The sequence below is a fragment of the Actinomadura sp. 9N215 genome (genome assembly GCF_044326345.1).
In the GTDB taxonomy this organism is placed as follows: domain Bacteria; phylum Actinomycetota; class Actinomycetes; order Streptosporangiales; family Streptosporangiaceae; genus Spirillospora.
In genome coordinates, this window is sequence record NZ_JBIRBA010000026.1 from 1 (window position 1) to 56072 (window position 56072).

Annotated in this window: 54 protein-coding genes (1 of these 54 running past the window's edge); 21 read left to right on the plus strand and 33 right to left on the minus strand. The window is 70.8% G+C overall.

The window, feature by feature from the left end:
• Positions 1-1750: metallophosphoesterase (locus ACH34T_RS33695; protein WP_396025003.1), on the minus strand; the 1750-nt coding region annotated here is incomplete at its 3' end.
• Between the two features lie 32 nt (positions 1751-1782).
• Between ACH34T_RS33695 and ACH34T_RS33700 the strand changes: the two genes are divergently transcribed.
• Together ACH34T_RS33700 and ACH34T_RS33705 are read left to right on the plus strand one after the other, a co-directional pair.
• Complete coding sequence (locus tag ACH34T_RS33700) at positions 1783-2124, plus strand: metallopeptidase family protein (protein ID WP_396025004.1); 342 nt, start codon at positions 1783-1785, stop codon at positions 2122-2124.
• Positions 2125-2267: 143 nt separating this feature from the next.
• Positions 2268-3608, plus strand: coding sequence for an MFS transporter (locus ACH34T_RS33705; RefSeq protein ID WP_396025005.1), 1341 nt, complete (start codon positions 2268-2270; stop codon positions 3606-3608).
• 219 nt (positions 3609-3827) lie between these two features.
• On the opposite strand, the gene ACH34T_RS33710 is transcribed toward ACH34T_RS33705, so the two are convergent.
• Positions 3828-4154: a PspC domain-containing protein gene (locus ACH34T_RS33710; RefSeq protein ID WP_396025006.1), complete on the minus strand. Its 327-nt coding sequence runs from the start codon at positions 4152-4154 to the stop codon at positions 3828-3830.
• A 313-nt stretch (positions 4155-4467) separates the two neighbouring features.
• On the opposite strand from ACH34T_RS33710, the gene ACH34T_RS33715 reads away from it, so the two are divergent.
• Positions 4468-5487: an aspartate-semialdehyde dehydrogenase gene (locus ACH34T_RS33715; RefSeq protein ID WP_396025007.1), complete on the plus strand. Its 1020-nt coding sequence runs from the start codon at positions 4468-4470 to the stop codon at positions 5485-5487.
• A 72-nt stretch (positions 5488-5559) separates the two neighbouring features.
• Here ACH34T_RS33715 and ACH34T_RS33720 read toward each other — a convergent pair whose 3' ends face one another.
• The 4 genes from ACH34T_RS33720 to ACH34T_RS33735 form a co-directional block, all read right to left on the minus strand.
• A complete protein-coding gene (locus tag ACH34T_RS33720; protein ID WP_396025008.1) occupies positions 5560-5778 on the minus strand; it encodes a DUF2277 domain-containing protein in 219 nt (72 codons plus the stop codon).
• A 489-nt stretch (positions 5779-6267) separates the two neighbouring features.
• Positions 6268-7332: a M28 family metallopeptidase gene (locus tag ACH34T_RS33725; protein ID WP_396025009.1), complete on the minus strand. Its 1065-nt coding sequence runs from the start codon at positions 7330-7332 to the stop codon at positions 6268-6270.
• Positions 7333-7464: 132 nt separating this feature from the next.
• Positions 7465-9003 carry a M4 family metallopeptidase gene (locus ACH34T_RS33730; protein WP_396025010.1) on the minus strand — a complete coding sequence of 513 codons (1539 nt, stop codon included), beginning with the start codon at positions 9001-9003 and terminating at the stop codon, positions 7465-7467.
• Between the two features lie 538 nt (positions 9004-9541).
• A complete protein-coding gene (locus tag ACH34T_RS33735) occupies positions 9542-10570 on the minus strand; it encodes an alpha/beta hydrolase-fold protein (RefSeq protein ID WP_396025011.1) in 1029 nt (342 codons plus the stop codon).
• A 136-nt stretch (positions 10571-10706) separates the two neighbouring features.
• Here ACH34T_RS33735 and ACH34T_RS33740 point away from each other — a divergent pair, with 136 nt between their 5' ends.
• The gene (locus ACH34T_RS33740; protein WP_396025012.1) at positions 10707-11438 is read left to right on the plus strand and encodes an isocitrate lyase/phosphoenolpyruvate mutase family protein; all 732 of its coding nucleotides are present in this window, start codon (positions 10707-10709) and stop codon (positions 11436-11438) included.
• A 212-nt stretch (positions 11439-11650) separates the two neighbouring features.
• Here ACH34T_RS33740 and ACH34T_RS33745 read toward each other — a convergent pair whose 3' ends face one another.
• The 3 genes from ACH34T_RS33745 to ACH34T_RS33755 form a co-directional block, all read right to left on the minus strand.
• The gene (locus ACH34T_RS33745; protein WP_396025013.1) at positions 11651-12238 is read right to left on the minus strand and encodes a dihydrofolate reductase family protein; all 588 of its coding nucleotides are present in this window, start codon (positions 12236-12238) and stop codon (positions 11651-11653) included.
• Positions 12239-12327: 89 nt separating this feature from the next.
• Entirely contained in the window at positions 12328-14040 is a 1713-nt protein-coding gene (locus tag ACH34T_RS33750; protein ID WP_396025014.1) for a BCCT family transporter, read from the minus strand.
• A 104-nt stretch (positions 14041-14144) separates the two neighbouring features.
• Complete coding sequence (locus ACH34T_RS33755) at positions 14145-14504, minus strand: cytochrome P450 (protein ID WP_396025015.1); 360 nt, start codon at positions 14502-14504, stop codon at positions 14145-14147.
• A gap of 20 nt (positions 14505-14524) precedes the next feature.
• Here ACH34T_RS33755 and ACH34T_RS33760 point away from each other — a divergent pair, with 20 nt between their 5' ends.
• On the plus strand, positions 14525-15313 hold the full coding sequence (locus ACH34T_RS33760) for an SAM-dependent methyltransferase (RefSeq protein WP_396025137.1): 789 nt from the start codon (positions 14525-14527) through the stop codon (positions 15311-15313).
• A gap of 22 nt (positions 15314-15335) precedes the next feature.
• Here the strand turns inward: ACH34T_RS33760 and ACH34T_RS33765 are convergent, their stop codons facing one another.
• Positions 15336-16760 (minus strand): pyridoxal phosphate-dependent decarboxylase family protein, encoded by a 1425-nt coding sequence (locus ACH34T_RS33765; RefSeq protein WP_396025016.1) that lies wholly within the window; start codon positions 16758-16760, stop codon positions 15336-15338.
• A 71-nt stretch (positions 16761-16831) separates the two neighbouring features.
• Here ACH34T_RS33765 and ACH34T_RS33770 point away from each other — a divergent pair, with 71 nt between their 5' ends.
• Positions 16832-17779 (plus strand): GlxA family transcriptional regulator, encoded by a 948-nt coding sequence (locus ACH34T_RS33770; protein ID WP_396025017.1) that lies wholly within the window; start codon positions 16832-16834, stop codon positions 17777-17779.
• On the opposite strand, the gene ACH34T_RS33775 is transcribed toward ACH34T_RS33770, so the two are convergent.
• The gene (locus ACH34T_RS33775) at positions 17776-18225 is read right to left on the minus strand and encodes an NUDIX domain-containing protein (protein WP_396025018.1); all 450 of its coding nucleotides are present in this window, start codon (positions 18223-18225) and stop codon (positions 17776-17778) included. The two genes, ACH34T_RS33770 and ACH34T_RS33775, sit on opposite strands and share 4 nt — an antisense overlap.
• Positions 18226-18425: 200 nt before the next feature.
• Here ACH34T_RS33775 and ACH34T_RS33780 point away from each other — a divergent pair, with 200 nt between their 5' ends.
• Positions 18426-20018, plus strand: coding sequence for a phosphodiester glycosidase family protein (locus ACH34T_RS33780; protein ID WP_396025019.1), 1593 nt, complete (start codon positions 18426-18428; stop codon positions 20016-20018).
• A gap of 161 nt (positions 20019-20179) precedes the next feature.
• Here ACH34T_RS33780 and ACH34T_RS33785 read toward each other — a convergent pair whose 3' ends face one another.
• From ACH34T_RS33785 to ACH34T_RS33835, 11 genes are read right to left on the minus strand one after another with little or no spacing between them, the layout of a single operon-like run.
• Positions 20180-21037, minus strand: a complete 858-nt coding sequence (locus tag ACH34T_RS33785) for an alpha/beta fold hydrolase (RefSeq protein WP_396025020.1) — start codon at positions 21035-21037, stop codon at positions 20180-20182.
• Positions 21034-21696: a GntR family transcriptional regulator gene (locus ACH34T_RS33790; RefSeq protein WP_396025021.1), complete on the minus strand. Its 663-nt coding sequence runs from the start codon at positions 21694-21696 to the stop codon at positions 21034-21036. The genes ACH34T_RS33785 and ACH34T_RS33790 overlap by 4 nt, the downstream gene beginning before the upstream one ends.
• 26 nt (positions 21697-21722) lie before the next feature.
• Complete coding sequence (locus ACH34T_RS33795) at positions 21723-22340, minus strand: malonic semialdehyde reductase (RefSeq protein WP_396025022.1); 618 nt, start codon at positions 22338-22340, stop codon at positions 21723-21725.
• Positions 22341-23267: a 4-hydroxy-tetrahydrodipicolinate synthase gene (gene dapA, locus ACH34T_RS33800; RefSeq protein WP_396025023.1), complete on the minus strand. Its 927-nt coding sequence runs from the start codon at positions 23265-23267 to the stop codon at positions 22341-22343.
• Positions 23268-23286: 19 nt separating this feature from the next.
• Positions 23287-24171 carry an ABC transporter ATP-binding protein gene (locus ACH34T_RS33805; RefSeq protein WP_396025024.1) on the minus strand — a complete coding sequence of 295 codons (885 nt, stop codon included), beginning with the start codon at positions 24169-24171 and terminating at the stop codon, positions 23287-23289.
• Complete coding sequence (locus ACH34T_RS33810; RefSeq protein ID WP_396025025.1) at positions 24168-24569, minus strand: VOC family protein; 402 nt, start codon at positions 24567-24569, stop codon at positions 24168-24170. The genes ACH34T_RS33805 and ACH34T_RS33810 overlap by 4 nt, the downstream gene beginning before the upstream one ends.
• A gap of 22 nt (positions 24570-24591) precedes the next feature.
• Positions 24592-25350 (minus strand): ABC transporter permease, encoded by a 759-nt coding sequence (locus ACH34T_RS33815; RefSeq protein ID WP_396025026.1) that lies wholly within the window; start codon positions 25348-25350, stop codon positions 24592-24594.
• On the minus strand, positions 25347-25889 hold the full coding sequence (locus tag ACH34T_RS33820; protein WP_396025027.1) for a VOC family protein: 543 nt from the start codon (positions 25887-25889) through the stop codon (positions 25347-25349). Before ACH34T_RS33820 ends, ACH34T_RS33815 begins: the two co-directional genes overlap by 4 nt.
• Positions 25890-25914: 25 nt before the next feature.
• Complete coding sequence (locus ACH34T_RS33825) at positions 25915-26958, minus strand: ABC transporter substrate-binding protein (protein WP_396025028.1); 1044 nt, start codon at positions 26956-26958, stop codon at positions 25915-25917.
• A 56-nt stretch (positions 26959-27014) separates the two neighbouring features.
• Positions 27015-27962, minus strand: coding sequence for a fumarylacetoacetate hydrolase family protein (locus tag ACH34T_RS33830; RefSeq protein ID WP_396025029.1), 948 nt, complete (start codon positions 27960-27962; stop codon positions 27015-27017).
• Positions 27963-28018: 56 nt separating this feature from the next.
• Positions 28019-28537: a hypothetical protein gene (locus tag ACH34T_RS33835; RefSeq protein ID WP_396025030.1), complete on the minus strand. Its 519-nt coding sequence runs from the start codon at positions 28535-28537 to the stop codon at positions 28019-28021.
• 121 nt (positions 28538-28658) lie between these two features.
• Between ACH34T_RS33835 and ACH34T_RS33840 the strand changes: the two genes are divergently transcribed.
• On the plus strand, positions 28659-29330 hold the full coding sequence (locus ACH34T_RS33840; RefSeq protein WP_396025031.1) for a TetR/AcrR family transcriptional regulator: 672 nt from the start codon (positions 28659-28661) through the stop codon (positions 29328-29330).
• 38 nt (positions 29331-29368) lie between these two features.
• On the opposite strand, the gene ACH34T_RS33845 is transcribed toward ACH34T_RS33840, so the two are convergent.
• On the minus strand, positions 29369-30139 hold the full coding sequence (locus ACH34T_RS33845; RefSeq protein ID WP_396025032.1) for a phytanoyl-CoA dioxygenase family protein: 771 nt from the start codon (positions 30137-30139) through the stop codon (positions 29369-29371).
• A 364-nt stretch (positions 30140-30503) separates the two neighbouring features.
• Here ACH34T_RS33845 and ACH34T_RS33850 point away from each other — a divergent pair, with 364 nt between their 5' ends.
• Genes ACH34T_RS33850 through ACH34T_RS33870 form a run of 5 tightly spaced genes read left to right on the plus strand, consistent with a single transcriptional unit; the run spans position 30504 to position 36138 of the window.
• Positions 30504-32102 (plus strand): AMP-binding protein, encoded by a 1599-nt coding sequence (locus ACH34T_RS33850; RefSeq protein ID WP_396025033.1) that lies wholly within the window; start codon positions 30504-30506, stop codon positions 32100-32102.
• Positions 32099-33331 carry an acyl-CoA dehydrogenase family protein gene (locus ACH34T_RS33855; protein ID WP_396025034.1) on the plus strand — a complete coding sequence of 411 codons (1233 nt, stop codon included), beginning with the start codon at positions 32099-32101 and terminating at the stop codon, positions 33329-33331. Before ACH34T_RS33850 ends, ACH34T_RS33855 begins: the two co-directional genes overlap by 4 nt.
• 22 nt (positions 33332-33353) lie before the next feature.
• A complete protein-coding gene (locus tag ACH34T_RS33860) occupies positions 33354-34112 on the plus strand; it encodes an enoyl-CoA hydratase/isomerase family protein (RefSeq protein ID WP_396025035.1) in 759 nt (252 codons plus the stop codon).
• 8 nt (positions 34113-34120) lie between these two features.
• The gene (locus tag ACH34T_RS33865) at positions 34121-35059 is read left to right on the plus strand and encodes a VOC family protein (RefSeq protein WP_396025036.1); all 939 of its coding nucleotides are present in this window, start codon (positions 34121-34123) and stop codon (positions 35057-35059) included.
• Complete coding sequence (locus tag ACH34T_RS33870) at positions 35050-36138, plus strand: acyl-CoA dehydrogenase family protein (RefSeq protein WP_396025037.1); 1089 nt, start codon at positions 35050-35052, stop codon at positions 36136-36138. The genes ACH34T_RS33865 and ACH34T_RS33870 overlap by 10 nt, the downstream gene beginning before the upstream one ends.
• A gap of 65 nt (positions 36139-36203) precedes the next feature.
• Here ACH34T_RS33870 and ACH34T_RS33875 read toward each other — a convergent pair whose 3' ends face one another.
• Positions 36204-37466 carry a DNA cytosine methyltransferase gene (locus ACH34T_RS33875; protein WP_396025038.1) on the minus strand — a complete coding sequence of 421 codons (1263 nt, stop codon included), beginning with the start codon at positions 37464-37466 and terminating at the stop codon, positions 36204-36206.
• 106 nt (positions 37467-37572) lie between these two features.
• On the opposite strand from ACH34T_RS33875, the gene ACH34T_RS33880 reads away from it, so the two are divergent.
• Positions 37573-38112 (plus strand): very short patch repair endonuclease, encoded by a 540-nt coding sequence (locus ACH34T_RS33880; RefSeq protein ID WP_396025039.1) that lies wholly within the window; start codon positions 37573-37575, stop codon positions 38110-38112.
• Between the two features lie 35 nt (positions 38113-38147).
• On the opposite strand, the gene ACH34T_RS33885 is transcribed toward ACH34T_RS33880, so the two are convergent.
• Entirely contained in the window at positions 38148-39134 is a 987-nt protein-coding gene (locus tag ACH34T_RS33885; RefSeq protein WP_396025040.1) for a NaeI family type II restriction endonuclease, read from the minus strand.
• Positions 39135-39166: 32 nt separating this feature from the next.
• Between ACH34T_RS33885 and ACH34T_RS33890 the strand changes: the two genes are divergently transcribed.
• A complete protein-coding gene (locus ACH34T_RS33890) occupies positions 39167-39325 on the plus strand; it encodes an acyl-CoA dehydrogenase family protein (RefSeq protein WP_396025041.1) in 159 nt (52 codons plus the stop codon).
• Positions 39326-39376: 51 nt separating this feature from the next.
• Here ACH34T_RS33890 and ACH34T_RS33895 read toward each other — a convergent pair whose 3' ends face one another.
• The 5 genes from ACH34T_RS33895 to ACH34T_RS33915 all read right to left on the minus strand — a co-directional run bounded on the left by ACH34T_RS33895 (position 39377) and on the right by ACH34T_RS33915 (position 46778).
• Positions 39377-41146 (minus strand): hypothetical protein, encoded by a 1770-nt coding sequence (locus ACH34T_RS33895; RefSeq protein ID WP_396025042.1) that lies wholly within the window; start codon positions 41144-41146, stop codon positions 39377-39379.
• A 160-nt stretch (positions 41147-41306) separates the two neighbouring features.
• Entirely contained in the window at positions 41307-42809 is a 1503-nt protein-coding gene (locus ACH34T_RS33900) for a hypothetical protein (protein ID WP_396025043.1), read from the minus strand.
• The gene (locus ACH34T_RS33905) at positions 42806-43717 is read right to left on the minus strand and encodes an OmpA family protein (RefSeq protein WP_396025044.1); all 912 of its coding nucleotides are present in this window, start codon (positions 43715-43717) and stop codon (positions 42806-42808) included. The genes ACH34T_RS33900 and ACH34T_RS33905 overlap by 4 nt, the downstream gene beginning before the upstream one ends.
• Entirely contained in the window at positions 43714-46200 is a 2487-nt protein-coding gene (locus tag ACH34T_RS33910; RefSeq protein WP_396025045.1) for an Hsp70 family protein, read from the minus strand. The genes ACH34T_RS33905 and ACH34T_RS33910 overlap by 4 nt, the downstream gene beginning before the upstream one ends.
• Complete coding sequence (locus tag ACH34T_RS33915) at positions 46197-46778, minus strand: hypothetical protein (protein WP_396025046.1); 582 nt, start codon at positions 46776-46778, stop codon at positions 46197-46199. The genes ACH34T_RS33910 and ACH34T_RS33915 overlap by 4 nt, the downstream gene beginning before the upstream one ends.
• Positions 46779-46883: 105 nt before the next feature.
• Between ACH34T_RS33915 and ACH34T_RS33920 the strand changes: the two genes are divergently transcribed.
• The 6 genes from ACH34T_RS33920 (at position 46884) to ACH34T_RS33945 (ending at position 53385) form a co-directional block, all read left to right on the plus strand.
• Positions 46884-48080, plus strand: coding sequence for a sensor histidine kinase (locus ACH34T_RS33920; RefSeq protein WP_396025047.1), 1197 nt, complete (start codon positions 46884-46886; stop codon positions 48078-48080).
• A 93-nt stretch (positions 48081-48173) separates the two neighbouring features.
• Positions 48174-48941, plus strand: coding sequence for a LytR/AlgR family response regulator transcription factor (locus ACH34T_RS33925; protein WP_396025048.1), 768 nt, complete (start codon positions 48174-48176; stop codon positions 48939-48941).
• A gap of 167 nt (positions 48942-49108) precedes the next feature.
• Entirely contained in the window at positions 49109-49531 is a 423-nt protein-coding gene (locus tag ACH34T_RS33930) for a hypothetical protein (protein WP_396025049.1), read from the plus strand.
• The gene (locus tag ACH34T_RS33935) at positions 49528-51258 is read left to right on the plus strand and encodes a cation acetate symporter (RefSeq protein ID WP_396025050.1); all 1731 of its coding nucleotides are present in this window, start codon (positions 49528-49530) and stop codon (positions 51256-51258) included. Before ACH34T_RS33930 ends, ACH34T_RS33935 begins: the two co-directional genes overlap by 4 nt.
• Positions 51259-51415: 157 nt before the next feature.
• Complete coding sequence (locus tag ACH34T_RS33940; RefSeq protein WP_396025051.1) at positions 51416-51778, plus strand: DUF485 domain-containing protein; 363 nt, start codon at positions 51416-51418, stop codon at positions 51776-51778.
• The gene (locus ACH34T_RS33945) at positions 51775-53385 is read left to right on the plus strand and encodes a cation acetate symporter (RefSeq protein WP_396025052.1); all 1611 of its coding nucleotides are present in this window, start codon (positions 51775-51777) and stop codon (positions 53383-53385) included. The genes ACH34T_RS33940 and ACH34T_RS33945 overlap by 4 nt, the downstream gene beginning before the upstream one ends.
• Positions 53386-53561: 176 nt before the next feature.
• On the opposite strand, the gene ACH34T_RS33950 is transcribed toward ACH34T_RS33945, so the two are convergent.
• The 3 genes in view from ACH34T_RS33950 to ACH34T_RS33960 are tightly spaced (each overlapping or abutting the next) and all read right to left on the minus strand, a layout consistent with a single transcriptional unit that may run on beyond the window.
• Complete coding sequence (locus tag ACH34T_RS33950) at positions 53562-54002, minus strand: SRPBCC family protein (protein ID WP_396025053.1); 441 nt, start codon at positions 54000-54002, stop codon at positions 53562-53564.
• Positions 53999-55354, minus strand: coding sequence for a carotenoid oxygenase family protein (locus tag ACH34T_RS33955; protein WP_396025054.1), 1356 nt, complete (start codon positions 55352-55354; stop codon positions 53999-54001). Before ACH34T_RS33955 ends, ACH34T_RS33950 begins: the two co-directional genes overlap by 4 nt.
• Positions 55351-56072, minus strand: the 3' portion of a protein-coding gene (locus ACH34T_RS33960; RefSeq protein ID WP_396025055.1) for an MFS transporter. 610 nt of this gene lie beyond the right edge of the window; only the last 722 of its 1332 coding nucleotides appear in the window; its start codon lies beyond the right edge, outside the window; the stop codon is at positions 55351-55353. The genes ACH34T_RS33955 and ACH34T_RS33960 overlap by 4 nt, the downstream gene beginning before the upstream one ends.

A 56072-nucleotide genomic window follows, 5' to 3' on the forward strand; every position in this document is an offset into this window, starting at 1 on the left:
GGAAGGGGGAGGTCGGGGACGGGGGCGGGGAGGTCGCCGGGGGGCTGGGCTTGATGGTGCGGTCGGGGTCGGGTTCGAGGTGGCGTTCGATTTGGGCGGAGGTGAGGCCCAGGCCGCCCAGGCGGAGGTCGTCCCAGCCCTGGAGGCGGTGGGTGGCGCGGCTGAAGTAGAGGACGGAGAGTTCGATGGGGGTGGGCTTCTCGTGTTCCAGGCCGCGGAGGCCGGCGCCGCCGGTGGAGCCCTGGACGAAGAGGCGGGTGCCGGTGGGGAGGAGTTTGGTGGAGCGGGTGTGGGCGTGGCCGGAGAGGATGAGGGGTGTCCGGCCGGTGAAGGCCTCGCCTTCGGCGGGGTCGTGGACGACGGCGATGTCCGGGGTGGTGCCGGAGGCGCGGAGCTTCTCGGCGAGGAGGAGGCCCTCGGCGCGCATCTGGTCGGCGCCGACGAAGTCGTCGCGGGTGCTCTTGTCGGGGGTGAAGCGGGGGTCGCCGACGCCGTAGACGCGCAGGCCCTTGACCTCGCGGGTGGCGCCGTCCAGGACGATGGCGTTCTTCTCGCGCTCGACGGCCTTCTGGGAGTTCCGGGAGTCGTGGTTGCCGCGGACGTAGACGTAGGGGACCTTCAGGTCGGAGATCTCGTCGGCGAACTTGTTCTCGGCCTTGCTGCCGTGGTCCATGAGGTCGCCGCTGTCGATGATGAGGTCGACCTTGAACTGGGTGGTGACGGACTTTATTACGTTCCACGCGGCGGGGTTGAGGTGGATGTCGGAGACGTGCAGGACGCGGAGGGTGGACGGGTCAGGCTCGTAGGTGGGGAGCGTCGAGGTGGTGGCGTACAGCTCGGAGACGTTGCCGACGAGGCGGGCGAGCTGGGCGCGGTAGGCGGAGAAGCGTTCGACGAGGCTGCGGGTGTCGCCGACGATCTGGGGCGCGTTGGCGAGCAGGCCGCTGTAGCGGGGTTCGGCGACCGACTGGGGGTTGAACGTCGCCCAGGTGAGGAGGGTGAGGGCGACGAGGCCGAGGGCGGCGGACGCGAGGCCGAGGAGGGCGCGGCGGAAGGAGCGGAAGAGGGCGAGACCGGCGACGAAGCCGGCGACGAGGGCGAGGACGACGGCGCGGACGAGCAGCTGGGTGACGCCGTGCGCGATCTGGTCGCCAATCTGGTTGGTGAGCCGGTCTATCTCGGTGTCGTTCTCGATGAGCTTCTGGGCCTGTTCGGGACGGACGTCGGTGAGGCTCGCCTGGAGGGAGACGGGGCCCCAGTGGGTGTCGAGCTGGAGGGAGCCGAGCGGCGGGAGTTCGAGGATCGTCCCGCCGTGGAGGGACGGGCGCAGGGACAGTTCGACGTCGGCGGGGCCGACGGGGGTGACGTAGCGTCCGCCGAGGAGGAGGCCCGCGTAGCCGGCGGCGAGGCCGATCGCGAGGACGAGGAGGAGGCGCGTCCAGCGGCTGGTGACGGCGGGGCGGACGCGGCTCGTGACGGGGGCGCAGAAGGCCCGGACGCGTTCGGCGGCCGGGGCGGCGCGGCGGCGGGCGCGGGCGCCGTACCGGCGGACCGCGCGGGTGGCGCGGGCGGGGTGGTGCCGGACGGCGCGCGCGGCGCGGGCGGTGTTGCGTCGGGTGGCGCGACCGGCGCGGGTAGTGTTGCGTCGGGTGGCGCGGCCGGCGCGGGCGGCGAATCCCCGGGCGGCGCGGGCGGCGCGGCGGCCCCGGGACGCGGTGGGTTCGGTCGACTCGGCGCGGACCTTGGGCACGGGTTCCCCTTCTGTCGAGCAGAATTGTCGGCGTGATGGAGTTGTCGCGCGATGAGTTCGAGGACCTGGTGGCCGAGGCCCTCGATACCATCCCACCCGAGCTGACCTCGCACATGCGCAACGTCGTGATCGTCGTCGAGGACGACGCGCCAGAGCGCGGACTTCTCGGCCTGTACCAAGGGGTACCCCTCACGGAACGGGGCGACTGGTACGGCGCCGTCCTGCCCGATCACATTTCGATCTACCGTAATGAGATTCTCGAAATTTGCGACACCCCGGACGACGTGGTGGAAGAGGTCAGGATCACCGTGGTGCATGAGATCGCGCACCATTTCGGGATCGACGACCGGAGACTGCACGAGCTCGGATACTGAGCCTTTCCCCGTACATGCCGGGTTCGGCAGACGAAAAGAGCCGGCCGACGCGAAGAATTGCGCACTGTAGGTCACATGAGCGCCACGCAGCGTGAGTTAATGGGAGGGCTGCCCAACACCGGGCGGGCTGAACTGGAGCGAGCGTGGCGGGAAGGCAGACCGGGCGGCATCGCCGTCCGCCGGAGGAGCAGGCGACCTACCGCGAGGTGTTCGCGGTGCGCGAGTTCCGTGCCCTCTGGCTGGCGCAGGCGCTGTCGTTCGTCGGCGACCAGCTGGCGCAGGTCGCGCTGGCCGTGCTCGTGTACGACCACACGAAGTCGGCGCTGCTGACCGCTTTGGTGTACGCGCTGACGTACATCCCGCCGATCGTGGGCGGGCCGGTGCTGTCCGGGCTGGCGGATCTGTTCCCGCGCCGCACCGTCATGATCGTCTCCGATGTGCTGCGGGCGGGACTGGTCGCGGTCATGGCGCTGGTGGCGATGCCGGTCGGCGCGCTGTCGGTGCTCGTGTTCCTGACCGTCCTGCTGGGGACGCCGTTCACCGCGGCGCGGGCGGCGCTGCTGCCGGACGTCCTGGAAGGCGACCGGTACGTGGCCGGGTCGGCGATCAACAACATCACGCACCAGGGCACGCAGATGCTCGGTTTCCTGGCGGGCGGCGCGATCGTCGCCGTCGTCGGGACGCGTGAGGCGCTCGCGCTGGACGCGCTGACCTTCGGGGCGTCCGCCGTGATCCTGATCGGCGGGCTGCGGCGGCGGACGGTGCCGAGGCGGCGGGAGCGCGACTCGTTCGGCCTGTGGCGCGGGACGCGGGACGGCATGCGGCTCGTGTTCGGCGACCCGGTGCTGCGCTCGCTGGTGCTGTTCGCGTGGCTGTGCGCGTTCTACGTGATCCCCGAGGGCCTCGCGGCGCCGTACGCGGCGACGTTCGGCGGCGGCGCGGTCACGGTCGGGCTGCTGCTGTCGGCGATGCCGACGGGGATGGTGATCGGCGCGTTCCTGTTCAGCCGGTTCGTCCGTCCGGCGAACCGGCTGCACGCGATGGGATGGATGTCGATGCTGGCCTGCCTGCCGCTGATCGGCGCCGGCCTGGATCCGCCGCTGTGGGGGGTGGTGGCGCTGTGGGCGGTGTCGGGCCTCGGCAGCGCCTACCAGCTCGCGGCCAACGCCGCGTTCGTGGCCGCGGTGCCGGCGTCGGGACGGGGACGGGCGTTCGGCCTGGCCCAGTCCGGCATCCTTGCCGGGCAGGGCGTCGGCATCCTGGTCGGTGGGGCCGCGGCGCAGGTGCTCGGGCCCGAGACGGTGGTGGCGCTCGCGGGCCTGCTCGGCCTGTCGGCCGCCGCGACGCTCACGCTCGGCTGGAACCAGATCCGCGGCGGCGTCATCACCGCCATGCGGGAGCGCGTCGAACCCGTCGTCGTCGCCACGCCGGCCGCGGACGACGACGAGCTGTCGGGCGTCAGCCGCTCCGCTCCCGCTCCTTAGCCCAGCCGCTCCGCTCCCGCTCCTTAGCCCGGCGGCTCCGCTCCCGCTGCTTAAGTCCAGCGGCTCCGCTCCCGCTGCTTAAGTCCAGCGGCTCCGCTCCCGCTCCTTAGCCCAGCTGCTCCGCTCCCGCTCCTTAGCCCAGCCGCTTCGCTCCCGCCCCTTAGGCCAGCGGCTCAGGTGGGGCCTGGGGGTGCGGCTCACGCGGTCTTGCGGGCGCGTTCAGGCGTGGGTGCGGGGCTTGTTGAAGGCGTCCTTCGTCTTCCTGACCGCGTCCTGGAAGGCCGGGGAGTCGCTCGCCTTCTTGACCATGTCCTCGGCGATCGCCTTGTCGGCGCCCTCCTCGGGGATCATCACCCAGCCGATCGCGTAGAGCGCGATCCCGGCGCCGCCGAAGACGGTGAAGACCGCCAGGGCGACCCTGATGATGTTGGCGTCGACGCCGAGGAAGCGGGCGGCGCCCGAGCAGACCCCGGCGAGGATCCGGTCGTCGCGGGTGCGCCGGAGCTTCTTCTCGGTGGTGGCGGCGGTGTCCTTGTTCATGTCCATGCCTCGATCATGCCCAGCGGAAGGTAACCCTGACATCCGGATTCGCCCTGATTCATCCCTGAACGCACCCCTGGCGGGTCAGGGTGCCGTCCCCGACGTACGCTCGTGGACGGGACGTCCCGCCCCCGGGACGCCCCGTCCAGGGGACGCCCCGTCCAGGGGACGCCCCGTCCAGGGGAAGGCCCGGACGCGTCTGTTAAGGAATGCTTGAACGCGCTGCGTAGGGTTATTCATTGGACGACCTGAGCGGCCTGGGCAACACTCCAGGCCAGAGCCTTGTACCAGAGCTGACAGTGCTACCAGAGGGAGCGGCATGAGAATCGGGATCGTCGGGGCCACCGGCCAGGTCGGGGGCGTGATGCGCGAGATCCTGGCCGAACGCGGATTCCCGGTCGACGAGCTGCGGCTGTTCGCCTCGGCGCGGTCGGCCGGGCGCAGGCTGCCGTGGAACGGCTCCGAGATCACGGTCGAGGACGCGGCGTCCGCCGACTACTCGGGCCTCGACATCGTCCTGTTCTCCGCCGGGAAGACCACGTCGAAGGAGCTGGCGCCGAAGGTCGCGGCCGCCGGCGCCGTCGTGATCGACAACTCGTCGGGCTGGCGGATGGACCCGGACGTCCCGCTCGTCGTCGCCGAGGTCAACCCGCATGCCGCGGCGCGCCGTCCCAAGGGGATCATCGCCAACCCGAACTGCACGACGATGGCCGCGATGCCGGTGCTGCGGCCTTTGCACGACGAGGCCGGGCTGACCGCGCTCGTCGTGTCGACCTACCAGGCGGTTTCGGGCAGCGGGCTCGCGGGCGTCGCGGAGCTGCATGATCAGGCGTCCAAGGTCGTCCAGAACGCGGACCGGCTGACGCATGACGGGTCGGCGGTGGAGTTTCCCGAGCCGTCCGTCTATGTGCGGCCGATCGCGTTCAACGTCCTGCCGATGGCCGGGTCGATCGTTGAGGACGGGCTCGCCGAGACCGACGAGGAGCAGAAGCTCCGCAACGAGAGCCGCAAGATCCTGGAGATCCCGGACCTGAAGGTGTCGGGCACCTGCGTCCGCGTCCCCGTTTTCACCGGGCATTCGCTGCAGGTGAACGCCCGGTTCGAGCGTCCGATGAGCCCGGAGCGGGCGAGTGAGCTGCTGGCGGGCGCGCCCGGCGTGCTGCTGTCGGACGTCCCGACCCCGCTCCAGGCCGCGGGCCAGGACCCGACCTACGTGGGCCGCATCCGCCGCGACGAGACCGTCGACAACGGCCTCGCCCTGTTCTGCTCCGGCGACAACCTCCGCAAGGGCGCGGCGCTGAACACCGTCCAGATCGCCGAGCTGGTCGCCGCCGAGTAACCACCGGGACGCCGAGCGGCCTGGGCGCTGAGTGACCCCGGCCGGGCGAGCGTCCGTCGGGTGGGCGGTGGGTCAGCTTGCGCGGCGGCCGCGGATCTCCAGGGAGTCGAGGAGAGCGGCGGTGCTCTGGGCGATCTCCTCGACGGCCCGGTCGAACGCCTCGGCGTTGTGGGACGCGGGCGCGCGGAACCCGGAGATCTTGCGGACGTACTGGAGCGCTGCCGCCCGGACGTCCTGGTCGGTGACGTCGTCGGCGAAGGGCGGGCGAAGAGTCTTGATACTGCGACACATACTCCCATTGTGACCTGTGGGACCGACATCCCACTCCAGAGGGACCGGCCGGACGTCCAGAGGGACCGGCCGGACGGGTTAAGGGCCCCGGGCCCTCGTCCGGCGGAACGGCCGGACGAGGGCGCCTGGGGCCCGGCGGGGGGCGGGGCCCCGTCTGAGCGGCGGCGGTGCGCGGGCCGGGTAGAGATCCGTCCTGCGCGAGCCGCCTTAGGTCAGCCCTGGGAGTAAAGCGGGCTGTCCAAAATTGGACCGTGGCGACGGGTCAGGTGTCAACGGATCCATCTGCCACTGGATTTTCAACATCGCTGAACGGGGCCGTCGAAAATCCTGAAAAGGGCTACTGAGCTGTGTGAATGCGACCTCTCACTTGGTGATCTTGATGTTGTCCGGGCCGGACTCGACGAGGCTCGCGCCGCCCGCGTCCGCGGCCTCGACGACGAGTCGGACCTTCTGCCCGGCATAAGCGGAGACGTCCGCCGTCTGCGTCCGTCAGGCGGCCGCCCGGTTCGCCGCGGCGCGCGGCTCGTCCAGGACCTGGGTGCCGCCGGCCAGCGTCCAGACGGTGTAGGCGATGGCGTCGGCGTTGCGGTCGAGCGCCGGGTCGTTGATGTTGGTCGTGGTGTCGCAGCGCGCGTGGTAGCACCGGTCGTACGCGACGCCCGCCTGGCCGCCCCACTTCTGCGCCTGCGCGGACGTCTTGCGCCCCTCGGCGCCGGTGAACAGGCCGCCGGCGGCGATCCCGTAGTCGATGAACGGGCCGTAGTCGGAGCGTCCGTCGAACGCGGTGTCCTCGACGGGCACGTTGATCGTGGCGAAGTGCGCGCGGAGCACCCGCTCGATCTCGGCGGATCCGGCGGGGCCGCCGCCTCCGCTGGACCCGTCGCCGTCGTAGGCGAAGTAGCCGGGGTTGGGCGAGCCGACCATGTCGAAGTTCAGATAGCCCTTGATCTTCGACCGTTCGGCGGACGGCAGGGTTTCGACGTAGTGCGTCGACCCGATGAGGCCGAGCTCCTCGGCGCCCCACCAGCCGAACCGCAGGTGCCGGGCGGGCTTGTAGCCCTCGCGGGCGACGGCGAGCGCGACCTCCAGGTTCGCGGCGGAGCCGGAGCCGTTGTCGTTGATGCCGGGGCCCGCGGTGACGCTGTCGAGGTGCGCGCCGACCATCAGCGTGTTGTTGACGTCGCCGCCCGGCCAGTCGGCGATCAGGTTGTAGCCGGTGGCGCCGTTGTAGCTGAACGACTGGACGGCCGTCTGGAACCCGGCCGCGTCCAGCTTGCCCTTCACGAAGTCGATGGACGCCCGGAAGCCGGGACGGCCGTGCGCGCGGTTCCCGCCGTTGCTCGTCGCGATCGTCTGCAACTGCGATAGGTGCGCCTTGACGTTCGCGAGCGGGATGTCGGGAGCGGCCGCGCGCACCGCCGGTGCCGCGACCGAGGACGTTGTCGCGGCCGAGGATGTTGTCGCGGGCGGGGACGCCGACGCGGACGCGCCGGGCAGCAGGGCGGAGAGGGCCAGGGCGGCCGCCCCCACGGTCGCCATAGTGCGCGATCTCATGAGTGTTTCCTCCCAGAGAGAAGGGAAGCGGCCCGCGGCGGAGGAGCGGGCTCCGCCACAGGCCGCGAGTCGGGGGCGCGCGGCGGAGGAGCGGGCTCCGCCGCGCGCGGTGGGTATGGGGCGGTCAGGCCGTCAGGAACAGGCGGGCTCGCCGGACTGCGCCGGGACGTTGACGCCGCTCCAGGCCGCCTTCACCGAGGTGCACTCGGCCGTGGAACCGGGGAACAGCTCCACCGCCGCCTTGACGGTCTCCAGGCGCGCCCGAGCGTGGCTCCAGGCGGAGACCTTGCGGTTGAGGCCCTCCATGAAGACCTTTCCGGCCTTCTGGACGCCGATGCCGGTGACGGACGAGTTGTCGCACGTCGTGGTGCTCGGCTGTCCGCCCGTCCCCACGGCCAGCAGGACGAACCAGTGGTTCTGCGGGCCCGCGCCCGCGTGCACCTCGGTGCGCGGGATCGAGGACGAGTAGCAGTTCGGGTGGTTCAGCGCCTGCGGGTTGTACATGTTGCGGATCGGGCCGGCGCCGACCAGGTCGACCTCCTCGCCGACCAGGTAGTCCGGCGGGTCGAGGTTCGCGGGCTCGTTGATGAAGAACTCGGTCAGCGTGCCGAAGATGTCGCCGGCCGACTCGTTCATCCCGCCCTTCTCGTTGCCGTTGCCGCCGCTGGAGCCGCCGGGCGTGGTCTGGAAGATCGCGTGGCCGTTCTCGTGGCCGACGACGTCCGTCGAGGTCGCCTGCTTGCTGCCGGACGAGTTGCGGCCGTAGTTGGTGTAGCTGCCGTTCCAGAACGCGTTGGCCTGGTTCAGCCCGACGCGCATCGGGAAGCCGCCGCCGCTCCCGTTGATGCCGTTGCGGCCGAGCCACTCCTTCAGCATGTCCCATTCCTTCTGGGCCGCGTACATGGCGTCGACGCAGGCGGTCTCCAGATCGGTGCCGGTGCCGTTGCCCCAGGCGGCGTCGCCGGTGAAGGCCTGGCCGTTCTGGCCGCCGCACCGGACACCGGTGCGCTGCGGGTCCGTCATCGACGAGGCCGCGGTGCTGATGTCGACGGTGCCGTGGTAGAAGCTGCGGTCGTCGGCCGCGTCGCGGACCTCGTCGAACGTCTTGACGACCTTGCCGGTCCTGGCGTCGACGTACACGTGCAGCTTCGTCGGGGCCTTCTTGTGGACGCCGCTGACGACGGTCTCGTAGACGAGGCGTCCGGTGCCCTCGGCCAGCACCATCAGGCGCGGCGCGGAGGCGCTCTCGATCTTGGACACCCGGGCGCGGGAGGTCTTCGCGGCCTGCGCCGCCGAGATCTTCGCGGTCGTGGCGACGTCGAGCTTCGCGGTCTGGCCGACGGAGGTGCTCGTCACCTGGCCGCCGGCGGTGGTGGTGACGACGAAGTCGCCGCCCTCGACGGGCAGGCCCGCGTAGGTCCGCTCGTACGTGACGTGCTGCAGGCCGTGCAGACCGGCGAAGGCGCCGGTGCGGACGATCCTGTCCGCGGGGGCCTTCTTGAACGCGGCGGGCTGCGCCGCGACCAACTGGTCGGCCGAGGCGGCGGCGAGGGCGCGGGGGTCGGGCTTGGCGGGGGCGGTGCGGGTGGTCGCGCCTGTGGCGGGGGCGGACAACGCCACGGCGAGGCCGACGGACATCGCCGCCGCCCCGATCGCGGTCTGGTGTCTCACGGGGGTGCTCCTTCCACGTGCCGGGCATGGCGCGGCCGCGGAGCTCCTTGTGGGAGCGCGCTCCGCGAGGGCCGCCACCCGTCCGGCGGGCTTTGGGATGGGGACTCATCCGGATGAGCTGTCCCGAAGTGCACTCCTAGTCGCCAAAAAGGTCAACAAATCCATTTGGTACTGGATTTTCAATCTTCGGGGCGTTGTTAAGTGAAAGCTCGATATCCGCGCCCTGAGCTGCGCCGACGGCCTCGCCGACAGCGTCGCGGACGGCTCGCTGGCGTCCCCGAGGTCGGGGTTGCGGACGGGCTCGCGGGCGCGCGCGCGGGCTGGGTTGCGGGCGGGCTCGCGGGTGGGGTTGCGGGCGTGCGCGAGGACGGGGGCGCGGGCGGGGTCGCGAATGGGCTCGCGGGTGTGCGCGCGGACGGGCTCACGGACGGCGTCGCGGACGGGCTCGCGGGCGGCTCGCGAGCGTGCGCGCGGACGGCTTGCGGACGGGGGCGCGGGCGGGGTTGCGGGCGTGGGCGAGGGCGGTCACCGGCCGGGGTCAGGGGGCGATGGCGCGGCAGAGCCAGGTGAGGGCGAGCGGATAGCGGTAGTCGATGCCGCCGTGCGTGGCGTCGAACAGCTCGAAGTGGATCACGTCCTCGGCCACTCCGGCGTCGAGGAGGGCTTGGCGGAAGGCCTGCGCGCCGACGTCCAGGAACCATTCGTCGCGCGTCCCGCCGTCGATCCAGATCGCGCGCTGCGAGCGCATCGCCTCGGCGTACTCGGGCACCATGCGCACCGGGTCCCACGCCAGCCAGCGCTCCCAGACGTCCTGCCGGAGCACGCCGGTGACCGGGTCGAACGGCAGCTCGGGCGTGCCGTCGTCGCGCGCGGAGTAGCACTGCGCCATGGCGAGGATTTCGAGCAATTCGTTGTCCTCGGGCTTGGTGTAGGAGGCGCGGCCCTGGAAGTCGTCCCACCAGCGCCAGATGTCGCCGTCGTACTTGCGCAGATGCCGGACGCACTTGGGGAAATCGAGCAGGTAGGCGTACTCGAACAGCGCGTCGCCCGCATGTGTCGCGAGCGCGCCGAACAGGTCGGGACGCAGCATCGGCGTGATCATCGCGCCGTAGCCGCCGCTGGACTTGCCGCTGATCGCGCGGTGCTGCGGGGCGTCCAGCGTCCGGTAGTGCGCGTCCACCCACGGGACGATCTCGTCGCAGATGTAGGAGTGGTAGCGGCCCGTGCCGGGCGAGTCGACGTACTGGCTGCCGCCGTGCTTCGTCCACGCGTCCACGAACACCATGATCGCGGGCGGGGCCTCGCCGGACGCGAACACCGCGTCCGCCGTCTCCGGGAACGGCTGCCGGTACGGCATCCGGTTGCGCCACATCTCGATGTGCCCGGTGAACCCCAGGATCACGTACACGCTGGGGTAGCGGCGCTCCGGCTCGTCGTCGTAGCCCGGCGGGACGTACACCAGGAGGGGCCGCTCGTACGGGTCGTCCAGCGGGTTGCCGCGCAGCAACTCGCTGCGGACGACGTGCTCGTCCAGGCGTCCGGCGAGCTCCGTTGACCACGGCAGCATGGCGCACCCCACTCCTCGTCGCGGCGACTGATCGTTTCGACGTTAGCCCAGCCACCGGTGCGGCGGAAATGTCCGGGGTGGATGTCACACTCAGCCGGTCTGTCTAGTCCATTCAGTGATGGGAAAGGAGACAGATATGACCGATCACGCCGCCGTACTCCGTGACCTGCATCGCCCGGGCGATCCGCTGCTGCTCCCGAACGTGTGGGACGCGGCGAGCGCCACCACCGTCCAGGAGGCGGGGTTCCCGGCGCTCGCCACGGCGAGCGCCGCCGTGTCCGCGATGCTCGGCTATCCCGACCACGAGGGCGCGCCCGCCGAGGAGATGTTCGCCGCCGCCGGACGCGTGATCCGCGCCGCGACCGTCCCCGTCACCGTGGACGCCGAGGCCGGGTACGGGCTGCCGCCGGGCGAGCTCGTCGAGCGGCTGCTCGCCATCGGCGCCGCCGGCTGCAACCTGGAGGACACCTACGCCGGGAAGCTCGCGGAGCCGGAGCAGCAGGCCGAGTTCCTCGCCGCCGTCCGGGCCGCCGCCGGCGACGCGCTGGTGATCAACGCGCGGGTCGACACGTTCGTCGCCAAGGCGCCCGACCCGGTCGACGCCGCGATCGCCCGAGGCCGCCTGTACTTCGAGGCGGGCGCCGACTGCGTGTACCCGATCACCGCGCCGCTGGACGCCGTCCCTGCCCTGGTCAAGGGCCTGCCGGGTCCGATCAACGCGAACAACATGCCCGGCTCGTCCCTCGCCGACCTCGCCGCCGCCGGGGTCGCCCGCGTCTCCTACGGCCCGATGCCGTACCTCCGGGCCCTGGACGCCCTGAAGGAGTTCGCGGGCCGCGTCAAGGCGGGGGAAAACCCCTACGCCTGACCCCGGCCGCGAGGGCGCTCGCTCCCGGGCACCCTCGCGACCGCGGCGGGACGATTCCCGCCGAGGCGATTCCCGTGGACGTGATGACCGTGGACGTGATGAGCGTCGAGGCGATGAGCGTCGAGGCGACGGCCGTCGAAGTGATGGCAGTCGAGGCGATGACCGTCGAGGACTGTCGAAGTGATAGCCGTCGAGGCGATGGCCGTCGGGGGCTAGCGGCGGACGGGGTATCGCAGGTGGACGGCACGGTGGCCCTGGACGACGATCGGGTCTTCGAGGAGCTGGTGGCCCTGTTCCAGCTTCCCGAAGTAGGGGATTCCCTCGCCGAACAGCACCGGCACGAGGCTGACGCACACCTCGTCGACCAGGCCGAGGGAGAGCGCCTGCTGGGTGATCGTCGTGCTCGCGATGGTGACGTCCTGGTCGCCGGCGATCTGCTTGGCCTGGGCGACCGCGGCTTCGACTCCGTCGACGAACGTCGTCCGCGGCCACTTTTTGGCGGCGTCCTCGGGCGGGCGATGGGTGACCACGACGACGGGCGCGCCCACCGGGTGGTTGTCGCCCCAGCCGTCGGTGATGTCGAACAGGCGCCGGCCGGAGATGAGGGCGCCGCAGTTCTCGGTCAGCTCTCGCAGCACTCCCGCGCTCGCCTCATCGACTCGGAGTGAGATGTCCTCGTTGGCGCTCTCCACTTCGACGTCTCCGCCTCCGTACCATTCGAACAGCTCCCCGATCTGGTCGTCCGGCTCCGCGATGAACCCGTCGAGGGACATCGTCATGTGCGTGAACACCTTGCCCATCGTGAACCTCCTTGTTTGTGGCTGGTCCCGTACTGACCAGCCACTACCGCGAAATTCATCGAAGCCGGACGGGGTGGCGGGACGGACGGTCAGGGGCGCGGGTCGGCGGGCGGTGCGGGGTCGTCGTCCGGGGACGGCTGGGTGACCAGCTCGAAGTCGCCCTCGTGGCGCTCGCTGCCGGAGACGACCGCGTCCTCCAGGACCTCGGCGCCCTTGGTCTGCCGGCGCATCATCGGGTCGTCGCGGACGTCCTTGGCCAGCGAGAAGCAGAGCAGGATCAGCACGATCGCGAACGGCAGCGCGCCGATGAACGTGATGTTCTGGATGCCGTTCAGCGCCTTGTCCCCGCCGATCACCAGCATGATCGCGGCGACGCCGCCGGTCATCGCGCCCCAGAAGATGACGACCCAGCGGGCCGGTGAGGTCGAGCCGCGCTGCGACAGCGTGCCCATGACGATCGACGCCGCGTCCGCGCCCGACACGAAGAAGATCGCCACCAGGACCATCACCACGATCGCGGTGAGCAGTTCCCACGGCAGGTTGCCGAGGACGTTGAAGGTGATCTGCTCCTCGGAGCCGTCCCCGAACGGGTTCAGGCCGTCGCGCTGCTGGTGGATCGCCGTCCCGCCGAAGATCGCGAACCAGACCAGGCTGACCACGCTCGGCACGAGGATCACACCGGCGACGAACTGGCGGATGGTGCGGCCGCGGCTGATCCGGGCGAGGAACAGGCCGACGAACGGGGACCACGAGATCCACCACGCCCAGTAGAAGATCGTCCAGTCGGCGAGGTAGTCCTGCATCGGCTTGCCGCCGGTGGCGCCCGACCGCGACGCCATCTCGCCGAAGTCGCGGATGTACACGCCGAGTGACGTGGGCAGCAGCTCAAGGACGAACACCGTCGGGCCGACGACGAACACGAAGAATGCCAGGACGGCCGCCAGCACCATGTTGATGTTGGACAGCCACTGGATGCCGCGCGCGATGCCGGACACCGCCGACAGGATGAAGCAGATCGTCAGCACCACGATGATCAGCACCAGGACCGTCTTGCCGAGCGTGTCGATCCAGCCCGCCTCCTGCATCCCGGTGCGGATCTGCAGGGCGCCGATGCCGAGCGACGCCGCCGAGCCGAACAGCGTGGCGAACAGGGCGAGGATGTCGATGAGCCGGCCGACCGGGCCCGCGCCGTGCCGTCCGATCAGCGGCATGAACGCGGCGCTGATCAGCTGGCTGCGGCCGCGGCGGTAGTGCCCGTACCCGATCGCCAGCCCGAGGACCGCGTAGATCGACCACGGGTGCAGCGTCCAGTGGAACATCGTGGTGGCCATCGCCGCCTCGATCGCCGGCTCGCTCTGCGGCGCGTCGGTGCCCGGCGGCGGCTCGACGTAGTGCGTGAGGGGCTCCGCGACGCCGAAGAACATCAGCCCGATGCCCATGCCCGCGCTGAACATCATCGCGATCCAGGAGACGGTCCTGAACTCCGGCTCCTCGTCCTCCTGGCCGAGCGGGATCTTGCCGTACCTGCTCAGCGCCAGCCACAACGAGAAGATCACGAACCCGGTGGCGGCGAGGACGAAGAGCCAGCCCAGGTTCGCGAGGAGCCAGTCCAGGACGGACTGCGCCGTGGAGCTGAGGTTGTCCGTCCACGCCGCGCCCCAGATCACGAACGCCATGGACAGGCCCGCGGTCACGCCGTAGACGATCCAGTCGGTGCGCGCCCGTCCCTCCTTCTGGAGGGACACGGAGGAACCGCCGGGTTCGTCGTCCCGTCCGCCGGAGTCGCTCTTGAGGGTCTTCATGATCCTCGGTCATGCCCGAATAATCGGCGGTCATTTTCACGAGCGAGTAATTCGTTCCGGGGCGGACGCGACGGACGCGACGGACGGGACGGACGCGACGGGCTTCAGCGGCGGGCGGTGATGTGGGTGGGGAGGGAGGCGAAGCCTCGGTCGTTGGACGAGCGGACGCGGCGGGCGCGGTCGATGTCGATCTCGAAGTCGGCGATGGCGGCGGTGAGCTCGGTGAGCGCGATGCGGGCCTCCAGGCGGCCGAGGTTCGCGCCGAGGCAGTGGTGACGCCCGCTGCCGAACGCGAGGGATTGACCGTCCTCCAGCCCCCGCCCACCGCCATTCAATGGACGAGCTCCGCTCGACGCCCTTGTTTGGCGGTCGAGGTCGAAGCGGGACGGGTCGTCGAACACGTCCGGGTCGCGGTTGGCGGCGCCGACGAGCAGCAGGACGCGGGCGTCCGCGGGGATCGTCACGCCGTGCAGGCGGACCGGGGATCGACCCGACGAAGGCGCACCCGTCTCGCCGCTACAACTACTGGCTGGGCGGCAAGGACAATTTCGCCGTCGACCGGGAGTCGGCGGAGGTGGTCGCGTCCGCATTCCCGACCGTCGCGCTGTCCGCCCGCGAGAACCGCGCCTTCCTGCGGCGCGTGGTGACCTATCTGGCCGGCGAGGTGGGCATTCACCAATTCCTCGACATCGGCACCGGGCTGCCGTCGGCGGGCAATGTGCACGAGGTCGCGCAGGCGATCGAGCCGACGTCCAGGATCGTCTATGTCGACAACGACCCCGTGGTGCTCGTCCACGCGCGGGCGCTGCTCACCAGCGAGCCCGCGGGCCGGACGGCCTACATCCAGGCCGACCTGCGCGAGCCGGAGAAGATTCTGGTCGACCCGGATCTCGCGTCCACGCTGGACCTGTCCCGTCCCGTGGCGTTGATGGTGGTCGCGACCATGCACTTCGTCACCGACGACCATGACCCGTACGGCATCGTCCGGCGCCTGCTCGCCGCGCTGCCCTCGGGCAGTCACCTGGTCATGACGCACGCGACCAACGACCATCTGACGGCCGAGCAGTACGCCGAGAGCGTGGCGGCGAACGAGCGCAGCGGCGTCCCGTTCCGGCTGCGCAGCCGCGACGAGTTCGCCCGGTTCTTCGACGGCCTGGAACTGCTGCCCCCGGGCGTCGCGTCGGTCGTCGAATGGCGTCCGGAGGGGAACGAGGCGGACCGTCCCTCGGTGGAGGACGTCTCCATGCTCTGCGCCGTCGCCCGCGTCCCCTGATCCACGCGCGGCGCGTCTGGCCTCACTTTCGCGCGTCGTTGACCGCTTGGACGAGTTCCTCGATGTCGGCGGGCGTCGTGCGGTGGCTGATGACGCAGGCGCGGAGGGCGGCGCGTCCGTCCAGCCGGACGGGGCTGATCCACGCCCGCCCGCTGCCGACGACCCGCTGGGCGAGCGCGTCGTGGTGCTCCCACGTCCCGTCGCCGGGGTCGGTGAAGCACACGACGGGGAGCGGGGTGTCGTTGACGATCGTCCAGCCGGTGGCGGCGAGGCGGTCGCGGAGGTCGTCGGCGAGGTCGGCGTCGTGGTCGAGCTGCTCGGCGTATCCGGCGCGGCCCGCGACGGCCAGGCTGAGGAACAGCTTCAGGCCCATGAACCTTCGCGACCACTGGTGGCTGGACGTGTACGGGTCGACGGTGTCCGGGACGTCGTCCGGCATGTAGGACGTGGTGACCCGGAACGCCTCCGCGAGCCCCTCGGCGTCCGTGGACAGCAGCGCGCCCGCCCCCATCGGGACGCTCAGCCACTTGTGCGCGTCAAGCGTGATCGAGTCGGCGCGCTCGATGCCCGCGAGCGCCGGGCGCAGCCGGTCGGAGAGCGCGGCCGCCCCGCCGTAGGCGGCGTCGACGTGGAAGCGGAGCCCGAGGTCCGCGCAGAGGTCGGCCAGCTCGGGCAGCGGATCGATCACTCCGGCGCCCGTTGTCCCGGCGGTGCCGACGACGAGGAACGGCAGGTCGCCGTCCGCCTGGTCGGCGGCTATCTGGTGGGCCAGCCGCTCGACGTCCAGCCGCAGGTCAGGGCCGGTGGGGACGAGCTTGACGGCGTCCCGCCCAAGCCCCGTCGCGTGCGCGATCTTCAGCCAGGCCAGGTGGCTCTCCGCCGACGCGTACATCACGGGACGGCCGGGCAGCGCCCGCAGCCCTTCCGCGCCGTACCGGGGCCAGGTCCTGGTGAGCGCCAGCAGCACGCCCGTCAGGTTGGCCTCCGCGCCGCCGCTGGTGAACGACCCGGCGACCTTCCCGGGCGGGTAGCCAAGCCGTCCGCCCAGGAAGCGCAGCAGATGCGCCTCGATCTCGGCGGCGGCCGGGGCATGCGACCACCCCGCGAGCTGCGGGTTGAACGCCGCCGCCAGCGTCTCCCCGACGACGCCCAGCAACGTCGGGGTCGGGTTGAACAGGCCGAAATAGCGCGGATGCGTCGTGTGGACGGTCGCCGCGCGAAGCAGCTCCGCGACGTCTTCGATCACATCGTCGGGTCGCTCCGGACGGCCGAAGTCGTACGCGCCGATCGCCGCCCGCAACCGCCGGACGTCGACGGGCGCGCTCACGTCCCGTCCGGCGATCTCCGCGCGCTCGCTCTCCAGCAGGTCGATGACGTGCCGCCACAGCCGTTCGGCGACCGGCGGGGCGGGGTCGAAGGAGGCCCGCCCGGCAGGGAACTGATCCATGCCCTCGACCTTCGCGCCCGCGCCGCCCGAACCCAAGTGGCAGAAGCGACCACCATCGCTAAAATAGTGACATGCACAAACTCGCCGTCGCCGTGACCGAAGGCGTGCCGATCTTCGAGCTGGCCATCCCGTGCGAGGTGTTCGGGTACGAACGGCCTGGCCTCACCGACCGCTGGTACGACTTCCGCCTCTGCGCCCCCGCCGGGACGCGCACGACCGCCGGATTCGCCGCGGACGCTCAGCACGGGCTCGACGCCCTCGCCGACGCGGACACCGTCGTCATCCCCGCGTGCGCGAACATCCTGGACGACCAGCCGTCCGACCTGGTCGAGGCCGTCCGCGCCGCGCACGGCAACGGCGCCCGCATCGTGTCGCTGTGCACGGGCGCGTTCGTCCTCGCCGCCGCCGGGCTCCTCGACGGCCGTCCGGCGACCACCCACTGGATGCACGCCGACCAGCTCGCCCGCCGCTACCCGGACGTCAAGGTGGACGCGTCCGTCCTCTACATCGACGACGGCGACATCCTGACCAGCGCCGGGACCGCCGCCGGGCTCGACCTGTGCCTGCACGTCGTCCGCGCCGACCACGGCGCCGCCGTCGCGAGCGCCCTCGCCAAGCGGCTGGTCATGCCCGCGCACCGTCCCGGCGGCCAGGCCCAGTACATCGACGCGGGCGTCGCCGTCCCTGCCACGGACGAGCTGGGCCCCCTCCTCGACTGGGCGCGCCGCCGCCTCCACGAACCCCTGACGGTCACCGCCCTCGCCCGCCACGCCAACGTCACCACCCGCACCCTGATCCGCCGCTTCCACGCCGTGACCGGCACGACCCCGATGGCCTGGCTGCGCGGCATCCGCATCGACCACGCCCGCGAGCTGCTGGAGACGACGTCTCTCCCCGTCGACCAGATCGCCGAACGCTCCGGCCTCGGCAGCCCGGCCAACCTCCGCCACCACTTCGTCCGCGTCGTCGGCGTCCCCCCGACCGCGTACCGCCGCACGTTCTCCGGGGCGGCGCGCTAACCCCGTCGAGTCGTCCACACCGGATCGATGCGGCCCAGCCAGGCGTCCTGCTCGTCGGCCAGCGCCCTCTCCAGCGGCAGCGGCACGAACCGGCACGCGAACATGAGGCCCGCGTCGCCTCCCTCCCCGCGCACGGTGTGGCTCCACGCATCGACGGTGTACGGCGGCACCCGAAGATGGAAGAACGTGGTTCGCCGCGGATGCCGCGTCTGAGGATGCGGTTTGTCCTCCACCATGACCTGCCTGACCACGGTGGCGGTGCGCAGACCGGTCTCCTCCTCGACCTCCCGGAGAACGGCCGCCTCCAGCCCCTCGCCCGACCGGACGCCCCCCGCGGGAATCTGAGTCCCCGCCTCCGGCATGCCCACATGGTCGAACACCAGCAGCTCAGGGACAGGACGATCCCTGATCACATAGGCGGCGACACGCTTGCGAGGCTGGATCACGGACACATCGTCCGCCAAGGTGACGCCCGCCGCACGTCCCGCCCGGACGAAAGCCGCACGTAGGAGCGCCGACGGTGAAGCCGAAAGGGCAGCTGTTTACGTGGTGTTAGGCATATGCCGCTTTGAGGTTGATTCCGGGCAAGCTGCCGGGCCTTTGATGATCACGCCGTAACTATTTTGCCTGATCAGAGAGGCTCTCCATGCGTCCCAAACCCGTCCCGGCCCTGGTAGCGGTCGTGACCGTGCTGGCCGTGAACCTGCCCGTCGCGGCGATGGCCCGGACCGCACCGGCCGCTGAGGCCGCTCCCGGATCCTTCTTCGGGGACAGGCTTCCGCTGAGCGCCCGGCCGGTGACCACCACGGTGGCGCGCGGAGTGACGCTGACCTCGATGTCGCTCGGCGCCAAGGACGCCGACGACTACTGGACCGTCCACGTGTACCTGCCGGCCACGATCGACGGACCGCTGAACAAGGCCGCCACGGCGCTGGGCTCGGAGGAGATCGCCCGCCGGGTGGCGGGCGCGGTGCGGGACAAGGGGTTCGAGCCGAGGCTGGAGCAGGTCTCCACACCCGGGTTCGCCGACCGTCCCGCCGGCCCCCTCGGGTGGACGGTCCGCGTCGGCCGGTACGCCACCGACGCCGAGGCGTCGGCCGCGCTCTCCGCGATCAGGACGGCGGGGTTCGCGGGCGGCACGCGCTACACCGCCCAGGACGGCGCCGACCGGCGTGCGCCCCAGAAGGTGCATGTGGTCCGCGTCGACTTCCGCCAGTTCCGCGGCACGGTCGGCACCGAGTTCGGCCCGGCCCTGAACGGCACCGAGAAGCTGACCGACCTGGCCGCCGCGACCGGCGCTGTGGCGGGGATCAACGCGCAGTGGTTCTACAACAGCGCGCCCGCCGGCCTGTACGTCAAGGACGGCAGGCTGATCGGCGGAGCCACCCAGGGCCGCGGCGCCATCAAGATCACCCGCGGCGGACGCTCGGTGGACGTCGACGGCTACACCGCCCACGTAACTCTCCGCGCGGGCCGGACCACCGTCGAGCTCGACGGCGTCAACCGGCTGCCGGGCGAGATCTGGAACTGCGGCGGCGTGGGCGGCGACCAGCCGACCGAGAAGCCGCAGCACGACCTGAAGTGCACCGACGACAGCGAACTCGTGCTGTTCACCCCCGAATGGGGCGTCCCGCCCACCGGCGCGGGCGCCGAGGCCGTCCTGGACGCCCAGGGCAGGGTGACGGCGGTGAACACCTCGCGCGGCGCGGCCGTCCCCGCCGGGGGTTCGACCGTCCAGGCCACCGGCCAGAGCGCCGCCTGGCTGCTCGACCACGTCAGGCCAGGCGACCGGCTACGGGTCAGCGAGCGCGTCGAGGACAGCCGAGGCCGCCGCGTGCCCCTCACACACGGCACAACGATCCTCCAGGTCGGCCCCACCCTGGTCAGGAACGGCAGGGTGTCGGTGAACGCCAAGGCCGACGGGCTGATTCGCGAGGGCAGCGACCAGACCTTCACCTACAACTGGGCCGTCCGCGCCAACCCCCGCTCGATGATCGGCATGGACTCACATGGACGCCTCATGCTCGTGGTCGTCGACGGCCGCAAGGACGGCTACAGCGAAGGTCTCGGAATCGCCCAGACCGGCGAGCTCATGAAGCTGCTCGGCGCCAAAGAGGCGATGAACCTCGACGGCGGCGGCTCCAGCGTCATGGTCACCCGCGACGGCGGCATCGTGAACCGCCCGTCCGACGCGACGGGCCAGCGCTCCCTCGGCAACGTCGTCCTCGTCCGCCCCTGACTCCAGACGCACCGAAGACGCCCTCTCAACGGGCGAAAACGCCCGCCGTGCGGCCCCCTGGGGGCAGGGGCCGCACGGCGGGACGGCCGAGAACGCACACCCGACCGCCGCGCGAGAACCGCGGACGTCCCCGCGCACTCCTCAAAACGAGCCGCCCCGTCCTACCGGAGTGCCCGCAGGTGCCAATCGACCATCCCCCGGTGGCCCCCTACCACGCCAATGCACGACGTCGCCCGGGGCTCAGGGGGCGGGGTGGTGTGGCGGGTTATCAGGGTGGCGAGGGTGGTGGGGGACTCTAGTTCGATCACGTGGCCCAGGTCTGGTAGGAGGACGAGTTCCGAGCCGGGGAGGGCGCGGGAGATCGGCTGGGCGTGGACGGTGGGTGGCGCGACCGTGTCGGCGGTGCCGCAGACCACCATCGTGCGGGCTTGGATGTGGGGTGTGCAGGTGAAGATGTCGCCGCTCGCCAGTGCGTGCGCGGCCTGCATGTAGGCGGTGGGGTCGAGGGCGCGCGTTGCTTCCTGGGCCGCGTGCAGCGGGCCTGGGGCGTCGCCCGCGATCAGCTGTGGTGCTCTGGTCTCGGCCATCTTTTCGGGGCCGAGTGCGATCAGGTCGGCGCGGGCGTCCAGTTCGGCCTGGCGGGTCTGGGGCGTCCGGCCGGAACCGGTGGTCGGTGCGGTCAGTAGGAGTGAGGTGACTCGGTCGGGGTGGGTGGTGGCGATCGTGGCGGCTATCAGTGCGCCTAGTGAGCTGCCCACCAGGTGCCAGCGGGGGAGGCTTAGGCGGTCTAGGAAGGTGACCAGGGTGGTGGCGTAGTCGGTGACCGTTGGACGGGTGGTGGGCAGTGGTGCTGAGCCGCCGTAGCCGGGCAGGTTTGGGGCGATGCCCTGGTGGGTGGGGGGCAGGAGGTCGAGGACGTCGCGGAACGCGTCCGCGTTGGAGCCGATGCCGTGCAGGCACACCACGGCCGGGGCTCCCGGAGGGCCCGTCCGGACGTACGTGAGCGGCTCGTCGCTCACGTGTGCAGGCTTTCGCGTAGGAAGCCGATGACGTTGACCGAGGAATTGGCGATGTGGGAGTACATGGCGGCGTAGGCCGCCTGGGCGTCTTCCTGGAGAATGGCGGCCAGAAGCGCGCCGTGCTCGGCGTAGGAGTTCTTCATCCGGTCGTTGGTGATGTAGAACTGCGGCACCCGGAACGGCGCCGTGCGGTGCCGGAGTCCCCGGACGATCTCGTACAGCGCGTGGTTGCGGCTGCCCTGGTAGATCGCGTTGTGGATCTGCTCGTTCAGCCTCGCGTAGCCTTCGTGGTCGCCGGTGGTGACGTACCGCTCCGACTCCTCGTGGAGCAGTTCCAGCCGCCGCCGCTCGATCACCGTCAGCCGTACCGCGCACAGCCGGGCGCACAGCGCCTCGATCTCGGCGAACGCCTCGAAGAGCTCTTCCAGCTGCTCGGAGTCGATCTCGGCGACCCAGGTGCCCCGGTTGGGCCGGATCTCGACCAGCCCGGTGCCGCTGAGCTCGCGCAACGCGTCGCGCACCGGCGTGCGGGACACGTTGAACTGGTCGGCGAGCTGCAGTTCCTCCAGCCGCTGCCCAGGCCTGAGCCGGCCGGAGACGATGTCCTCGGCGATCCGCTGCCGGATTTCCTCCGACCTAGTGCCAGCGATGTGGACCATCCTCCATATCGATGTCGAATTCCCGGCTACAGAAGCGCGCAGGCTTCGTCGAACGGCAGCCGGGGAAGCCTCGGGAACTGCGCGGCGCGATCGGCGAAGCCGAGGTTGCACAGGAAGTTGACCCGCGTCTTCCGGTCGGGGAAGAATTCCCTTTCGATCAGTTCCGGGTCGAAACCCGACATTGGCCCGCAGTCAAGACCCAGCGCCCGGGCGGCAATGATCATATACGCTCCCTGGAGGCTGGAGTTCCGGAATGCGACCTCCCGCCGGACGTCCTTCCGCTCGTCCCCGGCGTGCCGGGCGACGATATCGGGCCGTCCGGGGAAGAGGTCGGGCGCCCGGAGATGGAAGTCCTCGGCCCAGCCGACGATCACCGTGACAGGCGCCTCCCTCGTGCGTTCCACGTTCCCCGGATCGAGCGCGCGAAGCAACCGTTCCTTGGCCTCGCGTCCGCGGACAAAGGTGAATCGGGCAGGACAGAGATTGCTTGCGGTCGGGCCGAATTTCACCAGGTCGTACAGTTCGCGCAGCAGGTGGTCGGGGACGGGACGGCCGGTGAACCGGTTCGCCGTCCTGGCGCCGGTGAACAGGCGCTCCAGCACGTGATCCGCGAGGGCGACCGGGGCGTTCATCACCTTCGCCATTCACGCCCCGCTTATCGCCGGGACGGCGGCGCGCTCGAATTCCCTGATCTCTTCCACCACGGCGTTGAGCCGTGCTCGGCGCTCGGGCGGCAGTGGGGAGATGGGGGCGCGTGCGGGACCCGGGTCCAGGCCCACCGCCGCCATCGCCTCCTTGATGACCACCGGGAACGAGCCCAGGCGCCAGGCCCGGCGCAGCGGTGCCAGCGCGTCGTTGATCCGGCGTGCGGTGGCCAGGTCGTCCGCGCGGACGGCGTCGTACATCCGGCACATGAGCCGGGGGAACACGTTCGCCGCCGGTGAGATCGCGCCCGCCGCGCCGTGCGCGAGCAGCGCCATGGTGATGGTGTCGCGGCCGGAGAACAGCGTGCAGCCCGCCTCGGTGAGCAGGTACTCCACGCCCTGGGAGAGGTCGCCGCTGCTGTCCTTGACGCCGATCACGTTGCCGGCCCCGGCGCAGCGCGCGTAGACGTCGGGGGTCGCGTTGACGCCGGTGCGCGGCGGGTTGTTGTAGAGCAGCACGGGCAGCGCGGTGGCGGCGGCGACCGTCCGGAAGTGCTCGGCCAGCTCGCGGTCGGACGGCGCCAGGAAGTACGGCGTGATCACCATCGCCACGTCGACGCCGATGGACTCGGCCGCCCGGGTCAGCGCGATCGACTCCCGCGTGGAGACCGTCCCGGTGCCGGCGTACACCGGGACCCGCCCGGCGACCGTCTCAACGGCGATCTCCATCAGCCGCAGCCGCTCGGCCGCGTCGAGGACGTAGAACTCGCCCTGGCTGCCGGCCACGGACACGCCGTGCACACCCGCCGCGACGTAGCCCTCCACCAGGTCGCGGAAACGGCGCTCGTCGAGCCCGCCGCCGGCGTCGAAGGTGGTGGGCGTGGCGGTGACCACGCCGTGGAACTGCTCATGCCTCTTGTGCTTCAACGTCGTTCCTCCTGCACGGCTACGTGACGCCCATCAGGCGGCTCAGCCGCTGAGCGGTCTCGGTGAACTCGGGTAGCGCCCGGGTGGTCGCCGGGTCCCGGGGCCGGGGGATGTCCACCCGGATGTCCTCGACCACGGCCCCGGGACGCTGGGACATCACGATGATCCGGTCGGCCAGGAACACCGCCTCGGCGATGCTGTGCGTGACCAGCAACACGGTCTGCCGCAGTTCCTGCCAGATCTTCAGCAGCTCGACGTTGAGCCGGTCGCGGGTCAGCGCGTCCAGGGCGCCGAACGGCTCGTCCAGCAGCAGGATCTCCGGCCGGCACACCAGCGCCTGGCCCAGCGCGGCCCGCTGGCGCATGCCGCCCGACAGCTCGTGCGGGTGCTTGCGGGCGAACCCGGACAGGCCGAGCATCTCCAGCATGGACGGCACCCGGCGGGCGACCTCCGCCTTGGGGATCCCGGCGAGCCGCGCGCCGAGACCGACGTTGGCCTCGATGGTCCGCCACGGGAGCAGGTTGTGCGTCTGGAAGACGACGCCGAGGTCGGGCGGGGTGCCGTCGACCGGACGGCCCTGCACCTCCACCCGTCCGCCCGCGTCGGCGTCCATCAGCCCGGCGACGATCCTGAGCAGCGTGCTCTTGCCGCAGCCGCTGGGCCCCACGATCGCCACGAACTCCCCGGCCGGCACGGTGAGGTCGATCGGGTCGAGGGCGCGCACGTCCTCGCGGCGGCCCCGGAAGGTCTTGGCCGCTCCCGCCAGCCGGACGGCGGCCGCCGCCCCGGCCGCCACCCCGGCCTCCGCCCCGGCCGTGGCTGGCGCGCCGGCACCGGCCGAGGCCGGCGTCCCCGGCGCGGGGGACGCCGCCGGCTCCATGACCCGCCGTCCGGACCGGGTCATTTGGCCGCTCCCACCCAGCCGTTCTCGGAGATGTCGAAGATCACGCCGTCCGGGTCGCGGTACTTGGCCTCGTAGTAGAGGGAGTCCTTGGCCAGCGGGAGGTCCATGAAGAACCGTCCGCCGTTGGCCTCGATCCGCTTTCCCTGCTCGTCGAGGTCGTCGCACCAGAACCCGAAGTGGTGAACGCCGACGTACTCCTTGCCGCGTTCCAACCCGGCGGCCTCGTCGGTCTTGTAGTTCAGCAGCGCCAGGCAGACCGTGCCGTCGGTCAGGTAGACGCCCGACGCGATCGGCGACTCGGTCTCGCCGGCGACCTCCATCTCGAACGTCTCGCGGTAGAACTTCGAGGCGGTCTCCAGGTCGTTGACCGCGATGGCGATGTGCCGCAGCTTGGCCACGGGGATCAGCTCCAATCGGATTTCAGGCGGCCGCTCGGCCCCGCCACCACACGAGGCGGCCGAGCAGCTCGATGACGCCGTACAGGACGAAGGACAGGCCGGTGACGAGCAGCAGGGACGCGAACACCAGGTCGGTGCGGTTGCTGGAGGCGGCCGACTGGATGAGCATGCCCAGCCCCTCGTCCGCGCCGACGAACTCGCCGACGATCGCCCCGATCACCGCCAGCGGCATCGCGACCTTGCAGCCGTCGATCACCGCGGGCAGCGCGTACGGCACGCGCAACTGGGCGAACGTCGCCCACCGGGACGCGCGCAACGCCCGGAAGTGCTCCTCCAGATGGGCCGGGGTGCCCGCCAGCCCGCCGAGCGTGGCGATGGCCACCGGGAACAGCGCGAACAGGAAGGCCATCAGCACCTTCGAGCCCAGCCCGTACCCGAACCAGATGACGAACAGCGGCGCCAGCGCCACCTTGGGCAGCCCCTGGAGGGCGACCAGCAGCGGGTACAGCGTGCGCCGCAGGAGGCTCGACCCGTAGATCAGCACCGCCAGCAGGAGCCCACCGGCGGCCGCGAGCAGGAAGCCGAGCAGCACCTCCCGGGACGTGATCCACAGGAAGTCGGTCAGGCTCGACCGGGCCGTCCAGCCCGCCGACAGGACGTCGCTGAAGGCAGGCATCAGGTAGGGCTTGACGCCCAGCGCGCCGGGCAGGAACTCCCAAGCGGCCAGGATGACGGCCACCAGCAGCACCGGTTCCGCCAGCCTGAGCGCCCGGCGGGTCATGGGCGGCCCTCCGCCTTCTCCTCGTAGAGGGCCGGCGCCGGGACGCGGAAGCGCTCGAAACGCCATTGGTCGTACGCCTCGACGGTGTCGTCCCACACCTGCGCTTGGTGGGGGTGCTCGTCGTCGACCTTCACCATGTCGGCGTAGAACTCGACGTAGTTGCCGTCGGGGTCGAGGAAGACCAGGAAGAGGTTCTCGCCCGGCCCGTGCTTGCCGATGCCGCGGACGATCTCCACGTCCCGCTCGGCGAGGAAGTCGGCGGCGGCCTCCAGCTCCGCAAGCCCGCCTACCTCGTAGGAGAAGTGCTCCAGCCCGGCGCGCTCGCCGACCCGGCGCGGCGGCCGCGCGGCCTCCTCGGGCGGAAGCTGGGCGAGGCCGAGGTCGTGGTGGTCGGGTCCGCAGCGCAGGAACACCATCTGGTCGGCGATCCAGTCGGACACGGTGAGCCCGACGATCTCGGTGTAGAACTCGACGGACTTGTGGATGTCGCGCACCTGGAGCACCAGGTGGCCGAGCTTCGTGGGACGTGCGGCCGGCATCGCGGTCACCTTCCTCGCTGAGGGTCTATTTGAGGTGGTCGTTGGTGTAGACGTCGGACGGGGAGATCTCCCGCTTCACCTGGAAGGCGCGCCGGATGGTCTCGACGGTCGACTTCATCCGGGCCGCGTCGAACCAGCCGGGGCCCTGGGACGCGGTGCGCGGGTCGTTGATCAGCTTGTTCATGTCGGTGGCCTGCTGGGTCAGGACCTTCGGGTCGAGCTGCGGGTTCTTCGACGCGATGTACTCGGCGACCTTGTCGGGGTGCTCGCGCATGTACGCGTAGCCCTTGTAGGTGGCGCGCAGGAACGCCTTCACCACCGCCGGGTCCTGCTGGATCCGCTGGGCGGACGTGACGATGCCGTTGCCGTACATGTCGAGCTTGTGGTCGCGGTACTCGATCCACTTGATGTTCTTGCCGGCCTGCTCGGCCAGCTTCAGGACGTTGGCGCGGTTGCTCGCGGCCCAGCAGTCGTCCAGGTCGGTCTTGCCCTGGATGAACGAGGTGTCGACCACGGCCGGGTCCATCTTGAGCAGCTTGACGTGGTCGCGGGGAAGGCCGTTGGCCTCCAGCCACACCGGCAGCAGGCTCTGGATCGGGGACGTGGCGCCGCCGCCGAGCACCAGGCCTCTGAGGTCCTTAAGGGTGTTGATCTGGTGCTTGCCGGCGTCGTAGCACAGCCCGCCCGGCCACACGGTGTTGAGCGCGCCGACCATGACGGCCTTCCCGCCGGACGCCCGGTTGAGGATGACGCTGACCGGGTCGCCGTAGCCGAAGTCCCACTTGCCCTGGTCGATCTCGTTGACCGTGCGGGTGCCCCCGTACCCGCGCACGGCCTCGACCTTGAGCCCCTCGGCCTCGTAGAAGCCCTGGTCGATCGCCGCGAAGACGCCGCCCGTGCTGCCCTGCGGGAAGTACGCCAGATTGAAGGTGATCTTGCGGAGCGGTTTGCCGGACTCCGCGGCGCCGTTCGAGCCGCACCCGGCCAGCGTCGCGATCAGCGCGGCGATCAGCGGCACCGCGATCGCGATGCGGCGCGGGCCGGCCGGCCGCCGGTCTGCTCTGTTCATGGGGACCCCCACACAGGAATGGACGAAGGAAGAAAGCACCACCCCCCGATGACCGGTCAGCGGACCGGGTTCTCCAGGACCCCGATGGATTCGATCTCGGCGCGCATCACGTCGCCGCTCCTGAGGTAGACACCGCGTCCCATGCCCACGCCGTCGGGGGTGCCGGTGGCGATGAGGTCGCCCGGCCGCAGCGTGAGGATCCCGGACAGGTAGGCGATCTGCTCCGCGATGGTGAAGATCATTTCGCTGGCCTTGGCGTCCTGCATGACCTCGCCGTTGACCGCGAGCCGCAGGCCCAGCGACTGCGGGTCCGGCATGCACCCGGCGGGCACCAGCCAGGGGCCGAGCGGCGCGAAGGTGTCGAAGCACTTGCCGCGGAACCAGTCGAACTTGAACGGGAAGTCGTCCCGCAGGTTGAGGTCGCGGGCGGAGACGTCGTTGATGATCGTGTACGCCACGACGTGGTCGAGGGCGTCGTCGACGGTGATGTGCCGGCCGCCCGTCCCGATCACGGCGGCGAGCTCGACCTCCCAGTCGACCTGCTCGGACGAGTCCGGCAGCTCGACGGCCTCGCCCGGGCCGATGACGCTGGAGTCGGCCTTCATGAACACGTACGGCCGGCTGTCGGCCTTCGCCGCCAGCACCGTGCCCATCTCGTCGGCGTGGTCGACGTAGTTGGAGGTCGCGGCGAAGATCCGGGCCGGCCGGTAGGGCGCGGCGAGCCGGTCCGCGCCTTCGGGGATCTCGGTCAGCGCCTCCGGCCGGGCGTGGGCGGCGGCGGCCAGGGAGCGGAGGGCGCCGAGGGTCCGCGGCCAGTCGTCCAGCAGGTCGGCCACGGACCCGGTCAGGGCGGCGTCGGCGTGCCCGAGGGCGTCCCGCGTCCCCGCCAGGTCGTAGACCCGGCCGTGGTCGAGGACCAGTGCCGGACGGACCTCCCCGGCGTTCCCCGTACGGTACGAGGCGAGCGCGAACCAGTCCACATCTGCTTCATTTTGTGTGCTCATAGCTCGATATGTATACATGTGGTCACGTGAGCGTGCAATAGCTCACACTGATTTCCTCACGCGAGGGTGACGGCGAGGAGGGCGACGGCGGAGCCGCCGAAGACCGTTGTGTTGCGGACGTAGGTCTGCGCGCGGACCCAGCGGGGGAAGGCGCCCTCGGCGGCCTTGAGGAAGGGCGCGACCTCGACGCGGGCGAGCTCTGGGTCGTTCTTGCGGCGGAACGCGGCCTGGACGGATTTCACCGCGGTGAGGTTGCTGTAGACGATTCCGGCGTTCATGAGGAGGACCAGGGAGGAGAAGACCCAGGTCAGCGGCTGGGCCAGCCCAGCCCCCGCGAGGTTGAGGGCGGCCGTTGCGGTCATCACCGCGGCCACGGCCGCCGGAATGGCGGTCTCGTGGCCGCCGGCGTCGAACCGGAGCCTGTTCTCGTCCAGCACTTCCGGACGGACGTTCTGGCGCCGGAGCTCGGCCACGGCGGCGGCCTTCGCGGCGGGCCCGAAGCGGTGGCGGACCACCGGGATGCTGACGAACGCGACGGCGACGAGCAGCTGCATGACGGCGGCGAGGGTGTTCACGGGGGCTCTCCTTCGACTTGTACTAAGTTCAAGTGGTGGTGAGAGCCACGGTAGAACGAGACTTGAACTAAGTGCAAGACGTTTCTTGAACTAAGTGCAAGAAGGTTTGTACGGTGGGGGCATGCCACGCGACACCCTCACCCGCGACCAGATCGTCGGGACCGCCGTCGAGCTGCTGGACGCCGAAGGCCTCGAAGGCCTGAACATGCGCGCCCTGGGCAAGCGGCTCGACTCCGCAGCCACGGCCATGTACTGGCACGTCAAGAGCAAGGACAACCTCGTCCTGCTGGCCACGGACCAGGTGTGGAGCGGGCTCGCGCTGCCCGACGTGGACGCGGTCGGCTGGCGCGCCGCGGCCGCCGCCATGGCCGCCGACCTGTACCGGATGTTCACCCGGCACCCCTGGCTGGTGCAGGTCTTCGCCGCGCACATCGCCTACGGGGAGGGAAAGGCCCGCCACGACGACCACCACCTCGCCGTCTACGAGGCGGCGGGCTTCAGTCCTGAGCAGGCCGACCAGGCCGCCGCCGCCGTGTTCACCTACGCGCTGGGCAACGCGGCCGGATCCGCCGCGGCCGCCTCGCACGCCCGGCGGATCGCCAAGGACGGCGCGGGCGCCGAAGAACGGCTGCGCGACGCCATGGCCGAGGCCCGGGAGATCGCCATGGGCTACCCGCACCTGCGTGCCCGCCTCGAGACTCCGGCCGCCGACTACGCCGCCGCCCCGGAGAGCACTTTCGAGTTCGGGCTCCAAGCCCTCCTCGACGGCCTGGAGCGGCAACTCCCCAGGTAGCTCGCGCCTTTTCGGCGACGCCTCCGAGCGACTCGCCGTCAGTGGGTGAAGGCTTGGGTTATCGCGGTTTCCACCGGGGTGGACGACATGGCCGGGAGGCCGAGGCGGAGGGGCTTGGACGGGCTGAGCTTCGGCTGGGCCAGGAAGCGCGGGGCCGTCCCGTGGTGGGGCTGGCCGGCGTGGACCAGGAACGGATGGCACAGGTAGACGTCGCCCGCGCGGCCCGTGGCCTGGGCGGTCGGGAGATGGGCGGTGGCGGCGTCCGCGCGCCGGGCCAGTTCGCGGGCGTCCAGGCCGTCCTCGCCTTCGGGTTCGAGGACGCGGGCCACGTGCCGGTGGGAGCCGATGCGGAGGCGGGTGGGGGCGTCGTCGGGGCCGACGTCGGAGAGCAGAAAGAACATCAGCAGCGCGCGGTCCCGGGACGAGACGTTCGCGCGCCAGGTCAGGTAGTCGTCCGGGGACGAGCCGGGCCCGGGGAAGCTGACGTCGACGTGCCATCCGTCGACGACGGCCGGTTCGTCGGCGGGGAAGCGGATCACGAAGCCGCCGAGGCTGGTGCGGGGCGTCCAGCGGTCCTCGCCGACGAGGGCGTCGAACGCGGCGTGAAGGCGCGGGGTGTTGGCGGCCGCGACGAAGGGCGGCTCGGCGTGGTCGGGACGGGCGGCGATCGGGCCCGGCCAGGTGGACGGGTCGCCGGGGTCGGCCCCGAGGTCGCGCCAGATGATCTCGCGGCAGCCGTCCGCGAGCGCGCGGGGAAACGCTCCCTTGAGGTGGACGAAGCCGTCCTCGATGAAGGAATCGACGTGCATGTCCCCCACGATGACGGCCGTGGTGACGGTGTCGCCAACCATTTACGGGCGGGGCGGCGGAGGACGGGCCGACGGTCCGAAATACGGCGGCCGAGGGGGTGTGGTTCTTGTCACAGTGATCGACTGCTGTCCCAGTAGGGCCGGTGAAGACCGGCTTTGTTCCATGATTGCCGCTGTTGCCGGGTATGACGTTTCGTGTTCATCTATTTAGGGCGATGTCCGGTTGCGGCTCGCCACGGCCTGTTCACCCGCCACGAGTCCACCAGCCACCCGCCACCCCGTCAGCAGCCACCCCGTCAGCAGCCACCGGCCGACCACGACGCACACCACCTATGACGACGCACGCGGCGACAGCGGAGGTCCGATGCGGAAGGAGTTGCTGGAGAGTTTCGTCCTCGGGGACGTTCTCCGGTCACAGGCGCAGATCCACCGAAGGCAGACGTTTCTCAAGTTCCGGGACGGCGAGATCACCTACGGCGAGGTGGACGCGGCCGCCGACCGGATGGCCCGCGCGCTCGCCGGGGCCGGGATCGGTCGCGGCGACCATGTCGGGCTGATGCTGCCCAACTGCGCCGACTTCGTCCAGCTGATCTTCGCGCTGGCGCGGCTCGGCGCGGTGGCCGTGCCGATCAACATCGCGTACCGGGGGGAGCTGCTGCGGCATGTGCTGGACAGCTCCGACTCCGGCTGGCTGATCATCGACGGGCCGTACGCGGAGCGGATCACCGAGGTCGCGGACCGGCTGCCGAAGCTGGGCGGGGTGATCGTCCGCGACGCCGCCGCCAGTGGGGTGCTGCTCGAACGGCTGGGCAAGCCCGCGCGGGAGCTGGCGAGCCTGCCGGACGACCGCGACGGCGACGGCCGCGTCGACGTCCCGGTCGGGTTCGCGGACCTGCAGGCGATCATGTACACGTCCGGGACGACGGGACCGTCCAAGGGCGCGATGGTGCCCCATGCCCTGGCGCTGACCTGCGCCTACGACTCGCTCGACTTCCTCGACCGGTGGGGGAAGACGATCTACTGCCCGCTGCCGCTGTTCCACGCGGCGGCGCTGTGGGACGGGATGCTGTCCGCGTTGCTCGGCGGCGGGTCCATCGCGATCGTGGAGCGGTTCAGCGCGTCGAGGTTCTGGGACGACGTGCGCCGCTTCGACGCGCAGGTCTGCATGAGCGTGTTCTCGATGATCCCGATCCTGCTGAACCGTCCGCCGACGTCCAGGGACAGGGACCACCGGCTGGAGACGTTCTACATGGGCAAGTCGAACCTGGACGAGCCCATGCGGGAGCGGTTCGGCGTCCGGTCGGTCGAGACCTACACGAGCACGGAGGCGGGGATCGCGACGGGCAGCCCGTACGGGGAGTGGCGGGTCGGGTCGTGCGGGCAGGCCCACGACGAGCGCTTCCAGGTCGCGGTGGTCGACGAGCACGATCGCGAACTCCCGCCCGGGGAGCCGGGTGAGCTGGTGCTGCGGCCGAAGCAGCCGTTCGTCCTCACGACCGGCTACTACGGGAACTGGGAGGCGACGACGCATTGCTTCCGGAACATGTGGTTCCACACCGGAGATCGGGTATGGCGCGATGACGACGGGTACTTCTTCTTCCTCGATCGGATGAAGGACGCCATCCGCCGGCGCGGTGAGAACATCTCCGCCTTCGACCTGGAGACGGAGATCAACCAGCATCCGGCGGTACTGGAGTGCGCCGCGATCGGCGTGCCCTCGGAACTGGAGGACGAGGACATCAAGGTGTCGATCGTGGTGCAACCGGACACCGGCATGGACCCGGCCGAGCTGATCGCCTACTGCGAGGAGCGGCTGCCGCGGTCGATGGTGCCGCGCTACGTCGAGTTCGTGGAGGCGCTGCCGCGCACCCCGACCGACAAGGTCGCCAAGTACAAGCTCCGGGCGCAGGGCGAGCACGGCGTCACCGACACGACCTGGGACCGGGAGGCGGACGGACGGTGAACTGGGACGACACGCCGGAGCAGGCCGCGTTCCGCGAGGAGGTGCGGGCGTTCGTCCGGGAGCGGTTTCCTGAGTCGTACCGTCCGGCGGGGGACGAGGAGCAGAGCCTGGAGCCGGAGGACGTCGCGGGCTACAACTGGCCCGTCGACCGCGTCGCCGACGATCCGGGCCGGCGCGACGGCGCCCGCGCCTGGGCCGACGCGCTGGCGGAACGCGGCTGGATCGCCCCGCACTGGCCCGCGGAGTACGGCGGCGCCGGGCTGTCGGCGCTGGAGGAGTTCATCCTGCACGAGGAGATGATGCGGGCGCGGGTGCCGACCGTGAACGGCATCGGCGCGTTCCTCCTCGGCCCGACGCTCCTGGTGCACGGCACGGACGAGCAGAAGGCCATCCATCTCCCGCCGATCGCGAAGGGCGAGGCGACCTGGGCGCAGGGATTCTCCGAGCCGGGCTCAGGCTCCGATCTGGCTTCGCTGCGCACGCGGGCCGTCCGGGAGGGCGATGAATACGTCGTCGACGGCCAGAAGGTGTGGACGTCCCTCGGCCAGTACGCCGACTGGCTTTTCGTTCTCGTCCGCACCGATCCCGATGCCGAGCGTCCGCATCGGGGCATCACGTTCCTGCTGATCGAGGCGGACGCGCCCGGCGTGACGATCCGTCCCATCACCGACATCCGGGGCGCGGCGCCGTTCTGCGAGATCTTCTTCGAGGGCGTCCGGGTGCCGGTGGCGAACCGGGTCGGGGAGGAGAACCGCGGCTGGTACGTGGCGATGTCCGCGCTCGGCTTCGAGCGGGCCGGGATCGGCGCGACGATCAAGTACGAGCAGGCCCTCGCCGAACTGGTCACCTACCTGCGCTCCCCGGACGGACGCCGCTTCGCCCGCCGCAGCCCCGCCCTGCGCCAGGAGATCGCCCGCCGCCAGACGGAGATCCGCGTCCTCTACAACCTGGCCCGGTACACCGTGTCGCGGCAGGCGGCGGGCGACGAGCCCGACTTCGAGGCGTCCATCAACCAGCTTTTCGGTGCCGAACTGCATCAGCGCCTAGCCCGTACGGGCGCGCGCGCGTTCGGAAGGTCCGCCGCGCTATGGGAGCGCGAAGGCGCACCCATGAACGCCGCATTCACCCACATGTGCAGGGACTCGGTGGCGTCCACCTTCCTGGGCGGCACCACCGAGATCCAGCGGAACGTCATCGCCACCCGGGGCCTGAACCTGCCCCGCGGCTGACCACCAGGAGGAGCGAGCACGCATGCCCGACGACAACGCCTACGAGACCGTCGATCTGCGGATCGAAGAACGCGTCGCCTGGCTGACGCTGAACCGGCCGGACAAGCTCAACGCGCTGACGCCGACGACGATGACCGAGCTGCGCGACATCTTCACCCGCGTCGACGACGACGAGGACGTCTGCGTGGTCGTGCTGCGCGGCGCCGGCGAGCGCGCGTTCTGCGCTGGGATGGACCTCGCCTGGTCGGAGAAGCTGACCCCGCGCGAGCGGATCGAGCAGGGACGGCTCGGCGAGAAGACGTTCGCGATGATGGAGCGGACGTCCGTCCCCGTGATCGCGGCCGTGCACGGCTACGCGGTCGGCGGCGGGCTCGAACTGGCGCTGGCGGCGGACTTCATCGTCGCGTCCGACAACGCGAAGGTCGGCCTGGTCGAGATCACGCTGTCGGCGCGTCCGCCGTACCGGCCGAAGATGACCGAGGACGGCGACCCCGACCAGCCCGAGTTCGGCGGGTCCGCGCCCGGCTGGGGCGGCGTGAAGCGGCTGCCGGAGCGCATCGGCAAGGCCCGCGCCAAGGAGCTCCTGTTCACCGGCGCCCGCATCGACGCCGCCCGCGCCCTCCAGCTGGGCCTGGTCAACGACGTGTACCCGGCGGACGAGTTCGACAAGCGGGTCGGTGAGCTGGCCGAGCGGATCGCCGCGATGAACCGCTACAACCTTCGCCTCGTCAAGGAACTGGTCACCTACGGCTACGACTGGATCGAGCCGCACCCGAGCTAGGAGGACCCGTGCAGATCTACCGCATCGACCATGTCGCGCAGGTGACCGGCGACCTCGACGCGCAGGTCGCGCTGCTGGAGGGCCTGTTCGGGTTCCGGCGCGTCCGGAGCTGGGACAACCCGGCCGAGGGCGCGCGCGGCACCCGGCTTGAGATCCCCGGCAGCCGCGGCCAGGCGTGGGAGGTCGTCGCGCCCGCCGGCGACGGCTCCGCGCTCCAGACCTTCCTGGACGAGCACGGCGGACGCCCCGGCCTGCACCACGTGGGCGCGGAAGTGCCCGATCTTGAGGCCGTCCGCGCGGAACTCGAAGTCCGCGGGATCAAGCCGACCGACGGCGCCCGGGGACGCTGGCTGGAGGCGTCGCTGAGCCCGCCCGAGCACGGCCCCGGCGTCCTGTTCCGCCTCCGCGGCCCCGGCAGCCTGGACATGTGCGGCGACACGTCCGCGTCCGTCGCCGAGTCTTCGACATCGGACGCGCCGTCCCTGGGGATCGTCGCGCTCGACCACATCTGCCAGGCGTTCCCCGACCGCGACGCCCTCGCCCGCTGGTACCACGACCTGGCCGGATTCGTGCAGGTGTGGCGGACGCCCGACGACGAGCATCCCGACATGGCCGACCTCGTGCTGAACATCCCCGGCTCCGCGATCTGCTGGGAAGTCATCATGCCGCGCGGCGAGGACTCGTTCATCGAGCGGTTCTGGGACCGCAACGGCGCCGCCGCCCACCACGTCACGTTCGAGGTCGACGACTGGGACAAGGCGATGGCGGCCTGCGACCACCACGACACGCCGACGTTCGGTGAGAACGAGGGAAGCACGGACGGCGCGGCGTGGAAGGACACGTTCATCCATCCGAAGCACACCGGCGGCGTTCTCGTCCAGCTGTTCTGGGAGGAACGGCCCGGCGTGTGGGTCCGCTCCGACAAGGTTCCGCCGCCATGGACCTGAGCCTCACCGAGGACCAGGAGCTGATCGCCTCCACCGCCCGCGAGGTCCTGGAATCCCGCGCCGCGACCGCCGGGGCGCGGGCGCTCGACGGCGACCCGGCCGGATACTCCGCCGCGCTGTGGAAGGAGATGATCGAACTCGGCTGGACGGGCCTCGCCTTTCCCGAGGAGCACGGCGGCGTCGGCGGCGACTTCCTCGACGTGTGCCTGCTGTTCGAGCAACTGGGCTACGCGCAGGTGCCGAGCCCGCTCCTGACGTCGGTGGCGTCCTGCGGCATGCCGATCGCCCGCCACGGGACGCCCGACCAGCAGGAACGGTGGCTGACGGCCGTCTCGGAAGGCCAGATCGCGACCGCCGCACCCCTCCCCTGGGACCGTCCGGGGGAGGGGCCGGTGGCCTCGCCCGACGGCACGGATTTCCTGCTGAACGGCACCGCCACGTTCGTCCCGTATGCCGCGTCCGCCGAGAGCCTGCTCGTCGCGGCCCGCGTCGGCGACGAGGTCCGCGCCTTCTGGCTGGACGCCTCGTCCGCGGGCCTCACCCTCCAGCCGCTGGAGACAGTCGGCATGGACCGTCCGTGCCACATCGACCTGTCGGACGTCCGCGTCCCCGCCGACAACGTCCTCACCCCAGACGCCGCCAACGCGATCTCCCTGTTCGGCGCAGCCGCCACCTGCGCCGAAATGGTCGGTGCGGCACAACGCGTCCTGGACATGACGGTCGGGTATGCGACGGAACGGGAGCAGTTCGGCCGTCCCATCGGGTCGTTCCAGGCCGTCCAGCACCATTGCGCCGACATGGCCATCGACGTCCTAGGCTCCCGCTTCATCGCCTACGAGGCCATCTGGCGCCTATCGGCGAACCGTGACGCCACGCAAGAAGTGTCGATGGCCAAGGCATGGGTGAGCGAGGCGTACGAACGCGTCTGCGCCCTCGGCCACCAGGTGCACGGCGCGATCGGCTTCACGCAGGAGCACGACCTGCACTGGTTCTCCCAACACGCCATGTCCGCGTCCCTGGCCTTCGGCGACGGTGACGCCCACTACAACACCCTCGCCCCCGACCTCGACCTTCCCTGACCCAACTGAATATGTCGTCACCTCTGACGGCCATCCAGATGGGCCGTGCCGGATCAGCGATAGAATTAGCTGATCCTGGCACGGTACTGCAGGAACCGTTCATGGCGTTCATGGTCGTCCTGGCCGAGAAATGCCTTGAACTGGCCGAGCCTGTAGGCGGTCGTGTTGGCGCCGTTGCGGATCTCGATCTCGAAGTCTCGACTGAGCAGGCTGATCCGATGTTCCAGTTCCGGTGCGTCCAGGTGAAGCTTGGACGCGCGGGTGAGCTGAGCCGCAGTCATGAAGTCGCCGTGATCCCGAAGGGCCCGATAGATCGGGTCCTGCTCAGGAACCTCCCGCTCGCGAGGCTTGCCCACATGCCGTAGCGCTCTGGAGATAGCCTGTCCGACTGCGCGCGCTACGGGTGGCGGGAAGGCGTTGCCGATCTGGCGGTACACGGAGGTCTTACGGCCGGTGAACTGCCAGCCCCATTCATCTCGCCAGCCTTGGAGCCGCGCGACCATATCGCATGTCAGCTTCGGGCCGATCTCGAAGGTGTCACCGGCGGCAGGCCCGTGGTCGGCGACGCCGAGGGCGTCTACGCCCATCTCCGCCCAGGCGCGTTTGGCGCGGGTGGGGCCCAGGTCAGCGCCGCCATGCTTCTTGGAGCCGCCGACGATTGTCGGGGCGATCTTCTTAGCCCTCTCAGCCCAGTCCTCTGCGCCTTCCCAGCCATTGGCGGCCATGAGGTCGATGAGCGTTTCACCGACGGTGGGGGCTTCGCCAACGGGCTCGGGCCAATGGAAGTAGGGTGCGCACTCCTCCTGGAGTGCTACCAGGACGAATCGGGGTCGCAGCTGAGGGACGCCGAAGTCAGAGGCGTGGAGAAGGCGCCATTCGCCGACGTACCCGAACTCCTGCAGCCGGTCGAGCACGTGTTGCCGATAACCAGTGAAGCGCGGCATGCTCAGCCCGCGGACGTTCTCCAGCAGGAGCGCCCGAGGCCGCATGAACTGGACCTGCTCAACCGCCCAGGCGAACAAATCGCGTTCATCGCTGGCACCGAGCTGCTTTCCGGCGATGCTGAACGGAGGGCATGGGACGCCGCCGGCGAGCAGGTCGATGCCTTCGTGATCGGAAGGCTTCCAGACCTCGGGATCGGCGACATCGCCGCACTGGACGATCGTGCTGGGCAGAAGCCCTCGGCGAGCTTCCAGGTTCTCTGAGAGGGTGTTAGCGGCGTTCTGATCGAGTTCGATAGCTAGCCGGTGATGGAACCCGGCCAGCTCTAGGCCGAGGACCTGGCCTCCCGCCCCCGCGCAGAGCTCGATGGCTTCAAGAGCTGGCACTTGGGCCTCCTGATGGCGTTCGCGGGCCCGGCAGGGAAGGAGTCATGGCAGTATCTTCGCTCATGGCACTCCCTGAACAGCGAACTGAGTGAGGGGCGGCGTCAGCGTGTCCAGCGACAGCGGGGATGACCGGCGAGAGGAAGCCCGGGCCGCGGGGACCTATCCACGCCCGTCGAGCGAGGGCCGCTCCCGGAATATGCGGGCCAACCGCCGGTCGGATACCAAGCCTGAGATAGCGCTCCGGCGAGCACTGCATGCACGTGGCTACCGGTACCGCAAGGATCTGCGCCTCGATCTCCCTGAGGGTGCTCGCGTCCGGCCCGACATCGTTTTCACTGCCCGTAAGGTCGCCGTGTTCGTTGACGGCTGCTTCTGGCATGTCTGTCCCGAGCATGGCCGCGAGCCCACCAGCAACGAGTGGTACTGGACCCCGAAGCTCCGGCGGAACGTTGAGCGAGACCGTGCCGCGGACGCCGCCCTGAAAGCCGCAGGCTGGCGTGTCGTACGCCTGTGGGAACATGAGCCCCTTCCTGCTGCTATCGATGCCGTCGTGGAGGCCGTTGGGACGGCCTTCACAGAACGAGAGTTCGAAGCTACACGAGAGGTCAGACGGAAAGCAGGTGGCGAGGAGGCAGGCACCTCCTAATACCACAGGTAGTCAGGGCTCTACGCCGGAGTCGGCTAGGCAGTGTTCCGTTGTTTCTTGATCTCGGGGAGCACGGGAGCCAACTCGACCGGGTCTTCAGGACCAGCGACGACCCAGTCGGCGTCCTCGAGGGTGATGTACGGAGCATCGCCATGGCGGAGCCGACGACGAGTGAGCCGGATGCTGACGTACTCACCGTCGCCAGGCTCTGGCAAGGAGAGGGCCCGCGCCGCCTTGCGGTGATTCTCGTAGTCTCCGAAGATCACGATGCCCTTTGGCCTGAGCTGCCCGCGAGCGCCCTCCTTGCCGCCCCGGATTCGCCGGGTCGGGTCATCCTTGGGCCTGCCACCAGCGGTCGCGACAGTCCAGATCACGTTCCGGGTGAGCCGGATGCCCGTGGCGCGGCTCAGCAATTCGTTCACTCGCTGCTGTCCAGACCGCTTGGCGAAGATCGCATCCAAGTCGCGTTGCGGAATGCGCAGAAGGGCGTTCTCCTTGAGCGGCGCGTCCTTGAACAGCCACCGAATCCGCGGACGGTGTTCCGCCTTAAGCGTGATCTTCCTATCGCGGTTGGCGCCTGTGTTCAGCCACTCCTCACGTGCGCGGAGCAGGCCGGCGGACCAGATCCCAGCCTGATCGCTTGCCCAGACCACCAAGAGCAGCCTGTCTACGGCCTCCGGTGGGATCATCCATTTGCCGAAGTCTTGGGAGTACTTGCAGTCGACGTCATGACCGGCTATTGAGTAGTCGAGGCGATCGCCGCCAGCGAACTTGAACTCGCGCTGCAAATTGATCTCGACGACGGTGCCGCAGTGAGTCTTCTCCGTTTTGTACAGCTGATGCCAGGCGTATCGCCCTGTGTGCGGCCCATCGAGCAGCATGTCCAGGGATCGCCGGAGCGTGGCGGCGATTCGGTTTCCGTCAGGATCAAGCCCCAGGAGATTAATCCGGACGAGCTCTAGCTCCCTGTCCTCCGGATTTTCCGGGCCGAAAAGTGGCGGCTGTTCAACTGGGATGGGCATGCTTGGAGGCTAGCAGGCTGCCCCCGGACTCTGTGCAGGAAGTGTCATTGGCGAAGGCATGGGTGAGCGAGGCGTACGAGCGGGTTTGCGTGCTCGGCCACCAGGTGCACGGCGCGATCGGCTTCACCGCCGAACACGACCCTGCACTGGTTTTCCCAGCACGCTATGTCCGCGTCCCTGGCCTTCGGTAACGGCGACGCCCACTACGAAAACCTCGCTCCCGACCTCGAAATACCCTGAGGTCATTCGCCGTGGCTTGACTCGTCCCAAGTGATAGAGATGTCGTCGGGGGTGCCGGGGGATATCGGGCTGGTGCCCAGGGCGATCTCGTTTGCGAACCGGTGCCGCAGGCATGACTCGAACAGCGTGAGCGCCTCGCGAACTTCGGGGTCACCGATCCGTGGGCGAAGCTTTCGCGCGCGCTCCCAGTGCAACGGGGTGGTGTGCAGCAACGGTGTTTCAAGGAGTTCGCGCGCGACGGGCAGATGCGGGCTGTGCACCTCAAGATCACTTCTTGGAAAGAAATTGTTCGGTGTCGAGACGGCGATGGTGTCCGCGTACGGGGACACGGCGTGGAGCCGCCGTTCGCCTGGCGGTTTCGGCGCGGATGGGTCTGGGGTGAGGAAAAGGTGGTGGTCATCATCGCCGAGGGCCCGGGCGAATCGTTCGTCCAGGGGAGTTCCGCGCAGCGCTTCGATCCCCCGCCAGCCCTTGGCCGCTTCGGGCTTCGGCCGGATCGTCGAGGACGTTGAAAAGCGCCAGACCGCCCAGTCTCCGTCATCGTCCAGGACTGCCAGCGAATCCGGATCGAGAAAGCTCATCCACCGGATTCCCGGAGCCTTTTTGGCGTAGCCCGATGGGGCGGCGGGGGAGACGGGTTTTTCGTGAAGTATGGTCCCCTGTTCGTCCAGTACGAGTATCCGGTACTCACCGCTGATCGCGATCAGCCCGTGGTTTGGCGATGTCGTGATGCGGCTCGGTTCCGGATGCCCGCCGGGGGACGACAGGATGGCGTCCTTGATGGACATCCGGACGGCTTCACCGAGTCGGGGGACGGCCACGTGCCGTTGGTGGGTGGAACCCCGGTCGATGAAGACCAGCCCCGCCGAGGTGACGGCGACGAGACCCGTGCTCGTCCGCGCCGGGTCCGACATGAGCTCCAGACCTTCCAGTGGCATCCGCTGTTCCACGGGATGGACTCGGATGATCGCACGTCTCTTGATCGTGACGCCTTTTCGTTTCGTCTCTCTTAGGACGATCTCGTCACCCAGATGCAGAATCGAGTTGTACTTGCGCACGCGCGGCAGCACGCGCGTGTTGTCCTGGTATTCGCGATGGCACAGGGTGACTTCGCCGGTCGCGATTCGGATATTCTCCACGTGTTTCTTGCCGGTCGAGTTAGCTCGACCGACGACCAGATGGACGGCGAGTTCGGACCCGTCGGGAGAGAATGACGCCTGGACCCATCCTTCATGGCGATGGGAGATCATTTTCTCTCGGGGGAGCCTGTCGATCGTCGCGCGTAGCAGTTCGGGGGAACTCTCGGTGAGATCGCTGGGCAGGTCGGTGCGCTGGTCGGCGGGTAGCAGGCGGGCGGCCTGGGCCGCTTCGGCCAGGGGGAGATCGAGTGCGAGGCGGCGCAGTTCGTCCCAGCGGTCGTGCTCGGCCAGGTGGCGGCCGAGGTAGTCGAGTTCGGTACCGGAGATTTGGGCGATGCGGTCGCGCCGCTCGCCGGTGATGAGCACCCGGACCATGTCGGCGTCTCCTTCGGACGCCGTCGCGGCGCGGAGGCGTTCGCGCACGTCCGTGGCCGCCGCGCGGTAGGCCAGGGCCAGCAGCGACCCGTCCGGGTCCATGGCCTGGCGCTGGGCGTCCTGGCCGATGAGGGTGAGGTAGGCGGCGCGGTCGGCGGGCTCCTGCGGAGCGACGGCCAGCAGGTCGAGCACGTCCGCCTCGGGCAGGTCGGCGGAGCGGATCGCGTTCTGCGCGGCGGCGTCGCCCGCGGCGCACATCCGCACCAGCCGCTGCCATGCCCGCTGCGCGCGCCGTCCCCGCGGCGGACTTCCAGCCCGCCGCAGGAGGCGGGCCGGGGAAGAACGCAGCATTCGGGCTACACCTCCATCGGTATCCGGTGCCCCGGCAGAAGTGACCGATCTCGGTGACGCACAGGTGTCATTGGACGCCGGGGGGTTTGTGGCCGAAGGACCAGCCGGCCTTGAACTTATCCTGAATGGCCGGGAATTGGTGCAGGAGCGTCTCCGCGGAATTCGAAAGGGGGCTGGTGGCTGCCCAGCCGATGGAGAAGGCGAAGCCGGCGAAGGTGAGGATCATCAGGACGACGCCCGCGCCGAACGCGCTGGTCGAGGTCAGGACGAGCCCGACGAGGAACAGCGCGACGTTCGAGCCGAGGCCGTAGGCCCAGAGTTTGGCGCGGCGGCTCCGGTGGGCGGACGTGCAGGCCGCGCAGCGCGGGACCGTGATCGTCAGTTTCCGCCACGTGATCCGCCGGGTGTAGAACTCGGTGATCTCCTCGTTGACCTCGCCGTACATCTTCACCTTGAAGCCGGCGCCGTCGCGGGGCGGGTGCTCCTTGCAGAACCAGCAGGTGGCGTACACCTTGTTGTCGCGGACGGTCTCCAGGTTGTCCGCGATGCGCGACTTCACGTTGGCCGAGCTGGCGGTGGCCTCGGCGCGTTCGAGGACGCCCTCCGCCGGGAGCCAGTCGTCGGTCTCGTTGATGTACAGGACGACGCAGCGCATCGCGGAGTCGGCGACCTCGTCCCGTAGACCCTCCAGGACGGAGTGGTCGCCGGGCAGGACCATGCCGAGCCCGGCCAGGACGGGTTCGGCGCGTTCGAGGAGGCGGATCGCCTCGCCGTAGCCGTCCTCGGGGGTGGCGTCGGCGCGTTCGAGGGCCGACTGGCTCTGCGATCTGAGGCGGGACGCGTCGGGGGCGACGGCGTCGCGGAGTGCCGTGTCGACCAGGGCGGCGTCGAAGCCGGAGCCGCGCATGAGGGTGATGTGGGCGGACTCCCTTCCGGCCTGGGACTCCTGGACGGCGAGGCGCGCGCTGATCGACAGGAGGGCCGCGGGGAGGCGTTCGCGCAGCTCCGCGGCGGAACGGGGGCCGATGCGGGGGTCGTCGGCGGTGCGGGCGCGGGCGGCGACGAGGTCCCAGAACGCGTCGGTGTCGAGGACGGTCCGCCAGTGGCGCAGTGCCTTTTCCCATTGGCCGGGGTCGTCGTCGTCCAGGGCGCGGGCGTGGGCCAGGACGGCCAGGTTGTGCGCGGCGACGGCGGCGGGGCGTCCTGGGCCGGGGGTGGTCCAGAGGCGCTCGGCGTCTTCGACGCGGCCTTCGCGGAGGGCGGCGAGGGCCTCGTCGCCGTCGTGGGACGGCCAGAACCAGAACAGCTCGTCCTCCAGGCGGCGGACCGGGTCGCGGAGCCGCTGGATCGCCCGCTGCGCGTCGTCGGGATCGGGGGGCGGGTCGAGCGGCAGGAGCGGTGAGCCGGTGCCGGGGGACGCGCCGAGCTTGGCCTTGACTTGGAGTTCCTCCGAGCGGCGGCGGATGTCGCGGGCGGTGGCGTCCACCGCGAGGCCGGTGACGCGGAAGGGGTTCTCCCGGTACAGGTCCGGGCCGATCCGGTCGAGGTAGGACGTCTTCGTGGTGGTCATCGTCCACTCGCCGCGGAGACGCGCACGCTGACCGTGCGGTTGCGGGGGTCGCCGGACGCCGCCTCGCCCGGATACGGGGGCAGGAGGCCGGCGAGCGTCGACACGGAGAAGCGGGCGGTGGGGATCCGCGCGGACGACCGCAGCACCTCCCGGACGACCGTGGCGCGCAGCATGCCCAGTTCGGCGTTGCTCGCGTACCCGCCGCCCGGGTGGACGGCCCTGCGGTCGGTGTGGCCGATCACGGTGACGGCGATCCGGTCGGCGTGGGGGCGCAGCTGTTCGCCGAGGTTCGTCAGGACGGCCCGGCCGCGCGATGTCAGGGTCGCGTCGCGGCGGAAGAGGCCGCGCTCGAAGGTGACCTCGATCTCGCCGCCGCGCCGGTTGACGTGCACGCCCGTCCCTTCGAGCTCCAATTCCGCCGTCGGGTCGGTGGAGGGGCTGGCGGACGGGACGCCGGGTGTCGGTGCTGATGGGGCGGCCTTGGGCGGTTCTGTTTCGTCGGTGGAATCTCGGTCCAACCAGACGTCCACCAGCATGACGAACGCGAGCAGGACCACGGCCGCGGCGCCCAGGCGGAGCGCGGAGCGCGCGATGAGGAAACGCCGAGGGGACGCCGCCGCCGCCCGTATGGCGGCGATGCGGCGGCGTCCCTCCGCGGCGCCGGGGTCGCCAGGGGAGAGGGCGGCGACCTCGGCCCAGCAGCGGTCGGCCTCGTCCAGCCGGCCCTGCTGCGCGTACACGCGGGCCTTCAGGTCGAGCGCGGCGGGGCCGTGCTCGCCGTCCAGCAGTTCCTCCGCCTCGGCGTAGTGCCCGGCGCGGGCCAGCGCGCGGGCCTGGGCGATCGTCACCTCCCGGACCGCTTGCGCCGGGGCCGGGCTCGCGGCCGGCGGCGGTGCCGGGGCGTTCACCGGCCGATCCTCACCGTGCTGAACGGGTCGGGCGGGGCCGGCGCCGACGGCAGCAGGTCGACGAGCGCCGAGTTGACGTCCCGCAGCGTGCTCGCGTCGCCCGCCTGCGCGGCGCGCCGGCCGGTGGAGATCAGCGCGGCGGCCTCCCGCTGGTCGCGCATCTCCGGCTGCAGGTCGCACAGCTCCCGGAAGGCGATGAACGGCAGGTCGCCGGACGCGTCCAGCACCCGGGTCGCGAGCCGCCGCAGCTCGGTGACGCGCTGCCGCAGCAGGTCGGCGTCGTGCGCGGCGATGGCGTCCTGCACCGCCGACTCCGCCGCCCGCAGCTCAGGCACGTGGCTCGCCTTCCCGCGCTCCTCGACGATCTCGCGGACCAGCGGGAGCAGCTCGCGCGCCTCGTTGACCAGCCCGGGCCATTCGAGCTCGTCCTCGACCTCGTCGGCGGCGGCGCGCAGGTCGAGCAGCCGTTTGCCGCCCGCGACGGCGGCGTCCGGGTCGACCTCGGCGGCGTTCACCTCGGCGTCCAGGTTCGCGACGATGCCCTCGGCGTCGATCCGGGCCAGCACCTCGTTGGCGCGGGAGTCGTCGAGCTCGCCCGCCTGCCGCCGCGCGGACTCCAGCCTGCGCTTCTCGGCGCGGGCGTCCCTGGCGAGCTCCGCCGGGTCGGGGACGGTCTCGGTCTGCAGGTTGAGGACGCAGTCGAACTCCTCGTCCAGCATCGGGACGTAGCCGCGCGCCACCACCATCCGGGACTCGTCGATCACGATGGTGAGGTCGACCTCGCTGCCCTCCGGGACGTCCCGCCTGACCTGCTCGGGGTTGATCTCCAGGCGGCCGATCCTGCGGTTGCGGTCGGCGCGGTGGTGCTCGCCCTCCAGCACCGGGATCCGGATCATGCCCTCGCCGCGGCCGCGGCTGACCGCCACCGTCGTGCGCAGCATCGCCCCGCGCCGGGCCGGAAGCGGGGTGCCGCGCTTGAAAAGCCACTCCACCTCGTTGCCCTCCAGCCCGACCCCGATCGAATGCGTGAGGGGCGGCTGGGTGTCGACGGCCCCGACGGTGTACGTCAGCGTGTTCGGGGTGATGGGACGGCCCGCCCCCGTCGCGTCGGTCAGCTCGATCTGGAACGTGTTGGCGCGGCCCTTCTCCGCCCACAGCGTGGTGGTGAACGTCCCGTCGGCGGTCAGCGGGATGCGTCCGCTGCGCCAGACCGGCTGGGTGTCCGGGTTGACGAACTCGATCGAGCATCCGGCCGGGTCGGCGCCGGTCACGCGGCCGCCGACGAACGGCTCGATGTCCGGCCCGAGCGGACGGTACTCCAGCTCGACCCCGTATTCGCCGCTGGGCGGCGGCGGGCCCGCGAAGGACGGGTCGAGCCGCTGCCCGCCCGCGAAGACCGCCGCGCCGCGGGCGACGGTGGTGATCGGGTCCTGGGTGTGGTCCAGCGGGATGCCGAGGCCCTCGCGCGGGTCGGCGAGCCGTTCCCGCAGGTACGGCGACAGGGTCGGGCCGCCGACGAGCAGCGCCCGCTCGACGTCGCCGGGCCCGAGGCCGCTCTCCTCCAGCGCCTTGCGGCACAGGTTCACCGACCTGACGACGAACGGTTCCGTGAGCCGCTCCACGTCCGCCCTGGTCAGCTCGTACTCGAACTCGACCGACCGGCCTGAGTCGTCCTCCAGGTCGATGAGCAGCTCGGCCGACTCCGCCCTGGACGCCCTGATCTTGGCGGCCTCGGCGGCGACCTTCAGCTTGTTGATGTTCTTGCGCCACCGGGGGTTGCCGCGGCGCAGGTCGGTGAACGCGTGCTCGCCGGCCGCCGCGGGGATCAGCAGCTCCTCGACGATCGCCCAGTCCAGCAGCTTGCCGCCGAGGAAGTTGTCGCCCCGGTGGTTCACGACGGTGAACTCGCCGTCCCGCATCTGGATCACGGCGGCGTCGAACGTGCCGCCGCCGAAGTCGTAGACCAGCCAGAACGCGTTGTCGGCGTCCCCCTGGAAGCCGTGCGCGAGAGCGGCGGCGGTCGGCTCCTGGAGCAGCGGCGCATGCGCGATGCCCGCCATCTCGGCGGCGCGGCGGGTCGCGTCGCAGGCGCTGAGCTCGAACGCCGCCGGGACGGTGATCACCGCCGCGCTGATCTCCTCGCCGGTGCGCTGCCCGACGTCGCGGCGCAGCGACCGCAGGACCTCCGCGGACAGTTCCTCGGGCTCCATCGTCCGCTCGGCGGCGGCGAAGAACTTGGGCTGGCCGGACGTCCCCATCCGCAGCTTGAACTCCACGCACGTGTTCTCGGGGTCGTGCTCGCTGCGGTCCTTGGCGGCCCGGCCGACGGTGAGCCGGCCGCGGCGGTCGACCAGCACCGCGGAGGGCGTGGTGTCGGCGCCGTCGTTGTTCTTGATGATCTCGGTCTCGACCCCGTCGAGCCGCGCGATCGCGCTGTTGGTGGTGCCGAGGTCGATGCCGAAGTCGATCGTGGTCCTGTTCATCGCTTGCGTGCTTCCTCCGTCGCTCCGGTCGCCTGCGCCCCGGGCCTCGCCTCGGGCCTCGTCCCGGGATCCGTCTCGGGGGTGCCGACGATCACCTCGGCCATCTGGATGGACCGTCCCGCCAGGTACACGCCAGGACGGACGGCCTCCGTGATCTGCTCGCGGGACAGCCCTGGCGTGGGCTCGTACGCCACCACGGACATCGCCAGCCCCGGATCGAACGGCTCGCCCACGTGGTCCTTGATCGTGATTCCGGTGCCGGCGAGGACGTCCCACGCCGTCTCCAGGTGCCGGACGACCGGGCGCGGCGCGTCGTTCATCCGCTCGATCCGGGTGCGCAGCCGCCACAGGCTCGTCGCCAGGTCCGCGAGCGAGCGGTCCGAGAGCTCGGGAACCTCCCCGCGCGGCAGGACGTCGTCCGGCAGGACGCCGTCCATGCCGCCGTCGTCGTGGGCGGCGATCGCGCTCGCCAGTTCGGCGAGCGCGTCCGCGGGCCACGCGGACGCCCCGATCCTGAATTCCGGTGGGTGGCGCCATTGCCGGAGCGCGCCCCCGGCCCGTGCGAACACGCGCCCCATGTCGTGCCCCCTCCGATTCCGCCGTGCCGCTGTTCCGCCGTCACGGTGGCAGGGACGGCACGGGACCCCTCCCGGGAATGGCGCGCCACCGCGTAACTTCGCCGTATGAATGTGGGCATAGCCGTCATCGCGACGCTGCTGCTGACGTGGGTCCCGGCGCTGGTGTGGTGGCGGCGGCAGGGCGGCCGGGGCGGCGACCTCGGCGGACCCGCGCGGCGCGCGACGTTCGAGACGCTGCACACCGCGTCGCGGGCCGCGCCCGCGTTCCGGGCCGGGCTGACCGAGCAGGGCGCGCAGAAGGCCGCGCGGCACCTGCGGGCGCTGCTCGGCTGCGCCGCGCTGGCGATCACGGACGGGAAGCGCCTGCTCGCCTGGGACGGCGAGCACGACCACCACGCGGACGAGGGCCCGGGCCACACCGAGGCCACGCTCGCGAGCGGACGCACCCAGGTCCACGACGTGGTCTGCGACCGGCTCGACTGCCCGATCCGGCGGGTCGTGGTGGTGCCGCTCGCCACCGACGACCGCGTCGTCGGGACGCTCGCCGCGTACGGCGACGAGGTCCCCGCCGGGCTGATCCGCGCCGCCGAAGAGGTCGCCCAATGGGTGGACGCCCAACTCGAACTCGCCGAACTCGACGACTCCCGGACGCTGCTGGTGGAGGCCGAGATGCGGGCGCTGCGGGCGCAGATCTCGCCGCACTTCATCTACAACTCGCTGACCACGATCGCGTCGTTCGTCCGGTCGGACCCGGAGCGGGCGCGGGAGCTGCTGCTGGAGTTCGCCGGGTTCACCCGCTACTCGTTCCGGCGGCACGGCGATTTCACGACGCTCGCCGAGGAATTGCGGTCCATTGACCGGTACCTGCTGCTGCAACGCGCCCGGTTCGGGGAGCAGTTGCGGGTCACGCTGCGGATCGCGCCCGAGGTGCTGCCGGTCGCGGTGCCGTTCCTGTGCCTGCAGCCGCTCGTGGAGAACGCCGTCCGGCACGGGCTGCAGGACAGGTCGGAGCCCGGCCTCATCACGATCGTCGCCGAGGACGCCGGATCCGACTGCGTGATCAGCGTGGACGACGACGGCATCGGCATGGAGCCCGACGACGTCCGGCGGCTGCTGTCCGGCGAGGGGCGCACGGTCGACGGCGACGGAGAGGCGGCCGGAATCGGCCTCGCGAACGTCGACGCGCGGCTCCGCCAGGTGTACGGCGACGAGTACGGTCTCGCCGTCGAAACCGGGCCGGGCGCCGGGACGAAGGTGACCGTGCGCGTCCCGAAATACCGTCCCGGCGTCACCGCGTCATGACGAATCGGGCAGGTGAGGGGCGTCCTGCCCCTTGACTCGTGAGCCTGCTTTTACTGGAATGTGGCGGGCGGCACACGAAGGGCGGGGTTTGCGGTGGTCCTGCGTGTCCTTGCGGTCGATGACGAGGCGCCCGCGCTGGACGACCTCGTCCACCTCCTGCGCGCCGATTCGCGGATCGGCGAGATCCACACGGCGCGGGACGGCGCCGCGGCGCTCCGCAAGCTCGACCGGGCGCTCGCGGAGGGGCGGCCCATCGCCGCCGTGTTCCTCGACATCCGGATGCCGGGCCTGGACGGCACGGTCCTCGGCCGCGTGCTGGCGCAGTTCGCACGCGCGCCGCAGATCGTCTACGTCACCGCGTACGAGGGGCACGCGGTCGACGCGTTCGAGATCAAGGCGACGGACTACATCCTCAAGCCGGTGCGTCCCGAGCGGCTGAGCGAGGCGATCAGGCGCGTCACCGAGGCGGCCGAGGAGTGGATGGAGGACGACGGCGAGCCCGCGCTCGCCCCGTCGTCGGAGCCCGAGCCGATGCCCGTCGAGCTCGGCGGCGTCACCCGGTTCGTGACGCCCGCCGAGGTGCTGTACGTCGAGGCGCAGGGCGACTACGCGCGGCTGCACACGTCCGGCGGGAGCCATCTGGTGCGCATCCCGCTGGCGGCGCTGAGCGAGCGGTGGAGCGGTGCGGGATTCGTGCGGGTGCACCGCAGCCATTTGGTCGCGCTGTCGGCGATCTCGGAGCTGCGGCTGGACTCGGGGCGCTGCACCGTCCTGGTCGGCGGCGCGGAGCTGCCGGTGAGCCGCCGCCATGTGCGGGAGTTGCGCGACCTGCTGGTCCGCAGGGCGAGGCGGTCGAACTGAGCCCCGGCGAGCGTCCGGTCGCCGCCGGCGAACGCCCGGCGGAGGCCGCGCCGAGCCGCCCTCCCGCCGAGGCCGCCCTCACCGAAGAAAGCCGGACTCCCGCGGAGGCCGCGCTTTCCGGAGAAAGCCGGTCTCCCGCCGAGGCATCGGTTCCCAAGAAGGGGCGGGTGCTGGTGACCGGGCCGCGGACGCGGACCGTCCGCCGTCCCCGCTACCCCGTCACGCGGGAGATCGACGAGCAGACCGGGCTGGGCGAGGCGTACATGCGGTCGCTGGTCCGCACGCAGCTCCGGCTGGCGATACGGCTGTGCCTGGTCCTCGCCGTGGTCGTGGCGGGGCTGCCGCTGCTGTTCGCGACGGTCCCCGCGGTCCGCGAGCAGGAGGTGCTGGGCGTCCCGCTGCCGTGGGTGCTGCTCGGCGGGCTGATCTACCCGTGGTTCGTCGGCTGCGGCTGGTGGTACGTCCGGCAGGCCGAACGCAACGAGGCCGACTTCGCCGAGCTCGTCGACCGCGCCTCGGCCCCCGAGAACGACGACAGGTCTGGTGTGGGGCGACGACCCCCCGCACCCCCCGGAAAAGACCGGGCATGAACGCCGCGTACGGGCTCGCGGGCGTCCTGCTGGTCGTCGTCGCCACCGTCCTCATCGGGGTGCTCGGCGTTCGCATCTCGCGGACGACGTCGGACTTCTACGTCGCGTCCCGGACGGTGACACCGCTGCGGAACGCGTCCGCGATCGGCGGCGAGTACCTGTCGGCCGCGTCGTTCCTCGGCATCGCCGGCCTGATCCTCGCCTACGGCGCCGACATGCTGTGGCTCCCCGTCGGCTGGACGGGCGGCTACCTGGTGCTGCTCGTCCTGGTGTCGGCGCCGCTGCGGCGCTCCGGCGCGTACACGCTGCCGGACTTCGCTGAGGCGCGGCTGGAGTCCATGGCGGTGCGGCGCGTCGCGTCCGTCCTCGTGGTGCTGATCAGCTGGCTGTACCTGCTGCCGCAGTTCCAGAGCGCCGGGCTGGTCCTGCGGACGGTCACCGGCGCCCCGGTCTGGACGGGCGGCGTCCTCGTCGCCGTCGTCGTCGCCGTGAACGTGCTGGTCGGCGGCATGCGCAGCGTCACGCTCGTGCAGGCGTTCCAGTACTGGATGAAGCTGACCGCGCTCACCGTCCCGCTGATCTTCCTGCTGCTGGCGTGGCGGTACGACGGCGCGCCCGGCCTGTCGTCGGACGAGCCGCCGCGGTTCGGCGACCGCACCACCGTCGCCGTCGGGACGGCCGTCACCGTCGACGTCACCGCGCCCGTCCACGTCGTCGTCGACGGCCGCGTCGACGGACGCGACCACCGCGACGCCCCGCTGACCCTGAACCCCGGGCGGCACCATTTCGACGAGGACACGTCCGTCACCTTCCCCGCGGGCGCCGGCGTCCCGCACGTCACCGGCAGTCCCGTCACCACCGACCACGACTGGGCCCTGCCGCTGGACGGCCGCGAGCACTCCCTCTACGCCACGTACTCGCTGATCCTCGCCACGTTCCTCGGGACGATGGGCCTGCCGCACGTGCTCGTCCGCTTCTACACCAACCCCGACGGGCGGGCCGCGCGCCGAACGACCGTGATGGTGCTGTCGCTGCTCGGCGCGTTCTACCTGTTCCCGGCCCTGTACGGCGTCCTCGGACGCCTCTACACGCCGGAACTGCTGATGACCGGACGGGCGGACGCCGTCGTCCTCACCCTCCCCGGACGGCTCATCGGCGGCGTCGGCGGCGACCTGCTCGGCGCGCTCGTGACGGGCGGCGCGGTCGCGGCGTTCCTGTCCACGTCGTCGGGGATCACCGTGTCCGTCGCCGGGGTGCTGGCGCAGGACATCCTGCGCGGCGGCGTCCGCTCGTTCCGGGTGGCGACGCTGCTCGCGCTCGTCGTCCCGCTGGGGCTGGCGATCGCGGCCCGGCACCTCGCCGTCGCCGACGTCGTCGGGCTCGCGTTCGCGGTCGCCGCGTCCACGTTCTGCCCGCTGCTCGTCCTCGGGGTGTGGTGGCGGCGGCTGACCGTCCCTGGCGCGCTCGCGGGCCTCGTCACCGGCGGCCTGCTCGCGGGCACCGCCGTCATCGTGACGATCGCGGCGGGCCCGCCGGCCGGGTTCGCCGGCGCGATGCTCTCCGAACCCGCCGCCTGGACGGTTCCCATCGCGTTCACCGTCATGATCGTCGTGTCGTGGTGCACGCCGGGACGCGTCCCGGCCGGCGTCGCGCGGATGATGGTGCGCCTGCACACGCCCGAGACACTGGACGTCGACCGCGGCACGTGGCGGCCGAAACGGGTGTGACCGTTCATCGCGCCAAACGGACCGTTCACCGACACGGGACGCAGACCAGCGACGATGAGTGGCAGCTGACCGCACCTTCCCGCCGGTCCCCTTCGCCCGCACCGACACTCTCCTTAGCGTGGCGCGTGACCGGCGTCACTACAGAGGAGGGGCGGTCGTGTCCGTCGATAAGAGTGCCTCAGGGACCGTCTATGAACGGTTCCAGGGCAGCACGGAGTTCCAAGAGCTCCGACGTAGATTCCGCCGATTCGTGTTTCCGATGACCGCGGCGTTCCTCAGCTGGTACCTGCTCTATGTCGTCCTCTCGGGGTGGGCGCGCGGCTTCATGGGCACCGAGGTGCTCGGTGCCGTCAACGTCGCGCTCGTGTTCGGCCTCCTCCAGTTCCTGTCGACGTTCCTCATCGCGTGGTGGTACTCGCGGTACGCGGAACGCCGCTTCGATCCGGCCGCCGACAAGATCCGCGCCGCCATCGAGGCGGACGAGGCCGGCGACGCCGGGAAGGTGGGGGACGCCCGATGAGCAGTGAAACCCTGTCGATCATCCTGTTCCTCACGTTCGTCGCCGCGACGCTGATGATCACGGTCTGGGCGAGCCGGAACACCAAGGACGCCTCCGACTTCTACGCCGGCGGACGCAACTTCTCCGGCGTCCAGAACGGCCTCGCGATCGGCGGCGACTACATGTCCGCCGCGTCCTTCCTCGGCATCGCCGGGCTGATCGCCCTGTACGGCTACGACGGGTTCCTGTACTCGATCGGGTTCCTCGTCGCGTGGCTCGTGGCGCTGCTGCTGATCGCGGAGCTGCTGCGGAACTCGGGCCGGTTCACGATGGCGGACGTGCTGGCGTTCCGGATGAGCCCGCGGCCCGTCCGCACCGCCGCCGGCGTCTCCACCATCGTCGTGTCGATCTTCTACCTGCTGGCGCAGATGGTCGGCGCGGGCGCGCTCGTCTCGCTGCTGTTCGGCTTCACCAGCGACTTCGCGAAGGGCGCCACGATCGCGCTGGTCGGCGTCCTGATGATCGTGTACGTCGTGTTCGGCGGCATGAAGGGCACCACCTGGGTGCAGATCGTCAAGGCCGTCCTGCTGATGACCGGCGCGACCCTCATCACGGTCCTCGTGCTGAGCGAGTTCGGCTTCAACCTGTCGTCGCTGCTGAACGACGCGGCCGACCAGAGCGGCAAGGGCAAGGACTTCCTGGAGCCCGGCCTCCGCTACGGCACCGAGGCGCAGGGCCTGGAGGGCAAGCTCGACCTGATCAGCCTCGGGCTGGCGCTCGTCCTCGGCACCGCCGGGCTGCCGCACATCCTGATCCGCTTCTACACGGTCCCGACGTCGCGCGACGCCCGCAAGTCGGTGCTGTGGGGCATCGGCATCATCGGCGCCTTCTACCTGCTGACCCTCGTCCTCGGTTTCGGCGCCGCCGCCCTCGTCGGCAGCAAGGACATCGCGAAGGAGAATCCGGCGGGCAATACCGCCGCACCGCAGCTCGCCGAGAAGATCGGCGACATAGTGTTCGGCGACGCGGGCGGCACCATCCTGCTGGCGATCATCGCGGCGGTGGCGTTCGCGACGATCCTCGCGGTCGTGTCCGGGCTCACGCTGGCGTCGTCGTCGTCCTTCTCGCACGACCTGTACGCCCACGTGTTCCGCAAGGGCAAGGCCACCGAGCGGGAGGAGGTCCGCGTCGCCCGGATCTCCGCGTTCGTCATCGGGGCCGTCGCGATCGTCCTCGGGATCTACGCGCAGCGGCTGAACGTCGCGTTCCTCGTCGCGCTGGCGTTCGCGGTCGCCGCGTCCGGGAACCTGCCCGCACTCCTCTACAGCCTGTTCTGGAAGCGGTTCAACACGGCGGGCGCCGTCGCCGCCATCTACGGCGGCCTCGGTTCCGCGATCTTCTTCGTGACCTTCTCCCCGGTCGTGTCCGGCTCCGAGAAGGCCCTGTTCACCGATGTCGACTTCCACTGGTTCCCGCTGGAGAACCCGGGGATCGTTTCCATCCCGATCGGCTTCGTGTGCGGCTGGCTCGGGACGGTCCTCACCAAGGAGTACAACGCCGAGAAGTACGCGGAGATCGAGGTCCGCTCCTTGACCGGCGCGGGCGCCGAGGCGGCGACCAAGCACTGACCCGCTGGTTCGCCTCACAGTGGAACACCTGCCGCGCGGGCGACCGTCGCCCGGCCCCGCGCGGCCCCGCGGCCCCGTCCCCGTACCTCCCGGGACGGGGCCGCTCCCGCACCCGCGTCCCCCTGACGCTCAGCGGACGTCAGGGGGACGCGCCGTGCCGGTCACCGTCGCGCCTGTCACGCCTTCTCGCTGGCCGCCTTGAGGTGCGCGAGCCAGGCGACGAGGGAGTTTTCCAGCGCGGTCCGCATGGCCTCGATGTCGGCGCGGACGGGTTCGCCGTCCCACGACTCCTCGGTGTGGACGTGCACGACGCCGTCGCGTTCGCCGAACGTCCACAGGTGGACGCCGGTGATCCCGTGCGAGGGGCCGCCCCAGAGGACGCGGTGCGGACGTTCGACCGCGTAAACGGTGGAGGCGATCTCCATCCCCGCGGTACTCCAGGTGAAGACGGTTCCCTGTGTCAGCGGGCTGTTGATGCGGGCGGTGGTGATGTCGGGCTGCCAGGAGGGCCAGGCGTTGACGTCGGTGTGCCGGGCCCAGACGTCCTGGAGCGGGGCGTCGATGGTCGTGTCGAGGCGGACGACGACCGGGGCGCCGCTGTCGATCCCGGTGATCACGAGGCGTCCTCCGGGTCGGGGATCCAGGAGCCGTGGATGCCGGACGGCACCCTGCGGGGCAGTTCGACGGCGGCGATCGCGGGCGCGCTCAGGTCGCGCGCGTCGAGGACGAGCAGCTCGGACGCGTCGCGCCCGAGATCGCTGGTGATCGTCAGCAGGTAGCCGTCGTCCTCGGCGGCGCCGCCCTCGGCGGGCACGAAGACCGCCTCGCCCGGCAGCACGCCGGGCCCGGCGGGCCAGACCTGGCGGGCACCGGTCGAGGTGTCGTATTTGACCAGGCCGTACTCGTCCAGTCCGGCGCCGGGGAAGGCGACCGCGTAGGCGTAGCGGTTGGTACGGCCGAGGTGGTCGTCGTTGATGGTGGGGAACTCGGTGATCAGGTCGTCGAGCGCCTCCTCGCCCGCCTTCCCGGTGGACGGGTCGAGCGTCCACCGGGAGTTGATCGCGCCGGTGACGGGGACGGCGGGGTGCCCGGGCGCGGCCGTCCACCATTTCCAGCTGGTCTCCCAGGCCGCGCGGTCGTAGCGGGGGCCGTCGAGCACGATGCGCCCGGCGGCGTCCTCGAAGGCGTTGGAGACGTGCAGGAGGGCGGCGGGGGTGACGTCGAACCAGGTGGGGACGGCGTCGCCGGTCCGGGGCATGACGCCGATGCGCGGGGCGTAGTCGTCGCTCCAGCTGTACGGGATGCCGGACTGCTCGGACGGGTCGAACACGACCGGCAGGTCGAGCCAGACGACATGGTTCTCGGTGACGGCGAAGTCGTGCATCAGGGACGTCCCGGCGCCGTCCACGGAGTCCATGCGGACCAGCTCCCCGGCGGCGGACGCGACGTAGTAGACCACGTGCGGCGGGACGGGCGAGTACGCGAAGAAGTGCAGCTCGCCGGTGTCCGGGTCGTGTTTGGGGTGGGCGGTCATCGCGGTGGTCAGCGCGCCGCCGAAGTCGTACGCGCCGACGGTGCCGAGGTCGCGGTCCACCTCGAACGGCAGGTTGGCCTCCTGGAGGGCGAGGTAGCGTCCGGCGTGCTCGACGATGTGGGTTCCGGCGACGCTGGCGGTCAGGTCGATCGACCCGTCCGGGCGGATGAGCGGCGCGTCGCGGTCGAAGGCCGGGGTGTGCACCCAGCGGTTGCGGTACCACTCGGCGCGGCCGTCCCGCAGCCGGACGCCGTGGAGCATGCCGCTGCCGCGGAACCAGTGGGTCGGGGTGACGCCCGGCTTCGGGTTGTGGCCGTTGCGGAGGTACCGGCCGTTCAGCTCCGGCGGGAGCGCGCCCCGGATCCGGAGTTCGGTCGCCGTGTGCTCGTCGGCCATGGGGGCGTAGTGGCCGCTGATGTACGGCACGGAGGTCATGACGCGGGTTCCCTTCGGGTGAGGACGACGGTGGACAGCAGTGCGGTCAGCAGGGCGAGGCAGGCGGACGCCAGGAACGCGGGCCCGTACCCGCCGGAGTCGGAGATCGCGGTCAGCGCGGCCAGCCCGACCGCACCGCCGATCTGCCGGGTGGCGTTGACCAGCCCGCCGGCGAGCCCGGCGTCGGCGGCCGGGACGCCGGCCGTGGAGAGCGCGGTGAGCTGGACGAACGCCGTCCCGACCCCGGCGCCGACGAGCAGCGAGGGGCCGAGCAGGGTGGTCAGGAAGGAGCCGTCCGCGGGGACGGGCGACAGCCACGCCAGCCCGGCCGCCAGCAGCAGCAGCCCGCCCGCAAGGACGGCCCAGCCGGGGAATCGGGCCGCGAGCCGCGGCGTCGCCCACGACGACACGGTGATCATCAATGCGAGCGGCAGCTGGGTGACCCCCACCTCGACGGGGCCGTAGCCGAGCGTCCGCTGCTGGTAGAGCGGCAGGAAGAAGAACAGGCCGAGCCACACCGCGCCGAGCATCGTCATCAGGACGTTCGCGCTGGTCACCGACCCGACGCGGAAGATCCGCCCGGGCACCAGCGGATCTACGGTCCGCCGTTGCAGCACGACGAATCCGGCCAGCAGGACAACCCCGGCGGCGACCACACCCCACAGCCCGTCGGCCAGGCCGTAGGTCAGCGCGACCAGCCCGGCCGTCACGGTCAGCG

Bases quoted from the DNA above. Each gene is read 5' to 3' on its own strand.
- ACH34T_RS33795 (WP_396025022.1), bottom strand. From the start codon at position 22,340: ATGGCGAAGGTGATGAACGCCCCGGTCGCCCTCGCGGATCACGTGCTG.
- ACH34T_RS33765 (WP_396025016.1), bottom strand. From the start codon at position 16,760: ATGGATCAGTTCCCTGCCGGGCGGGCCTCCTTCGACCCCGCCCCGCCG.
- ACH34T_RS33725 (WP_396025009.1), bottom strand. From the start codon at position 7,332: ATGAGATCGCGCACTATGGCGACCGTGGGGGCGGCCGCCCTGGCCCTC.
- ACH34T_RS33770 (WP_396025017.1), top strand. From the start codon at position 16,832: ATGCACAAACTCGCCGTCGCCGTGACCGAAGGCGTGCCGATCTTCGAG.
- ACH34T_RS33840 (WP_396025031.1), top strand. From the start codon at position 28,659: ATGCCACGCGACACCCTCACCCGCGACCAGATCGTCGGGACCGCCGTC.
- ACH34T_RS33745 (WP_396025013.1), bottom strand. From the start codon at position 12,238: ATGGGCAAGGTGTTCACGCACATGACGATGTCCCTCGACGGGTTCATC.
- ACH34T_RS33910 (WP_396025045.1), bottom strand. From the start codon at position 46,200: ATGAACAGGACCACGATCGACTTCGGCATCGACCTCGGCACCACCAAC.
- ACH34T_RS33790 (WP_396025021.1), bottom strand. From the start codon at position 21,696: ATGGTCCACATCGCTGGCACTAGGTCGGAGGAAATCCGGCAGCGGATC.
- ACH34T_RS33740 (WP_396025012.1), top strand. From the start codon at position 10,707: ATGACCGATCACGCCGCCGTACTCCGTGACCTGCATCGCCCGGGCGAT.
- ACH34T_RS33830 (WP_396025029.1), bottom strand. From the start codon at position 27,962: ATGAGCACACAAAATGAAGCAGATGTGGACTGGTTCGCGCTCGCCTCG.
- ACH34T_RS33860 (WP_396025035.1), top strand. From the start codon at position 33,354: ATGCCCGACGACAACGCCTACGAGACCGTCGATCTGCGGATCGAAGAA.
- ACH34T_RS33915 (WP_396025046.1), bottom strand. From the start codon at position 46,778: ATGGGGCGCGTGTTCGCACGGGCCGGGGGCGCGCTCCGGCAATGGCGC.
- ACH34T_RS33780 (WP_396025019.1), top strand. From the start codon at position 18,426: ATGCGTCCCAAACCCGTCCCGGCCCTGGTAGCGGTCGTGACCGTGCTG.
- ACH34T_RS33750 (WP_396025014.1), bottom strand. From the start codon at position 14,040: ATGAAGACCCTCAAGAGCGACTCCGGCGGACGGGACGACGAACCCGGC.
- ACH34T_RS33935 (WP_396025050.1), top strand. From the start codon at position 49,528: ATGAACGCCGCGTACGGGCTCGCGGGCGTCCTGCTGGTCGTCGTCGCC.
- ACH34T_RS33805 (WP_396025024.1), bottom strand. From the start codon at position 24,171: ATGACCCGGTCCGGACGGCGGGTCATGGAGCCGGCGGCGTCCCCCGCG.
- ACH34T_RS33825 (WP_396025028.1), bottom strand. From the start codon at position 26,958: ATGAACAGAGCAGACCGGCGGCCGGCCGGCCCGCGCCGCATCGCGATC.
- ACH34T_RS33715 (WP_396025007.1), top strand. From the start codon at position 4,468: ATGAGAATCGGGATCGTCGGGGCCACCGGCCAGGTCGGGGGCGTGATG.
- ACH34T_RS33870 (WP_396025037.1), top strand. From the start codon at position 35,050: ATGGACCTGAGCCTCACCGAGGACCAGGAGCTGATCGCCTCCACCGCC.
- ACH34T_RS33850 (WP_396025033.1), top strand. From the start codon at position 30,504: ATGCGGAAGGAGTTGCTGGAGAGTTTCGTCCTCGGGGACGTTCTCCGG.
- ACH34T_RS33845 (WP_396025032.1), bottom strand. From the start codon at position 30,139: ATGCACGTCGATTCCTTCATCGAGGACGGCTTCGTCCACCTCAAGGGA.
- ACH34T_RS33735 (WP_396025011.1), bottom strand. From the start codon at position 10,570: ATGCTGCCGTGGTCAACGGAGCTCGCCGGACGCCTGGACGAGCACGTC.
- ACH34T_RS33920 (WP_396025047.1), top strand. From the start codon at position 46,884: ATGAATGTGGGCATAGCCGTCATCGCGACGCTGCTGCTGACGTGGGTC.
- ACH34T_RS33820 (WP_396025027.1), bottom strand. From the start codon at position 25,889: ATGCCGGCCGCACGTCCCACGAAGCTCGGCCACCTGGTGCTCCAGGTG.
- ACH34T_RS33720 (WP_396025008.1), bottom strand. From the start codon at position 5,778: ATGTGTCGCAGTATCAAGACTCTTCGCCCGCCCTTCGCCGACGACGTC.
- ACH34T_RS33955 (WP_396025054.1), bottom strand. From the start codon at position 55,354: ATGACCTCCGTGCCGTACATCAGCGGCCACTACGCCCCCATGGCCGAC.
- ACH34T_RS33945 (WP_396025052.1), top strand. From the start codon at position 51,775: ATGAGCAGTGAAACCCTGTCGATCATCCTGTTCCTCACGTTCGTCGCC.
- ACH34T_RS33885 (WP_396025040.1), bottom strand. From the start codon at position 39,134: ATGCCCATCCCAGTTGAACAGCCGCCACTTTTCGGCCCGGAAAATCCG.
- ACH34T_RS33815 (WP_396025026.1), bottom strand. From the start codon at position 25,350: ATGACCCGCCGGGCGCTCAGGCTGGCGGAACCGGTGCTGCTGGTGGCC.
- ACH34T_RS33900 (WP_396025043.1), bottom strand. From the start codon at position 42,809: ATGACCACCACGAAGACGTCCTACCTCGACCGGATCGGCCCGGACCTG.
- ACH34T_RS33895 (WP_396025042.1), bottom strand. From the start codon at position 41,146: ATGTGCGCCGCGGGCGACGCCGCCGCGCAGAACGCGATCCGCTCCGCC.
- ACH34T_RS33710 (WP_396025006.1), bottom strand. From the start codon at position 4,154: ATGGACATGAACAAGGACACCGCCGCCACCACCGAGAAGAAGCTCCGG.